We start from the raw sequence: 57,671 nt of genomic DNA, 5'->3' as shown, positions 1-57,671 counted from the left end.
CGACGTGTCGAGCGAGGTCGACATCTACAACCTGCTCAAGTACCAGCGCTCCAACCAGAACACCTGCCTCAACCAGAAGCCCATCATCAGCAAGGGCGACAAGGTGCGGAAGGGTGACGTCATCGCCGACGGTCCCGCGACCGAGACCGGCGAGCTGGCGCTGGGCCAGAACGTGGTCGTCGCGTTCATGCCGTGGCAGGGCTACAACTTCGAGGACTCCATCCTCATCAGCGAGCGCATCCTCAAGGACGACGTGTTCACGTCGATCCACATCGAGGAGTTCGAGTGCATCGCGCGCGACACCAAGCTGGGCAAGGAGGAGATCACCCGCGACATCCCGAACGTGGGTGAGGAGGCCCTCAAGGACCTCGACGAGAGCGGCATCATCCGCATCGGCGCCGAGGTGAAGCCCGGCGACGTGCTGGTGGGCAAGATCACCCCGAAGGGCGAGACGCAGCTGTCTCCGGAAGAGAAGCTGCTGCGCGCCATCTTCGGCGAGAAGGCCGGCGACGTGCGCGACAGCTCCCTGCGCGTCCCGCCGGGCGTGGTGGGCACCGTCATCAACGCCAAGGTCTTCAGCCGCAAGGGCGTGGAGAAGGACGAGCGCGCCAAGCAGATCGAGTCGATGGAGGAGGCGAAGCTCCTCAAGGACCAGAACGACGAGATCAAGGTCCTCCAGGACAGCGCCATCGGCCGCATCCGCGTGCTGGTGCGTGGCAAGGAGGTCCAGGGCAAGCTCGTGGACGACAAGGGGAAGATCCTCCTGAAGAAGGGGGACATCCTCGACGACGCGCTGCTGGCCACGGTGCCCTACAAGTACTGGGGCGAGATCTCCGTGGGCGACCCGCTCGACTCGCGCGTGCGCGACATCCTGCGCAACCTGGAGGAGACGAAGGAGGCCGTGAAGCTGGCCTTCGGCGAGAAGATCGCCCGCATCAAGAAGGGCGACGAGCTGCCTCCGGGCGTCATCAAGATGGTGAAGGTGTACGTCGCCATCAAGCGCAAGCTGGCCGTGGGCGACAAGATGGCCGGCCGCCACGGAAACAAGGGCGTCGTGTCCCGCATCCTCCCCGAGGAGGACATGCCGTACCTGGAGGACGGCCGTCCGGTGGACATCGTCCTCAACCCGCTCGGCGTTCCCAGCCGCATGAACATCGGGCAGATCCTCGAGACGCACCTGGGCTGGGCCGCCAAGGGCACCGGCGAGGCGCTGCAGCGCTACGTGGAGGACAACTGGGGCGCGGACGCCATCCGTGAGCGCCTCAAGGCCATCTACGGCGAGGACAAGGCGTTCCACGACTTCCTCGACAAGCTGGACGAGGAGGAGATCCGTCAGCTGTGCCGCCGCTCGAAGAAGGGCATCCACGTGGCGACGCCGGTGTTCGACGGCGCCCAGGAGACGGAGATCCACTCCCTGCTGGACGAGGGCAAGCTGCCCCGCACGGGCCAGATGGTGCTGTTCGACGGCCGCACGGGTGAGCCGTTCGACCAGAACGTCACCGTGGGCGTCATGTACATGCTGAAGCTGCACCACCTGGTGGACGAGAAGATCCACGCCCGCTCCATCGGGCCCTACTCGCTCGTCACGCAGCAGCCGCTGGGCGGCAAGGCCCAGTTCGGCGGTCAGCGTCTGGGAGAGATGGAAGTCTGGGCGATGGAGGCCTACGGCGCGGCGTACACGCTGCAGGAGTTCCTCACCGTCAAGTCGGACGACGTGGTGGGCCGCACGCGCATGTACGAGGCCATCGTCAAGGGCGACAACGTCCTGGAGAGCGGCCTGCCCGAGTCGTTCAACGTGCTCCTCAAGGAGCTCCAGTCGCTCGCCCTCGACGTCGAGCTGCTGGAGAGCGCGCCGCCCGAGCGTCAGCGCAGCTTCGGCGGGGACTTCCTCGGTGGTGGTGACGGCGAGGACCGGAAGACCGGGACCGAGGCCTGAGAAGAGAGCCGGTGCGCCCGCCTGACCGGCCGCCCGCCACCCTCTGAGAGGGTGGCCGCGGCCGGGTCCGGGGCGGGGGCCCGAATCATCTGGCGTTCCCCACGGGGGACGCCTCACGAGATTTCGGAGGCAACGTGAAGGACATTTTCAACTTCTTCGAGAAGCCGAAGGACCCGTTGTCGTTCAACGCCATCCGCATCGCGCTGGCGTCGCCCGACAAGATCCGTCAGTGGTCGCACGGCGAGGTGAAGAAGCCCGAGACGATCAACTACCGCACCTTCAAGCCGGAGCGTGACGGCCTGTTCTGCGCGCGCATCTTCGGTCCGGTGAAGGACTACGAGTGCAACTGCGGCAAGTACAAGCGCATGAAGCACCGCGGCGTGGTGTGCGAGAAGTGTGGCGTGGAGGTCATCCAGTCGAAGGTCCGCCGCGAGCGCCTGGGTCACATCACCCTGGCCACGCCGGTGGCCCACATCTGGTTCCTCAAGTCGCTGCCGAGCCGCATCGGCAACCTGCTGGACATCACGCTCAAGGAGCTGGAGAAGGTCCTCTACTGCGAGAGCTACATCGTCCTCGACCCCAAGTCGACGCCGCTGCAGGCCGGTGAGCTCATCAGCGAGGAGAAGATGCACCGGCTCTACCAGGAGCACGGTGAGGACTCCTTCACCACGGGCATGGGCGGCGAAGCCGTCCGCGAGATGCTCAAGTCCCTGGACGTGGAGAAGCTGTCCGAGGCCCTGCGCAAGGACATGCGCGAGACGACCAGCGAGGCGAAGCGGAAGAAGTACGCCAAGCGCCTGAAGGTCGCGGAGGCGTTCCGCGTCTCCGGCAACAAGCCCGAGTGGATGATGCTGGACGTGATTCCGGTCATCCCGCCGGACCTGCGCCCGCTCGTTCCCCTCGACGGTGGCCGCTTCGCGACCTCCGACCTGAACGACCTGTACCGCCGCGTCATCAACCGCAACAACCGTCTGAAGCGCCTGCAGGAGCTCAACGCTCCGGACATCATCATCCGCAACGAGAAGCGGATGCTGCAGGAGGCCGTGGACGCGCTGTTCGACAACGGCCGCCGCGGCAAGACGATCACGGGCCCCAACAAGCGCCCGCTCAAGTCGCTGTCCGACATGCTCAAGGGCAAGCAGGGCCGGTTCCGCCAGAACCTGCTCGGCAAGCGCGTGGACTACTCGGGCCGCTCCGTCATCGTCGTCGGCCCCGAGCTGCGTCTGCACCAGTGCGGCCTGCCGAAGATCATGGCGCTCGAGCTGTTCAAGCCGTTCATCTACAACAAGCTCGAAGAGAAGGGTTACGTCACCACCATCAAGTCGGCGAAGAAGATGGTGGAGAAGGAGCGTCCGGAGGTCTGGGACATCCTCGAGGACGTCATCCGCGAGCACCCGGTGCTCCTCAACCGCGCGCCCACGCTGCACCGCCTGGGCATGCAGGCCTTCGAGCCCGTGCTGATCGAGGGCAAGGCCATCCAGCTGCACCCGCTCGTCTGCGCCGCCTTCAACGCGGACTTCGACGGCGACCAGATGGCCGTGCACGTGCCGCTCTCCATCGAAGCCCAGATGGAGGCCCGCGTGCTGATGATGTCGACCAACAACATCCTCAGCCCCGCGAACGGCAAGCCCATCATTGTCCCGACGCAGGACATGGTGCTCGGCATCTACTACATGACGCGCGCCCGTGAACTCGCCAACGGCGAGGGCCGCGTGTTCAGCTCGCCCGACGAGGTCCGCGCCGCGTACGACCACGGCGAGGTCCACCTGCAGGCGAAGGTGGTCTGCCGCATCGACGGCAAGCGCAAGGAGACCACGGTCGGCCGCGTCCTGCTGTGGGAGGTGGTCCCGCGCCGCGTGGGCTTCGACGCCATCAACAAGGTGCTGGACAAGAAGTCGCTCGGCGGCCTCATCGACCTCTGCTACCGCCTCACCGGCGAGAAGGAGACGGTGCTGCTGGCGGACCGCATCCGCAGCCTGGGCTACTTCAACGCCACCCGCGCCGGTATCTCCATCGCGCTCAAGGACATGATCATCCCTGCGAAGAAGCAGGAGTTCCTGGACTACGCGCGCAAGGAGGTCTCGGAGATCGAGAACCAGTACCTCGAGGGTCTCATCACCGACGGCGAGCGCTACAACAAGGTCATCGACATCTGGGCGGAGGTCACCGAGAAGGTCGCCCAGGAGATGATGCAGCAGATCTCCCAGGAGGAGACGAGCGGGGACAAGGACGGCAAGCGCGAGTCGCGCAAGCAGCCGTCGTTCAACCCGATCTACATCATGGCCGACTCGGGCGCGCGTGGTAGCGCCCAGCAGATCCGTCAGCTGGCGGGTATGCGCGGCCTGATGGCCAAGCCCTCGGGTGAAATCATCGAGACGCCCATCACCGCGAACTTCCGCGAGGGTCTCTCGGTTCTGCAGTACTTCATCTCCACGCACGGCGCCCGCAAGGGTCTGGCGGACACGGCGCTCAAGACGGCCAACTCCGGTTACCTCACCCGCCGTCTCGTCGACGTGGCGCAGGACGCCATCATCAACGAGTACGACTGCGGCACCATGGACGGTCTGTTCATCGGCGCCCTGGTCGAGGGTGGTGAGATCATCGAGCCGCTCGGCGAGCGCATCCTGGGCCGCGTGGCCCTGGACGACATCCTCGACCCCGTCACGGGCGAGGTGCTGGTGCGCGCCAACGAGGAGATCGACGAGGACCGCGTCCGCCGCATCGAGAACAGCGGCCTGGACAAGGTGAAGATCCGCTCGGTGCTCACGTGCCAGGCCAAGCGCGGCATCTGCGTGGAGTGCTACGGCCGTGACCTGGCGCGTGGCCGCAAGGTGTCCGTGGGCGAGGCTGTCGGCGTCATCGCGGCGCAGTCCATCGGTGAGCCGGGTACGCAGCTGACGATGCGCACGTTCCACATCGGTGGCGCGGCGACGCGGCGCGCGGAGCAGTCCAGCCTGGAGAACCGCTACGCAGGTAGCGTGAAGTTCGCGGGCCTCATCACGGTGCAGAAGACGGACGGCACGCTCGTGGCGATGAACCGCAACGGCGAGCTGGTCGTGGTGGATGACTCGGGGCGCGAGCGTGAGCGCTACCAGATCATCTACGGCGCCCGCATCCTGGTGAAGGAAGGCGAGCGCATCGAGGCCGGCAAGCTGGTGGCCGAGTGGGATCCGTTCGCGATCCCGCTGCTCACCGAGGTCGGCGGCGTCGTGCGGTACGAGGACATCATCGAAGGCGTGACGATGTCCGAGACGCTCGACGAGGTCACCGGTCTGTCCCGCAAGACGGTCATCGAGTCCAAGGACCCGGAGGCCCGTCCGCGCGTGTCCATCCGCGACGCGCAGGGCAACACCAAGGACCTGCCCTCGTCCCGCAACCCGGCGAGCTACTTCCTGCCGCAGGGCTCCATCATCACCGTCAACGACGGCGATGAGATCCACCCGGGCGAGGTCATCGCCAAGGTGCCGCGCGAGACGACCAAGACGAAGGACATCACGGGCGGTCTGCCCCGCGTGGCCGAGCTGTTCGAGGCGCGCAAGCCGAAGGATGCCGCGGCCATCGCGGAGATCGACGGCGTGGTGTCGTTCGGCAAGGACACCAAGGGCAAGCGCAAGCTCATCATCACCCCCGAGGTGAATGGCGAGCAGCGCACGGACCTGGCCAAGGAGTACCTCATCTCCAAGGGCAAGAACATCAGCGTCCACTCCGGCGACCGCGTGAAGGCCGGCGAGGCGATGATGGACGGCGCGGCCAACCCGCACGACATCCTCAAGGTGCTCGGCGAGAAGGAGCTGGCGCGCTACCTGGTGGACGAGGTGCAGGAGGTCTACCGCCTCCAGGGCGTGAAGATTAACGACAAGCACATCGAGACCATCGTCCGGCAGATGCTGCGCCGGGTGCGCGTCACGGATGTGGGCGACACCAACTTCCTCGTCGACGAGCAGGTCGAGAAGTGGGTGTTCGAGGAGGAGAACGAGAAGGTCATGGCCGAGGGCAAGCGCCCGGCCGTGGGTGAGCCGCTGCTGCTCGGCATCACCAAGGCCTCGCTCTCCACCGAGTCCTTCATCTCCGCGTCCTCCTTCCAGGAGACCACGAAGGTGCTCACCGAGGCCGCCATCAACGGCAAGGTGGACTACCTGCGCGGCCTCAAGGAGAACGTCATCATGGGCCGGCTCATCCCCGCCGGTACGGGCCTGCCGAACTACAAGCACCTCGACATCGAGGTGGAGAGCCCCACCGACGAGGTCAACGAGATGGAGGCCGCCCTGGCCGCCACCCACGGCGACGCGCCGCTGTCCTCGCCGCCGCCCCGTCCCGAGGGCACCCAGACGACGGGCGCCGCCTAGTCGCCTCCTGGCCGCCTGACCGGCGTGCCACCTGGAAGTCCGCCGCCGTCCCGGCCTCTCGCCGGGGCGGCGGTCGTGTTTTCAGCCCCTGTCATCCCAGCAATCCTGGCTGGTCGCCTTGACGCTGATGGCGCGCTGCGTTAATTTTTGGGCGTCGAGGTTTTGACTCAGTGAGCAGTCAGCCGGCACTGCCGGGCGAAAAGGGGAGGAAGAAGACATGGCCACGACGAAGCACGAGACGACGACGAAGCAGGACGCCACCGCGGCGAGCGCCGAGGCGGTGAAGAGCGGTCTGGCGAACGTGGAAGGTTTCCTGAAGGCCCAGCTCGCCCAGGCGCAAAAGCGCATCGAGGAGCTGGAGGGCGAGGCCGGCAAGGTCGTGAAGGCCCTGGACGCCCGCCGTCTGGAGGCCGCGAAGGAGGCCCAGGCGCTGTGGACGAAGCTGCAGGCCGGCGAGCTCCTGGCGGACCCGCGCGTGAAGGAGCTGGGCACGAAGGTGAACGCCGCCAGCACCGAGCTGCGCAAGCGCCTGGACGGGCTGCAGACCAAGGTCGTCGAGGCCGTGGGCGTCGCCAGCCAGTCGCAGTTGCAGGAGCTGAACAAGGAGCTGACGAAGCTGTCGCGCAAGGTGGACGCGCTGCTCAAGCCCATCCGCCGCAACGGCGCCGCGAAGTCCGGCTCCGCCTCCGCGCCCCGCGCCTGAAGCGCCGCGTGGTTGACGGAAGGTGTCCCCTGTCTGGCTCCGGGCGTGAAGTGGGAGACGGGCAGGGGGCTCGTTGTCGTTTCCTTCACCCCAGGGGTGTGATTACGTGGCAGGTCCGTCGAAGGTTCCGGGCCTGCCTGCCTGGTCCCCCCCTCTTGGAGAGACGCAGTGGACAACAAGGCCGAGGCCCCCCGAGAGAAGAACCCCGTCGCTGAAACGTTCGAGCGTATCTGGAGCCAGGCGCTCCTGGCGGTGAACACGGCCGAGGAGGAAGCCTCCCGCGCCGTGCAGCGGGTGGCGGCGGTGGCGGGATGGAGCCAGGACGAGGTGAAGCGCCAGGCCCAGGCGTTCTCTGATCGGCTCGCAGGCCACCGCAAGGACCTGGAGCACAACGTGGAGGACCGTGTGCGCACCGCCCTGTCCCGTCTGAAGCTGCCCCGCCGCGAGGAGTTGCAGGCGTTCGGCTCGCGCCTGGACCGCCTGTCCGAGCGCATCCAGGCCCTGGAGCAACGCAAGTGACTCCTCCCGCCCCCACGGGCGGGAGGTCACTGGGTACACGCTTCTTCGACGCACTCCACGCCTTCAGCTCTGGTTGTTCCCGACTCCCGCTCCTGGCGGGGGTGGCGCTCGTCGTGTCCGCGCGGCTGGTGCCCATCCTCGCCGAGCGCCCCGTCCAGCCCGTCGTCCCGGGGCAGATGACGGCGGAGAGCCCGTCGCCGGAGGCGTCCCTCATCGACACCGTGCTGTCGCGCCGGGCGCCGGACCTGGGCCTGACGCTGCGCCGGCAGTTGGGCATGGCCATCGCGGAGGAGGCCCGCAGCGCGGGGTACGATCCGCTGCTGGTGCTGGCCCTCATCGACGTGGAGTCCGACTTCGCGGAGGAGGCCATCTCCGACAAGGGCGCCCGGGGCCTGATGCAGATCAAGCCCAGCACGCTCCACTTCCTGGCGGAGAAGGAGGGCCTGCGGCTGTCGCGCGAGGAGGTGACGGCGGACACGGCCCTGTGCGTGCGGCTGGGCATCCGCTACCTGCGCTCGCTGCAGGACCGCTTCGGTGGGGACCTGGAGCTGGCGCTGATGGCCTACAACGCCGGGCCCACCCGCATCCGCAACGCGATGAAGCAGGGCGAGCTGGAGCGCTTCCGGCGCTACCCGCGCGCCGTGCGCCGCGACTTCCGCCGCTTCCGCGAGGGCCATGGCCTGGGCGGCGACTGGGCCTGGGCCCAGCGCGAGGGCGCCGAGCCCGTCCCCGCGCCGTGACGCGCGGTTGAATCCCCGGCCTCCTCGGCCGCTCCAACCCGGTGCATGTGCGCCTTGTCCCGTTCCCCAGGGTGCGCTAAGCGTTGCAAGTGCCCGGGACTGTTGGAGATTCCAAGGAGTGACCCCATGAATCGCCGGTGTTCGCGCGCGGCCGTCGCCGCCGCCCTGATGGCCCTGTCCCCCCTGACCTCCCTGGCCGGGTCCGTCTACCTCAATGGTGTGCTGATCGACGGTGTGACGAACCAGAAGTTCGAGAAGGCCACCGTCCGCATCGACGAGTCGGGCAACGTCCACATCGAGGCCCCCGGCTACGCGGCCCGGGTGAGCACGACGACCGCGCCACCACCCCCGACGCCGACCGCCAACGTGGCCCCGCCCCCGACGACCGCGCCGGCGGCCAAGCCCGCGTCTCCGCCCGCTCCCGCCACGCAGGAGGGGGGAGGGGTGGCGACTGCTCCCGCCACGCCCCCGCCGCCCGCCGCGAAGCCGGCGGCCGGGCACGTCACCCAGCGCTACTTCCTGGTGACGGAGCAGTCGGTGCCGGGCATGACGGGCTACGACATCGACGTGTACGTCAACTCCAAGTGGCTGCGACGACTGCGCGGCAACGAGGATCAGGTCATCGCCGACATCACGAACCACCTGAAGCCGGGCGACAACGTGGTGACGATGATGGCGAAGAAGACCACGGCCGGTGGGGCGCGCAGCGATTCGCCCAAGCATGTGTTCCGGGTCATCATCGGCGAGGGCAACGAGGGCGGTGGGAACGTGATGATCGACAACCCCCTCGTGCGCTTCCAGACGTCCGCGGCGGAGACGCAGGACGTCACACAGGAGTTCACCCTCTCCACGCGCTGAGGCGGGCCGAGGGCAACGGGGAACGGAGAGACACGTCGTGTTCAACCTGGACGAGCGCTATCGAGGCCTTCCCGCGACGCGGGAGCAGATCCTCGCGCTGCACACCTCGCTCAACACGCCGCACGTGGCCATCCCCGGCAAGCAGGCCGGGCCCGCGCAGGCCTTCGTGGTGGGCCTGCGGGGCGCGCAGGGCGCGGCGGTGTTCGTGTACCTCTACCTGGCGGAGGCCGAGGACTGCGCGGTGTACCTGTCCGGCCGCCGGAACATGACGGGCGACGAGTACCGGGACGACGAGGGCGACGCGCTCGGCTTCGTGGAGTCGCTCGGCTTCATGATGGACGACGCCAACTGGCGCACCCAGCCGCCCGAGCAGCAGGACGAGCTGCTCAAGACGCTGCCGGTCTTCTTCAAGGACCCCAAGCAGGTGCCCGCGGTGAAGGCGCGCGCGGAAGAGAAGAAGAACGTCACCACCACCCTGGGCCGCTTCCTGGCGGCCTTCTGAGCCCGCATCCACCCCTGTCGTCGAGATTGGTTCCCATGGTCCGCCCCGTCCTCGCGTCCTGCGCCGCCACGCTCCTGCTGGCGCTCGCCAGCTGTGCCCACACCCCCTCCGAGAAGGAGCGGCGCAGCGCGGAAATCCATTACGACCTGGCGCTCGTCGCCCAGCAGCAGGGGCAGATCCAGGAGGCGCTGCGCGAGCTCCAGGTGTCGCTGGAGAACGACCCGGACTATCCGGAGGCCAACAACGCGATCGGCATCCTGCTGCACCTGGCCTTCTCTCGGCCGGCGGAGGCCATCAAGCACTACGAGCGCGCGCTGAAGGTGCGCCCGACGTTCTCCGAGGCCCGGACCAACCTGGCCAACGTCCACCTGGACCAGGGGCGCTACGACGAGGCCATCAAGCTCTACGAGCAGTCCCTCAACGACATGCTCTATCCGACCCCCTTCATCGCCCAGGGCAACATGGGGTGGGCGCTGTACAAGAAGGGCCAGACGGACCGGGCGGTGGAGAGCCTCAAGGCGTCGGTGACGACCAACCCCTCCTTCTGCCTGGGCTACCGCAGCCTGGGCATCATCTACGACGAGACGGGGCGCTCCGAGGACGCGTGCCGCCAGTTCACCCGGTTCCGGGAGAACTGCTCCGACGTGGCCGAGGCGTACCTGCGCGAGGGTGTGTGCCGGGCGAAGCTGGGCGAGGCGGAGGTGGCCAAGCAGGCGTTCGCGGCGTGTGAGGCGAAGGCGAAGCCCGCCGAGCAACAGCTCAAGGACGACTGCCGGAGGCTGCTCGAAAAGCTCTAGTCTGCTATCTGGGGCCCCGTGGACCACGTCGACTTCGGCAAGTACCTCAGTCAGCAGCGGGAGCTCCGAGGGCTCTCGCGCGACGACGTCGCGCGGGAGACGAAGATTCCCCCCACGCTCATCGCGGCGTTGGAGGCCGGGCAGGTGGAGCGGCTTCCCTCGCGCATCTTCGTGGTGAACTACATCAAGGCCTACGCGCAGGTCATCGGCTTGTCCCCCGAGGAGGCGGTGCTGCGCTACGAGGAGGTGGACCGCGCGGTGCCAGCGCCGTCGCCGGCGCAGCTCGAGCAGGAGCGCCGCAAGCGGGCGTACGTGGGCCTGACGCTGCTCCTGGCGGCCGTGGCGCTGGGCGTCTACGTCTTCCTGATGCTCAGCGGGAAGCTTCCCGCCAGCCCCTTGCGTTGAACCCCGCCCATGGAGCGTTACGACGACGACGCGCTCGTGCTGTCCACGGTGGACTATGGCGAGTCCGACCGGCTCGTCACGCTGCTGACGCGTGAGCACGGCAAGCTGACGGCCTTTGCCGCCGGCGCGCGCAAGAGCAAGCGCCGCTTCGCGGGCGCGCTGGAGCCCTTCATGCGGCTGCGCGCGCAGTTGGTGGAGACGCGCGGCTCGACCGTACGCCTGGACTCGGTGGACATCGTCGCCGGCTACTACGCGGCCCGTGAGGACCTGTCCCTCATCGCCCGCGCGCTGTACGCCGTGGAGCTGTCGCGCGAGCTGACGCGGGACCACGAGCCGCACCCGGAGCTCTTCGTCCTGTTGGAGCGCTACCTGGCCCGGCTGGACGCGAAGGAGGCGGGGCCCACGTCGCTGCTGGCCTTCGAGCTGTCCGCGCTGGCGCACGCGGGCCTCATGCCGCGCTTCGACTCCTGTTCTCTCTGCGGGCGGGAGCCCGGTCCCCATCCCCGGTTCGACCAGGCCCATGGTGGCACCGTGTGCGAGCCGTGCAGCGGCCGCGCTCGCGAGGCGGTGGCGGTGCCCGCGGCCCTGTTGTCCGGGCTGCGCGCGCTCCAGGAAGGGGAGCGCACGCCGCTGCCCGCCGACCTGCGCGCCCGGGCCCGGGGGCTGCTGAACGTCTTCATCGCGCATCACCTCGGGCGGCGCCTCAAGAGCGTGGACTTCATGGCCCAGGTGGGGCTGGACTGACGTTCCCGTCGCCCTTCGTACGAGTGGGCGCGGACAGCGGGGAGGAGAAGCCATGAGCGAGTCGGGTGTGCCGCCGCTGGACGTGGTGTGTTTCGGCGAGACGCTGGTGGACTTCCTTCCCTCCGCGCCGGGCAGGCGCGTGCGCGAGGTGGAGGCGTGGCGCCCGTGCCCAGGGGGTTCTCCGGCGAACGTGGCCGTGGGGCTCGCGCGCCTGGGGCTTCGCTCCGCGATGCTCGGCGTGGTGGGCGCGGACGAGTTCGGACACTTCCTGCGAGACCGGCTGGCCTCGGAGGGCGTGGACGTCAGCCATCTGCGGCAGACGGCGGAGGCCCGCACGGGGCTGGTGTTCATCTCCCTCGACGCGAAGGGGGAGCGCAGCTTCACCTTCTTCCGCACGCGCTCGGCGGAGTTCCTCCTGGGCGAGGCGGACGTGGACCCGGCCTTCCTGCGCGGCGCGCGGGCGGTGCACTGCGGTTCCAACTCCCTCCAGAAGGACGCGGCGCGGGAGGCCACGGTGAGGATGCTCGGCGTGGCGCGGGAGGCGGGGCTCCTCGTGAGCTGCGACCCGAACCTGCGGCTGCACGCGTGGGAGGACACGACCGAGCTGAAGGCCCTGCTCGCGCGCATGCTGCCCCTGTGCACCGTGGTGAAGCTCTCCGAGGACGAGATCGGCTTCGTCACCGGCACCGAGTCCCCCGAAGAGGCGCTCGAGCGGCTCGCCCGCTGGGGCGTGGCGCTGCCCGTCGTGACGCTGGGCGCGCAGGGCGCGTTGGTGCTGTGGAAGGGTGAGCGGCTGCACGTGCCCGCGCCGCGGGTCGAGGTGGTGGACACCACGGGCGCGGGGGATGGCTTCGTCGCGGGGCTGCTGCACGGATTGGTCGGTTGGTACGGCGGAGCCCGTGCGCTGCAGGCCGCGACGCGCGAGGAGCTTCAGACGCTCCTCACGTTCGCCTGTGAAGTGGGGTCGCGCGTCGTGGGCAAGCTGGGCGCGGTGGAGGGGTTGCCTCGTGCGGAGGAACTCATCCAGGTGATGCCCGTGCGCCCCGCCTCACGCTAGGGCCCGGCGCCTCACGGAGGGGTGATGCGCGTGAGGAACGTGTCCGACGGGGAGAAGCCGCTCACGGGGCCCGAGCCGAAGTCGAGCGTCCCCGACAGGCGCCCCCACAGCACCGCGTCCCAACGGCCCGCGGGGACGACGCGAAGGCCGGACTGGTTGCCGCTGTTGCCGAAGCCGCGGCTCCAGCGGGCCTGTCCCTCGCGATCGAGCTTCGCGACGTAGATGTCCTCGCCCCCCTGGCTCGTCAGTCTCCCGGAGCCGAAGTCGATGGCACTGCTGAACGAGCCCGTCACCAGGGCGTTGCCCTCGACGTCCACGGCGAGGTCATAGGCCCAGTCGAAGCCGGCACCGCCGAAGCTGCGGCTCCAGCGGTGTCGGCCGTCGGCGTCGAGCGACACGACGAAGGCGTCCCCGTCCGGGCTGAAGAGCGTCGTGCCGCCGAAGTTCACCGAGCCGATGAAGGCCCCGGCGCCCACGATGTTCCCGTCGTCGTCCGTGGCGATGCGCCAGAGCGTCTGCGCGTTCGCCGCGCCGAAGCCCCTGGCCCACAGCGGCTTGCCGTGCGCGTCCAGTCGCATCACGAAGGTGTTGAAGCCCGGCGTGGAGATCATCGGCACGCCCCGGTACGTCAGTTGGTTCAGGAACGCGGCGGCCACCACGACGTTGTCCTCGGCGTCCACGGAGATGGAGCCCAGGGTGCTCACGCCTCCCGCGTCGTAGAGGGTGCTCCAGACGGTGGCCCCGTCCGCGCCGGAGAGCCGGGCGACGAACTGGCTCGCCGTGCCGTTGGCGGGGATGGGACCGTCACCGAAGTCGATGGTGCCCGCGAAGTAGCCGCCGACGAGCACGTCGTCGTTCGGCCCGACGACGATGCTGCCCGTCTGCTGTTGCCCGCCGTCGCTGAAGCAGCGACTCCACAAGTGCCCGCCGGAGGTGTCGAGCTTCGCCACGAACGTGCGCGGGACGCCCGGCTCGCCGCGGCAGGGCAGGGGCCCTCCGCCGAAGTCCACCTCGCCCCAGTAATCGCCGGTGATGACGAGGTTCCCCCCCGAGTCGAGCGCGAGTCCCGTGCCCTGCTGGTAGTTGGCGTCACCGATGCGCCGCCGCCAGAGCAACTGTCCGTTCGGATCGAAGCGCGCCACGACCAGGTCGTAGCCCTGGGTCCCCAGGATGGCCGTGTGCCCGTCGGCCTGCACCGCCACGTCCCCCACGCCCTCCATGCCCTCGACCTTCGTCGTCCAGGTCCGGGGCGCGGCAGTGGGAACCAGGGACTCGTCAGCGCCTGCGTGCCCAGCGGCCGCCGAAGCCCCCCCTCCCGCGAGGAGCAACCCGAGCCCGAGGAGGTGCGAAATCGAGGATGTCGTGTGCATGCGGACAGGCTAGGAAACGCCTCTGTGCGCAAGCAAGGCACATGCGTCCTCTCCGTCGTCAGCGGGAGGGAGGTTCGGGGCGCAGGGGCTTGAGGATTTCGTAGTCGAAGGTCGTGTAGGGCGGAGTGACCCGCTGTTTGCGGACGTCATAGCGCTCGAGCGCGAGGGCCTCGCCATCCGGGGTCCTGCAGTGGTCGCGCAGCCAGTCAGCGAGCCCCAGGTACGCGGCCTCGATTGCCTCCGCGGTGCCCACCACGCGCAGCATCGCGTAGTCGCGCGGAGGGACGACGTGGGTGATGAAGTCCCGAGGCAGTGGGCCGAACTCGCTGACCTCCGCGCAGACGCTGTAGGTGTAGACGCCGTCCTCGCTCGCGCCCAGATGGTCGCTTTCCGGGAAGGCGCCGTAGAACACGTTGGTGTCGACGCGATGGGGGAGGGTGTCCGCGCGAGCGACGAGCTCCGTCCAGGCGAGCGGGACGCGGTGGCTCAGTTCGCTGCGACGACCCACGACCTTGAGACCGACCAGTTTCAACGCGTGCCGCGAGCTGACGGTGACGTGCATGGGGCTTCCTCGGGGAGACATCGTGCCCGTACCCTGCACCTTGAAGCAGGTTGAAGCTCAAGGAGAGAACCTCCGCATGCTGACGATTTCCCAGTTCGCGGACCGCAGCGGGCTGTCCGCGAGCGCGCTCCGGTTCTACGAGCGAAAGGGATTGCTGAAGCCCGCGCGCCGCTGGGACAACGGCTATCGCGCCTATGCCGCCTCGCAGGTCGCGGAGGCACGCTTCATCAGCAGCCTGCGTGCCGCGGGCATCTCCCTGGCCGCCATCCGCGAGTTCCTCCGGCGAGACGCGCGTGCGCGCGAAGCCCTGCTCACCACGTGGCGGCAGGAGATGGCCGCGAGGCTGCTCTCCCTCCAGGTGGCGGACCAATACCTGCGCGGACTCGACTCCGCCCGACCGCTCCTGCACCTGGAGCACTGGAGTGACCCCTCGGTCCTCGTCTGGTTCCCGGCGACGGCCCCCGAGCGACCGCTGCCCTTCCTCGACGCGGTCGTGATGCGAAAGCGGGAACTCGAGCGCCGGGGCACGACCGTCCTCACGAGCGGCTATGTCCGCACGCTCGACCGCGTCGGGGGACAGCTCGTGGGGGAGGTCGGCTTCCGCGTCAAGGCGGGGCGCAGGACGCCGCCCGGTGCACGTCGCCAGGAACTTCCGCCGACGCTCTTCGCGACCCTCGAATGTGGCTTGCGTGACGACGTCGCCGCGCACCGGGTGTTCCGCTTGTTGGACGATTTGGGCTTCTTTCCGGAAGGACCCCACCTGGAGCGCTACCTGCCGGGCACGGCGGACCGCTACCTGCTCATGATCTCCGTGAGACGTCACGCCGCGCGGTGAAGGTCCGCGCCGCGTCGACGAACGCGCGCCGTCGCGTGGCGCTCCGTTCGTGGAAGGCGTGTTCCCGCGATGTCACCTCGGCGCGTGGAAGGCCACGCTACGTTCTCTGGATGCGGTGCCGGGGTTCTCCGACTGCTGGCCGTCCCGTTGCATTTCGCGTCGGGTGAAAGGGACGAGGGGGACTCGTCCTGGATGGGGGACGGGTGAAAGGATGGGCATGCCCATGGCTCGGCCCTCACCGAATCCGCCGGAAGAGACTGCGACTGCGTCGGACCTGACGCCCGCCTCGCTGACGCTCGTGAGCATCCCCGGCGAGACGCCCGAGGACGCGGATACGTATTGGTACTCGAACGTGTACCAAGGGGACCGGCTCGCGCAGCTCACGCCGCGCTCGGTGGTGCTCGGCGCCGTCATCGGCGTGCTCACCTGCGCCACCAACCTCTACGTGGGCCTGAAGACGGGGATGGCCTTCGGTGTCGCCATCACCGCCGCGTTGCTCGCGCATGCGTCGCATGGCCTCGCTCGGCGGGTGGCGCCCGGCGTGGCCGGACGACCCCTGTCTCCCCTCGAGACGTGCAGCGCGCAGACGGTGGCGTCCGCGGCGGGCTATGCCACTGGCGGGGCGCTCGTCTCCGTGCAGGGGGCGTGGCTCATCGTCACCGGCCAGCATCCGTCGCCCATCATCCTGCTGGCTTGGACCTTCCTGCTGTCCGCGCTGGGCGTGCTCTTCGCCGTACCCTTCAAGCGCCGCCTCGTGGATCACGAACAACTGCCGTTCGCCTCGGGGACCGCCGCCGCGACCACCATCCGCGCGCTGCATGGCACCGACCCCGATGCGTCTGTGCGCCTGCGCATGCTCGGGCTCGGCGGCGCCGTGGCCGGAGTCGTCACCTTCGTTCGCGACGGGCTCGGACGGCTCCCCATGGCGCTTCCATTCCCCGGTGGACTGGGGGGCATCTCGCTCGAGCGACTGGGGTTCGGCCTGGAGACGAGCCTGCTGCCGCTGGGCGCGGGGGCCTTGCTCGGGCCTCGGGTCACCACGTCCCTGTGGCTCGGCGCCATCCTCCTCCATGGCGTCGTGGCGCCACGCCTGCTCGGCGCGGGGCTCGTCTCGGACAAGGAGGAGCCGTTCCTCGCCTGGAGCGTGTGGCCTGGCGCGGCGGCGCTCACCGTGGCGTCGCTCGTCCACTTCGCCTGGGACGCGCGTGTCCTGCGCCGCGGGTTCCAGGGACTCTTCTCGAGACGGGCCTCCGCGCCGCATCCGGTGGACGCGGTCCAGGTGCCTCGGCGTTGGTGGCTCGCGGGCGTCGCCCTGCTCGCGCCCGGTGCCGTCGTCGTCGCGCACGTGGGCTTCGGTGTGCCGGTGGGACACGCGGCGCTCGCCGTCGCGCTCTCCTTCCTGCTGTGCTTCATCTCCTGCCGCGTCGCCGGCGAGACGGATGCGGCGCCCGTGGGGGCGCTGAGCCAGGTGACCCAGGTCACCTACGGGATGCTCCTGCCGAACAACGTCCAGGCCAACCTGGCCACCGCGGGCATCACCGTCAACGCGGCCTCCGCGTCGGCCGACCTCCTCACCGACCTCAAGACGGGGCACCTGCTGGGCGCGAACCCCCGCCGGTTGTTCCTCGCGCAGCTGCTGGGGACGCTGGTGGGCGCGCTCGCGGCCGTGCCGCTGTTCTTCCTGCTCGTGCCGGAGCGGGCCGTCCTGGGGTCGGAGCAGTTCCCCGCGCCCGCGGCGTTCGTCACGGCGGGCATGGCCCGGGTCCTGGCGATGGGGCTCGACAGCCTGGGGCCCATCACGCGCTCCGCGGTGCTGTGGGCGGCGGTCGCGGCGGCGGTCCTCGCGGTCGCGGAGCGGCTGCTCCCTGTCCGAGCGAGCCGCTGGGTCCCCTCTCCATTGGGCATGGCGCTGGCGTGTCTGCTGACGCCGTCCTACGCCTTGTGCCTCTTCCTGGGAGGTGCCGCCACGGCGGTGGTGGGACGCGCGCGACCCGCCTTGTCGGAGCGGCGGCTGGTCCCCCTCTCCGCGGGGCTCATCGCGGGCGAGGGGCTGGTGGGGGTCGCCATCGTCCTGTGGCGAACGCTCTGGTAGCCTTGTCTTCCGACGATGCGCTGCCCGAACTGCCACCGACGCCTGTCCCCAGGCGCGGCGTGCCCCGTGCACGGTTCGCGCCCTCGGCTGGAAGCCCTGGCGGAGTCTCCGCCGCTTCCGGAGGTGCCCGGCCTGCGCAGTGCCGCCCTGTTGGGAGAGGGCGGCTTCTCACGCGTGTTCACCGCGTACCGGGACGTCGACGGCCGCGAGGTGGCGCTGAAGATGGGGCAGGGGCCCCACCACGAGCGCTTCGCCCGTGAGGCCGCGGCGCTGCGCCGCGTGGGGCCGCCGACGGTTCCGGAGCTGCTCCAGCACGGCATGCTGCGGGGGCGCCCCTACCTCGTCATGGAGCACCTGCACGGCCAGACGCTGGCCGCGTGGATGGCGTCACTCCCCGGCGCCGGCGCCGCGTCGCTTCCCCGGACGCGCGAGCTGCTGGCGGCGCTGTGTCCCGCCCTCGAGCGAGTGCATGCCGCGGGGCTCGCGCACCGCGACCTGAAACCGGAGAACATCTTCCTGCGAGAGGGTGGCACGCTCAGCCTCCTCGACCTCGGGCTGGCGCGGTTCTACGACGGCGAGGAGTCCCTCGAGCGTGGCGACGAGCTCCCCACCGGGGCGACCCCCGCCGGGCATCGCCTGGGTACGCCGCTGTACATGGCCCCCGAGCAGTGCCTCGACGCGCGGCTGGCCAGCCCCTCGGCGGACATCTACGCGCTGGGCATCCTGCTCTTCGAGCTGCTCTCCGGCGCGCCCCCGTTCGTCGGCAGTCCCGAGGAGATCCGCCACGGCCATGTCAGCCTGAGGCCCCCGCGCCTCTCGGAGCGCGCGGCCGTCCCCACCGCGCTCGACGACGTGCTGCGCGCCTGTCTGGCGAAGTCGCCCACGGAGCGCTTCGCCCGCGCGCCGGACGTGCTCGCCGCCTTCGATGCCGCGTGCCGCTCCACCGCGTCGCCGGACGCCGCCGCGCCCGTCGTGAGTCCGGCCTCCACCGCGACTCCATCCTCGGAGACAGGGCTCCGCTCCGTGGCCCTGCTCGGGCTGTCGACGCGGCTGCCGTTGGACGGCGTGCTGGCCGCGCTGGAGCCGCAAGGTGGCGTCATCGCGCGCGTGCGCCCTCACGGCTACCTCATCGCCTTCGCGGAGGCGCCCACGGGGGAAGCCAATCTGCGCGCGGGCGCGCTCGCGGCGCGGCGCCTGGTCGAGGAGGGCGAGTCGGCGGCCATCCTCCACCTGGCCGAGTTGAGCGTGTTCGCGGGAGTCTCCTCGATGCGTCTCGCGGGCGCCGCGCTGGAGTCCCCCGAGGACTGGTGGCCCGCGACCTGGGAGCTGGGGGCGACACGCGTCACGCCCGCGGCCGCCGCGCGGCTCGACGCCAGCGCCACCGAGGCGGTGACCGACGACGTGGGGGCGGCTCCCGAGGCCGCTCCCCATCACCGGCGCCTCCTCGACCACGGCGTCTCCAGCTCGGGTTCGGAGCCGCCGCCGCTCGTGGGGCGCGAGTCGTCGCTGGACGCGCTGGAGCTGGAGGTCCTGCGCAGCCTGGGCGGCGGGAGGCCCGGCTTCGCCGTGCTCACGGGAGACGTGGGGCAGGGGAAGTCCCGGGTCCTCGATGCGCTGGCCGTGAGGCTGGAGGCTCGCGGCGACGTGCGGGTGGTGCGGCTGCGCGCGCCGGGCCCGGATGCGACCGGTCCCGAGACGCTCCTGGAGCAGCTCCGGGCGGAGGTGGGCGAGGGCGGGAGCCCGCTGGAGTCGGGCGCTCGCATCGCCGGCGCGCCGCTCACGGACGCACGTCACGCCGCCGCGCGCCAGCTCGCGGACGCGCTCCAGCACCGCGCGCGCGAGCTGCCCCGGGTGCTGCTGGTGGACGACGCGCACCTCGCGGACCCCACCAGCCTCGACGCGCTGGAGATGGCGACGCTCGCCGGGGTCGAGGCGCGTCTGTGGGTGTGCACCTCCGCGCGACCCGCGCTGCTCGGACTGCGGCCCCACCTGGGCGAGCGCAGCGCCATGTCCTCCCGTCACGTGCTCCCGCCACTGACGCCGGAGGCGAGTCGAGTGCTGCTGTCGGCCCTGCTCCGACCCGCGGAGCACGTGCCGGAGCCAGTGCTCGCGCGCTTGGAGCAGCTCGCCCAGGGCGTGCCGTTGTCGCTCGTGGAGCTGGCCGTGGCGCTGCGGGCGGCGGGAGCGCTGCGGGTGGCGCAGGGGGGCGGCTGGTACATCGCCTCGGACGCGTTGCTCGACGTGTCCGTGACGCCGCTCTTCGAACGACTCGCGGCCCGCGCGCTCGGAGGACTCCCCGAGGCGCACCGGACGCTGGCGCGGCTGTGTGCCGTCCTGGGCACGGAGCTGGAGGTCGCCCAGGTGGACGCGGCGCTGCATCACCTCGACTCGCGCGAGGACCTGTCGCGCACGGCGTCGGCCCTGGACGCGGGCGCGGGGCTCCAACGTCTGGTCCGCGCGGGGTTGCTGCGTCCCCTGGGGCTGGGCCGCTTCGCCTTCCGCCACCCCCTGCTGCGCGAGGCGCTCGAGGTCCTGGCGCCCGTGGCGACGCGGCGGGCCCTCCATGCCGCCGCGCTCCGGACGGCGCTCGGCGACAGCGCGACCGCGCGCCGTCGTCGCGCCCACCACGCCGCGGGGAGCGGGGCTCACGACGAGGCGAGCACCGCCTTCCTGGCCCTCGCCGAGGAGGCGCGCCGCGCGCACCAGCCCGTCGAGGCCGAGCAGCACTACACGCGCGCCCTCGCGTTGCTGCCGGAGGGGGACGTGGAGCGGCGGATGCTCGCGCTCGCGGGGCGGGGACGCGTGCGCCACCGGCTCCAGCGCTTCCGCGAGGGGCTCGTGGACCTGGCGGAAGCGCGCGCGCTGGCGGAGACCCGGGGGCGCCATACGCTCGCGGTGGACCTGCTGCTGGAGGAGGCCACCACGCGCGATTGGATGGAGGACGTGGAGGGCTCCACCGCCTGCGCGCGCGAGGCGCTGGAGCGCATCGAGCAGTTGGACGATCCGCGCCTGTCCCTGCGCTGCGCGCTCGCCCGAGGCCGGCTGCACGTGCGCCAGGGCGAGTGGAGCGCCGCGGCGCGCGTGCTCGAATCGACCGTCGAGGGCGCCGAGCGGGCCCGGGAGCACGAGACCCACGTGGTGGCCCTGGCGCTCCTGGGCTCGGCGCTGACGTTCCTCGATCGCGCGGAGGAGGCCGCCTCCCGCTTCGAGGAGGCCGTGGACCGCTGCGAACAGGCCGGGGACGCGCTGCACCTGTCCGCGACGCTCATCAACCGCGTGCTGCTGTGGCTGCGTCAGGGCGACGTCACGCGCATGGAGGAGGACCTGCGCCGGGCGATGGCCCTGGGGCGCGAACTGGGGCACGCCCAGGTGGAGCGCTGGTCCACCTTCAACCTGGCGGAGGTGCTCTACATGCAGGCCCGCTTGGAGGAGGGCGTCCTCCTGGCCCGCCGTGCCCATGAGCTGGGCATGCGCTTCTTCCTCGAGCACCCGGTGCCCGTCGACGCGCTGCTGCTGGCGCGGATCGACGCGGCCCTGGGTGACTGGGAGTCCGCCTCGCGACAACTCCGGTGGATCGAGGAGCACTGTCCCCCGGACTCCCTGCCGCCCACCGCCATCATGCGCCGCCTGGTGGAGCTCCAGGTCCAGGGCGCCGAGGGGCACGGCGCCTCCCACGACCCCGGGGCCTGGGACGCACTCGCCAAGGAGGCCGAGGCGCTCGCCTCCGCCGACGAGATGGCCGAGCTGCTCCTGCAGGCCGCGCGCTCCTCGCTCGCCGCCGGACTCGGGGCCCAGACCCGCGCCTGGCTCGAACGCGCCGAGCGCGCCGTGGAGGCCGCCCCCTTGTGGCGTCCGCGCCTGGACTCCCTCCGCGCGGCCCTGCGCCGCCTGTAGCGCCCCATGTCACGAGTCCCCGTGTCTGTGGCTCTCCGCGCTACAACCTCCTGCGTCTCCCCCTGTTCATCCTCCCGGGGACACTCGGCGAAGGGCCACTGGCCCGGACCGTGCTTCTCCTCGGGGGCATTTCGCACTTTTCACGTTCCTTCACCGGAGGAGTGTCCATGGATTTCACTGTCCGTCGCCCCCCGCGGCTCTTCGTAGCCTTGGTTCCCTTGGTGCTGGCTGGCTGTGGAAGCGGAAGCGTTCCGAAGGGAGCGGCCCCAGGTGAGGTCGGGGAGAGCACGTCGGAGATTCGCATCGCCAACTCGCTGTCGACCGACGCGCTGGTCCTCAACGCCATCTCCACCAACGGCCCGGCGACGACGCTGCTGGCGAACTCCAGCCTGTCGTCGCTGTTCGATCCGAATCCGATGGCGGGGAACGCCCACATCCGCAAGCAGTTGAACGACCCCGACGCGCAGAAGTTCATGGAGTACCTGGTGAGCTGCGCGTTGGATTCGAGCCAGGTGCTCGGGTACTACAATCCGCTGGGGGTGCCGGGGCCGGCGTCGTGGAAGGGCAAGGCGGGCCTGTGCACCGATTGGCTGACGCAGGCGCCGACGATGGAGTGCCTCAACCGCGTCTCCGGCTGCCTGCTGGCGCGCAACAACGCGCTGGGACGCCGCGTGGAGCTGTCCATCCGGGGCGAGGTCCCGAATGATTCCTCCATCTTCTACCTGGAGGCGGTGACGCGGCCGGCGGAGCACGATCCGAACACGGCGCAGCACAAGAGCAGCTTCAGCGGCTGCGGCGCGGGCGAGGTGGGGGAGTCCCGCGATTGTGGCTGGATCGCGGACGGCATCGGGGTGTGCACGCCCGGGGATCAGATCTGGATCGGCGCGGGGGGCTCCGTGTCGTGTCCGTCCGGGCCGATGCTGGGCTCGACCTGGGGCGCGCAGATGGCGCTGCGGGTCTGCGAGGGGGTCGTCGGGTGCGACTCCGGGGACACCACGCGTCTGGCGGAGGCGGCCACGAGCTGTGACTCCCTGGGGCCCGTGGCGTCGTTCACCTGCCCGGCGGGCGGCTACTACAGCGTCATGACGGCGCCCTACGACAGCGCGACGTTCGGGGTGGCCACGATCGACGTCTACTCCAAGATGTGGAGCCGGTACGCCCTGTCGGAGCAGGAGGTCTTCGCCATCCGCGAGGGGGCCTTCTACGGCAACATCTTCGACGCGAAGTACCTGGCGACGCAGGTGGATGTGATCGACATCGCCCCTCCGGGTGAGAAGCCGAAGTACGTGGTGGAGGGCGACCATGTCGTCATCCCCGGCGCCATCTACAAGAACATGTACTCCTGCTTCGACCCGGCGTGGTCGAGCCCCGCGGCGTATGCGGCGCACCGTGTCTGCGCGTTGCCCAACTCCGGCGCGAACTGCGCGTCCACGGTGGTGGGGGCGTGCTGGGGCACGTCCGCTTCGAACAAGGGCAAGTGCCAGTTGGATGATGGACCGCTGGTCCCGGGGGATGGAGACTTCGAGCTGTGCAAGGACAACAAGGGGAAGGTGTGGAAGGAGCCGGTGACCACGTTCCTCCATGACGCCTGCGGGCCCGTGGAGGCGGGGAAGGAGCGGGCGTGTGTCCGCAGCTCGAAGCGCTAGCAGGGATGCTCGACGATGATTCAGGGTGGAGTGGAGTCGCTCTACGGTGAGGAGCTGAAGGCCGGGGCCCTGGTGGGCCATTGGGTGGTGGAGCGCGTCCACTACCGGGGCCCGGTCTCCACCCTGTATCGCGCGCGGGATGCGCAGGGGACGGGCGTCGCGGCGCTGAAGGTGCTCCAGGTGCTCCCGGAGTCGGGGGACATCGCGCTGCGACGCTTCCAGCGGGAGGCGGCCACGTTGCAGCGGCTGCGCCACCCGAACGTCGTCGACGTGCTCGACTACGGCACGCTCGCGGACGGACGCTCCTTCATCGCCATGGAGTGGTTGGAGGGGCGGGACCTGGCGGCGGAGCTGGCCGCGCGGGGCCCCCTGGCGCCAGGCGAGGCGCTGGAGCTGCTCGAGCAGGTGGGCGCGGCGCTGCGGGCCGCGCACGCCGCGGGGGTCGTCCATCGCGACCTCAAGGCGCAGAACGTGATGCGCCTGGAGCGCGACGACGAGGCGCTCGTCGTGAAGCTGGTGGACTTCGGCATCGCCAAGGGGCTCACGCAGGATGCGCCGGGGGCGTCCTCGCTCACGCACACGGGCGTGGCGCTCGGCACGCCCATCTCCATGGCGCCGGAGCAGATCCGCGGAGAGGCCCCGGACGCGCGCACGGACCTCTACGCGGTGGGCGTGCTCCTGTTCCAGCTCGTCACGGGGCAGCCGCCCTTCCCGGGCGCCACGCGCCACGAGGTGGAGGAGCAGCACCTGCATGCGCCGGCGCCCAGGCCCAGCGAGCGCGCGCCCGTGCCCGCCGCGCTCGACGACGTCGTGCTGCGCTGCCTGGCCAAGCGCCGCGAGGAGCGCTACCCGGATGTGGATGTGCTGCTGGACGACCTGCGGCGCGCGGTGGGGGGCGGTCGAGCACGGAGGGCGGACGCGCACGCGGTGGCGCTCTACGCCGAGGCGCGCGCGTCCCATCCCCCCGATGCCTCCACGCTCGCGCGGATGGACGCGCTGCTGGAGCACACCGGCTCGGTGGCGCGCGAGGCCGGGCTGGAGGTCCGGATGGAAGGCAGCGGCTGCCTCATGGCGCTCGCCCCGCTGCCGGACGACGCGCGCTCCGAGCGCACCGTGCGGGAGCGCGTGCTGGCGGCGGCGCTGGCGCTGGTCGAGCGCGCGGAGGCGGGGGCCGACGACGCCCGCGTGGAGCTGGCCATCACCGTCCACGTGGACCGGCTCCCCGCGAGCGGTGGGCGCGGTGGGAGCGGCGGCAGCCTGCTGCACGTGCCCGGCTGGGTGGCGGACGGCGGGGCCCCGGGGCTCGTCGCCACGGTGCCCGCGCTGCGCGACCTCGAGGCGGGGTTCCTGTCGGTGCCCCTGCCCGGAGGCGGCGCCATCTGGTCCCGCGTCACCGGCCGGAGGTGAGGCTCACGGCTTGAGGCCGTGACGCGCGGAACCCCCGTCGCTCGGGGGCTCGGCTGCGGGGGCCGGAGGTGAGGCTCACGGCTTGATGCCGTGACGTCGCAGGAGCCGGTACAGGTGCACGCGGTCCATGCCCGCGGTGACGGCCGCCTGCGCGACCTTGCCCTGGTGCTTCTCCAGCAGGGCGCGCAGATAGCGCCGCTCGAAGTCGTCCACCGCGCGCCGCCGCTGGTCTGCGTAGGGGCTGCTGGGGTCCACCTCCAGCGGGTTGCCGCTGCGCGACTCGTCCTCCGACAGGTCCACGGCCTCCTCGAAGACGAGGCAGCGCTCCAGGTAGTTGCGCAGCTCGCGGACGTTGCCCGGCCAGGCGGCGTGGCGCAGCCTCGCCTGGAAGTCCGGGGTGCGCAGCGTGCCGATGTGCGCCTCGTCCGCGCCCAGCGAGGCGAGGATGCCCTCCACGAGCAGCGGCAGGTCCTCCGGCCGCTGGCGCAGTGGGGGCAGGGCGATGCGCAGCACCGCGAGCCGGAAGAAGAGGTCCGAGCGGAAGCGCCCCGCGTTCACCTCCGCGCGCAGGTCCCGGTGCGTGGCCGCCATCAGGCGCACGTCCACGGGCTGGTACGTGTTGCTGCCCACGCGGCGGATCTCCCGGTTCTCCAGCACGCGCAGCAGCTTGGGCTGGAGCTCGGCCGGCAGCTCGCCGATCTCGTCGAGGAACACGGTGCCACCCACCGCCTCCTCGAAGACGCCCGCGCGCCGCTGGAGCGCGCCGGTGAAGGCGCCTTTCTCGTGGCCGAACAGCTCGCTCTCCAGCAGGTGGGCGGGGATGGCGCCGCAGTCCACCACGAGGAAGGGGCCATCCCGGCGGCGGCTGGCATCGTGGATGGCCTGGGCCGCCTGGCTCTTGCCGGTGCCCGTCTCGCCCTCCAGCAGCACGGTGACGTCGCGGGACGCGGCGCGCTCCATCATCGCGAAGCACACGCGCATGGCCACGGACGCACCCACCAGCGTGCCGAAGCGCGTGTGCTCCGACACCGGCAGCCGGTTGCTCTCCGCGCTGAAGTCGAAGCGCAGCACCACGCGGCCCAGTCGCAGAAGGCTGCCGCTGCGCAGCACGCCCTCCACCACCAGCACGCCGTCCACGATGACGCCGTTGAGGCTGTCCAGGTCGCGCACCTGCGGCCCTCGGGGGCCGATGCGGATCTCACAGTGGAAGCGCGACACGGTGGAGTCGTCCACCGCGAAGTCGTTGAGGGGATGCGAGCCCACGGAGCAGACGTCCGCGGTGGACTCCCACGTGGTGCCGTTGCCGGTGCCCTCCACCACCGTCAGGCGGAAGCGGCGCACGGTGGAGGTGTCGTACCGGCGCCCGTGCTCGTACGGCAGCGTGACGTGTGCGGGCTCCTCACCGGCTTCCCGGGCCTCGACCTTCCAGAGCGAGTCACTCTTCACGTCTGGAGGCGAAGGGGGCACGCGTGCCCGGTCGGAAGAAGACATGAGCTTCAAGATAACATGTCGATGCGACGACCGGCCCCTCTCGTCCATCTGCCTGCCTGCCTGGAATGGGGATGACCCCGCGGAAGTCCGGACCAGCACGAGCGCTGGCCGGACTCCGCGTCCCCCCTCTCCGCCCCCCTTGCCCCTGATGCGACACGGAGTGCACGGCCGTGGTGGGTTGATCGCGACCGTGTGGCGAGCCACGAGACTGCAGCACGCGTGCCGTTGGCGCGCTCCTGGGGACGCGCTCGCGCTGTAGCGTGGAACGTCACGGGAAACGGCCCTCCTGTGGCGCCGGGCGCTACAGGAGGGGGCGTCGTCTTCGTCGATGAGGCTCATCGACAGGTTCGATTGGGCCCTGTCGCGGGGGATTCGTAGGGATGGGGCTCCACGTGGTGAGGGAGTTCCATCGAATGCGAGTCATCCAGGCGGTCAGGGTCGTGGCAATGGTGCTGGGCGTTTCGAACGCGGAGGCCACGCCTCCTCCGTCCGCACCGGATGCGGGGTGGTCGACGGCGCGCGACCTCCAGGCGTGGAAGGAGAAGCACCGCAACTGGGGGCGCTGGGGCGAGAAGGACGTGCTGGGCGCGGCCAACCTCATCACCCCCGCACGGCGCCGCGAGGCCCTGAAGCGGGTGCGCGAGGGCGTGTCCGTCTCGCTGGCCCACACGGTGGAGACCGCCCCCGCGGCGGACGTGCCTTCGCCCTTCGTGCTGGAGATGCTGCACACCGGCGAGTCCCCCGCGTCCACGTTCAGCGCGGACCGCTGGTCCGTGGGGTTCCACGGGTGGTCGCACACGCACCTGGACGCGCTCTGCCACATCTTCGACGAGGGGCGGACGTACAACGGCCACCCGCAGGACACGGTGGGGGCGAAGGGGTGCTCGGTGTTGTCCATCCTCGCGCTGCGGGAGGGCCTGCTGACGCGTGGGGTGTTCATCGACATGGCGGCCTTCCAGGGCGTGCCCTACCTGGAGCCCGGGACGCCCATCCACGCCTCGGACCTGGAGGCCTGGGAGCGGAAGACGAAGGTGCGGGTGGCGAGCGGTGACGCGGTCATCGTGCGCACGGGGCGCTGGGCCCGGCGCGCGGCGGTGGGGCCCTGGGACGTCTCCTCGCGCTCCGCGGGCCTGCATGCGTCGAGCGTGGAGTGGTTCGCCGCGCGGGGCGTGTCCGTCGTCGCCACGGACGTGGGCCTGGACGTGTTGCCCTCGGGCGTGGAGGGCGTCGTGGTGCCGGTCCACGTGTTGTTGATCAACACCCTCGGCGTCCACGTCATCGACAACGCGGACCTGGAGGCGCTGGCCAAGGCGACGGCGGCGCGCCGCCGCTACGACTTCCTGTTCACCGTGGCGCCCCTGGCGGTGGAGGGCGGCACCGGCTCTCCGGTGAATCCCATCGCGACCTTCTGACGCGAGCGCCGGGCCGGAGGCGGCCTGGGGGCCAGGCCCTCCTCGCCGCTCAGGGCGGCGGCGCGGAACATGGCCTCACGCAGCCAGCGGTGCGCGGCGTCCGCGTCGCGCGAGGCGTGCCACCGCATCACGATGCTGTTGGCGACCAGGGGGATGGGCGGCGGGCTGACGGCGAGCCCGAAGCCCCGGGCGCTGGCGAGGGCGGCGCGGCGGGGCAACACGCCGAGCAGGCGCGTGCCCTTGATGAGGTGCGGGACGCTGAGCGAGTGCGCGGTCTGCACGGCCACGCGGCGGCGCAGCCGCATCTTCGCCAACGCGTCGTCCACCGCGTCGCTGGCGTCCGCCCGGCGCGACACGCGCACGTGGGGCAGGGCGAGGAAGTCCCGCAGCGGCAGGGACCCCTCGACCTGGACGTGCTCCGGGTCGAAGACGCAGAGGTATCCGCCCGCGCAGAACTGGCGCAGCTTGTGGTGGGGCGCGTGGTCCAGCGGCGGGCCCACCAGCAGGTCCAGCGCGCCGTCGTCCAGCAGGCCCGGCCCCTGGGCCTCGCTCAGCGGGGACAGGGCGACGGTGACGCCGGGGGCCTCGTGCTCGACGAGCGAGAGGAAGGGCGGGATGAGGGCGATCTCCAGGCCGTCGGAGATGCCCACCCGGAAGTGGCGCTCCTCGGTGGCCGGGTCGAACGGACGATGGGCCACGAGCACGGACTGGATGCGCGCCAGGGCCTCGCGCACGGACTCGGCGAGCGCGCGGGCCTGCGGCGTGGGGGTGATGCCCGTGGTGCTGCGGGTGAACAGCTCGTCGCCCAGCAGCGCGCGCAGGCGCCCCAGGTGGTGGCTCATCGCCGGCTGCCCGATGCCGATGCGCTGGGCCGCGCGGGTGACGTGCTGCTCGCGCATCAGGGCGTCGAAGGCCACCAGCAGGTTGAGGTCCAGCCTCGCCAGGTTCGCGTGGTCGATGGGGTTCATGCGCCGCGATGTCTCCTTGCCTCCCCGGACCGTCATCCGGGCGCCGGCGGGCTTGTAACCCCGAGCGCCCGCCGTCGCCGCCCGGAGTGGGGCGTCAGAAGGCCAGGTTGAGCTGGAGGGTGATGAGCTGCGAGGTGCCCACGTCCGTGGGGATGACGACGCCTGCCTCCTTGGCCCCGTTCGCCGGCTGCTGGTGGGCGAGCTGGTAGCGCAGCTTGAACGCCAGGTGGGGGGCCTTGACGAACCAGGCGACCTGACCCTCGACGATGTACAGGAGGTCGTCGGACAGCTCGAAGCTGGGGTCCAGGAAGCTGAGCCGGACGGCGAAGTCCAGCACCTTCCTGTAGAAGACGTAGTCGGCCTGGAACCACGCGCCGATGCTGGTGAAGTTCGGCGCGCCGTTCATGGGGTTGTTGCGGCTGAGGTAGGCCTCGCCGAAGAAGCTGAAGCGGCGCGCCTGGATGAACAGGTCCACGCCGCCGGTGACGAACTTGTGCTCACCCTCGCGGAGGATCTGGAAGACGCCCGACTCCGGGTTGAAGTTCTCGGCGACCTGGTCCACCTCGCCGCCCGCGCCCTGCAGGGTGAAGGAGACGTTGAGCGGAGGGGGCTCCTCGTCGCCGGACATGATGTACGGCAGCTCGCCGTAGCCCGGCTTGCCCATGGGGAAGAACGTGGCGCGCGCGTTGAGCTGGTACTTGCCGGCCTCGGAGCGGTTGGTGCGCAGCGGCGAGCCCCCATAGATGCCCGCGTAGTACTCCAGGTGCTCCATGGTGCCGAAGAGGGTCACGCCCTTGTCGCGGCCCGTCCAGTAGTAGTTCGCGATGGCGGCGAACTCGGGGAAGAGGATCTGCTGCGGTCCCCAGGACTCGTGCCGGCTCAGGGGCGTGTACTGCTGCCCCGCGCGCACGCCCACCGCGTCCACGGGTTGGAGCTCCACGTACGAGTCGAGCAGGTAGATGGGCGGGTCCGCCAGCTCCAGCGAGGTCCAGAAGCGGATCCACGGCCGGAAGATGTTGCCCCGCATGATGGGGCGCAGGAACGAGAAGGCGGTGCGCGACTCGGCCTTGCCGTCGAGGAAGACGGGCTCGATCTTGTAGCCCGCCTGCAGCCCGATGCCGAGCAGGTAGTTGCCGTCCTCGGACTGGATGTGGAAGCCGTTCTTCTCGTCATAGCCGCCGACGAGCGCGGGTTTGTCCTCCCCCTCCTTCTTCTCGTCGTCGTCCTCCGCGTGGCCCACGGTGGGCAGGAGAAGGCCGCTGCCCATCCCGGCGATGACGGCCGCCACTCGCATCCAACCCATGCGCACGTCCCCCGCTGGGCGGCCCCGGGCAGAGTGTCCCGCACGACCGCGAGCGCCAGACTGGGCACGCGGGAGAGGGTCGCCAAGCGTGGGGCTCCCGGCCTATCGCGGAGCGGACGGCGACGGGCTCCGCTCGGCGGCTGGACGACATGCGCATCGGGCCGAAGGGGGGCCTCGGCGAGTCCCGGTCCGCGATGTGCCGGCGCGGAGGGCGCGTCACCGGGGTCCGGGGTGGAGGACGGACGTCGTCGAGCCCACGGTCCCGGCGCCGACGTCAGGGCTCCTTCTCCAGCTCCTGCTTGCCCGCGCCGCCGGTGCCCCGGGGGCTCGGGGTCTCGGGCTTCGCCGCGTAGAGGTTGTCGCCGAGCGAGTTCACCACCTGGGTGATGGAGCGCTGGGCGCGCACGCTGTTGCCCGCTTCGTCGAGCGGCGGTGAGAACGCGGCGATGGCGTAGCGGCCGGGGACCACGGCGACGATGCCGCCGCCCACGCCGCTCTTGGCGGGGACGCCCGCCTGGTAGAGCCACTCGCCCGTGTTCTCGTAGAGGCCGTTGGTCGCCATCAGCGCGAGCGTGCGCCGGGCCGTGTCCGGGCTGACCACGCGCTTGCCCGTGAGGGGGTTCACGCCGCCGTTGGCGAGCGTGGCGCCCATGGTGGCCAGTTGCCGCGTCGACACGTTGACGGAGCTCTGGCGCGTGTACAGGTCCAGGGCCTGCTCGCGCGGAGAGCCCAGCACCTTGTAGGACTCCAGCAGGGCGGAGATGGACTGGTTTCGGGTGTTGGTCTCCGTCTCCGACTTGTAGACGTCCTGGTTGACCTGGAGGGACTCACCCGAGAAGTCGTTGAGGTTGTCGCTGATCTTCTTCCAGCGGGCCTCCGGCGTCTGGGCCGGAATCATGCTGACGGTGGTGATGGCGCCCGCGTTGACCAGTGGATTGCCGGCGCGGTGTTGCTCGTCCATCTCGATGGCGATGATGGAGTTGAAGGGCTGGCCCGTGGCGTCCACGCCGATCGTGTCCTCCACCTTCTTCGGCCCCACTTCCTCCATGAGGCGCGCGAGCGTGAAGGGCTTGGCGATGGATTCGATGGGGAAGGGCTTGGAGGCGTCACCCGCGACGAATACGCGCCCGTCGACGGTGACGACAGCCAGTCCGAAGAGCTTCGAGTCCACCTTGGCCAGGTAGGGGATGTAGTCGGCGTTCTTGCCTTCCTTCGTCCCGCTGAACTGCTGGTGGGCCTTCACCAGGGCCCGTTGGATCTCCTCCTCGGAGGGCATGGCCTGGTCGCCCGCGGCGGTGTTCGCGCGCGCCGGAGCCCATGGTGCCGGCGCGCCCTGGGCTCCCTGGGCCAGGACGACGCCAGGGCTGGCGAGGGCCAGCAGACAGGAGGTGAGCAACCCGCTTCCGCGACCGTGGACCTTGCGCTTCATGTCTTCTCCTCCAGCTCGACTGGCGATGGTGGGTTGAGGAGTGGGGCGCCCGCTTCGTCGCCGCAATCCGGGGGAGGCAGGCGGCGGAGCACTCGCGCGCACGAGCCGGTCCATCGGTCGTCCAGGTCGTATGTCCCCTCCCTGTCGTCCAGGCTTCGCGGTGCCGACGTGGCGTCTACCTTGGGTGCGCCATCCGCGCACGCCGCGTCACGCGGGGCTCATGACGAAAGGACGACGTCTCATGGCGGAGCCGATGACCACTCTGGAGTCGGGTGTCCAGGCGCACCTGCTTTCCGCGGTCCTCAATCCCGAGCAGGTCCGATTGGACGTGTGGAACCGGCTGCGCGAGGAGGTGTCGAGGCTGGTGGCGCGGAAGGCCGAGCGCCTCGTCTCGTCAGAGCACGTGGAGCAGGTGCTCGCCCTCTTCGCGGAGGTCCACCCCATCGAACGGCTGTTCGTCTTCCCCGGCGAGGCGCGGCTCCACCAGTTGGCGGAGATGGCGCGCAGGCACGACGTGGAGGAGCTGGCCGAGGAGGTCCGCCGGCTGGTGGCGTTGCTGAGCCTGCACCGCGACAGGGCCGTGCTGCTGGCGGAGGGGCTCGAACGCTGGCCGGGCGCGGGCGTGGACGCGCGCTTCGGTCCGGAGGGGACGCACTACTTCACCACGCTGGTGGTGGACGACATGGCGCCGGAGGACTTCACCCGCGTGCGCCTGGGCATCCTCGACGCCCAGCGAGGGGAGCGGCAGTTCGTCTACGAGCTGCTCCAGGTCCGCTCGGTGGAGGACGCGCTGGTGGCGGTGCTGGTCAACGACGACGTGCAGGCCTGCGTCGTGCGCCAGGACCTGCCGCTGCGCTCCCGGGCTCCGGTGAAGCAGTTCCGTTCCACGTTGGAGCCGTTGCTCCTGGAGGCGGAGCGGCGTGGAGACGAGGCGGCGCTGGTGGTGGCGCGGTGGGTGCGCAGGTTGCGTCCGCACATCAACCTGTACCTCGTCACGGACGAGTCGCTCGCGGGCCGCGAGCTGCACACCGAGCGCCTGTTCGACCGCGTCTTCTACCGCTACGAGTCGCCCCACGAGCTGAACGTCACCGTGGTGGACGGCGTGCGCGAGCGCTACCGGACGCCGTTCTTCGACGCGCTGAAGGAGTACGCGTCGAGGCCCATCGGCAACTTCCACGCGCTGCCCATCGCGCGCGGGCACTCCGTCTACAACTCGCGCTGGCTGCGGGACATGGGGGACTTCTACGGCCCCAACATCTTCATGGCGGAGTCGTCCTCCACGGCCGGGGGGCTGGACTCGCTGCTGGAGCCCACCGGCTCCATCAAGGAGGCGCAGGAGAAGGCCGCGCGGACGTTCGGCGCGCGGCACACGTTCTTCGTCACCAACGGCACGTCGACGTCGAACAAGATCGTCCACCAGACCCTGCTCCAGCCGGGCGACGTGGTGCTCATCGACCGCAACTGCCACAAGTCACACCACTACGGGCTCGTGCTGGCGGGCGCGCACACCGTGTACCTCGACGCGTATCCGGTGAGGGAGTACGCGATGTACGGCGGCGTGCCGCTGCGCGCGCTGAAGGCGAAGCTGCTCGAGCTGCGGGACGCGGGGCGACTGGAGCGGGTGAAGCTGGTGGTGTTGACCAACTGCACCTTCGACGGGCTCGTGTACCACCCGCAGCGGGTGATGGAGGAGCTGCTGGCCATCAAGCCGGACCTCGCCTTCCTCTGGGACGAGGCCTGGTTCGCCTATGCCACGTTCATGCCCTTGGCGCGTCAACGCACGGCGATGGCGGCGGCGAGGCGCATGTCGGAGCGGCTGCGGGGGCGCGAGTATCGCGACGAGTATCGGGCGTGGCGCGCGCGACGTGGGGACCTGGGCGGACCCGCGGCGTCCGGCCAGGCGCTGGACGAGCGGCTGTTGCCGGACCCGGACAAGGTCCGCATCCGCGTGTACGCCACGCAGTCCACGCACAAATCCCTGTCCGCGTTCCGCCAGGGCTCGATGATCCACGTCTGGGACGACGACTTCGAGCGTCGCGCGGCGGCGCCCCTCACGGAGGCATACTTCACGCACATCACCACGTCCCCCAACCACCAGCTCGTCGCGTCGTTGGACCTGGCGCGCCGGCAGGTGGACCTGGAGGGCTTCGCGATGGTGAAGGAGGCGTACCAGCTGGCCCTGCGGCTCCGGGAGCGGTTGAGGGAGGACCCCTTGCTCCACCGCTACCTGCGCCTGCTGGACGCGGACCAGATGGTGCCGGAGGGCTTCCGCCAGTCCGGACTCGACCGCTACGTCGGGCCCGGCGCGGCGAGCGTGGACGCGATGACGCGCGCGTGGGCGCAGGACGAGTTCGTGCTCGACCCCACGCGCCTGACGCTCTTCACCGCGCTCACCGGGCGCAATGGCTTCGCCTTCCGGAGCCAGGTGCTGATGAAGCGGCTGGGCATCCAGGTGAACCACACGTCCATCAACACGGTGCTGATGAACGCCACCATCGGCGTCACCTGGGGCTCGCTGTCCTTCCTGCTGGATGGACTGCGCCACGAGGTGGAGCAGCTCGACGCGCGCCTGGCCCAGGCCACGGCGGCCGAGCGCCGGCTGTTCGACGGCCAGGTCCGGGCCATCACGGAGGAGCTGCCGCCGCTGCCGGACTTCAGCGGCTTCCACGAGGCGTTCGAGCCCGACGGCGGCGTGGGCGAGGGGGACCTCCGCAGTGCGTTCTTCCTGGCCTACCGCGAGGAGAACGCGGAGTACCTGTCCCTGGCGCAGGCCTCCGAGGCGCTGGAGGCGGGGCGCGCGCTGGTCTCCACGCGTTTCGTGGTGCCGTACCCGCCCGGCTTCCCCATCCTCGTGCCGGGGCAGCGCGTGAGTCCCGGCATCGTCGAGTTCATGCGCAAGCTCGACGTGAAGGAGGTCCACGGCTACCGGCCCGAGCTGGGGCTGAGCGTCTTCACGGATGACGCGCTGGACCTCGCCGCCTCGCGGGGGCGGGAGGTCGAACCACCAGCGCGCCTGCACTGGGCGCCAGAGGGCCAGCCTCCGTCGCCACACTGACGGGCGGCGCCTCAGACGTGCCACTCGGGCCTGGACGTCGTCGCGTCCTGAAACACCGGGAGCGAGAAGAAGAACGTGCTGCCCACGCCGGGCCGGCTCTCCACCCAGACCCGGCCGCCATGGGCCTCGGTGATTCCCTTGACGATGGTGAGCCCCAGGCCCGCGCCCTCGCGGCCCTTGCGCGCCTGCCAGAAGGGCTCGAAGAGGTGGCGCAGGTCGTCTTCGGGGATGCCGGAGCCGGTGTCGCTCACCGAGCAGCGCACGACGTCCCCTCCTGGTTCGGCGCGCAGGGTGATGGCCCCTCCGGTGGGGGTGAACTTGAGGGCGTTGCCCACCAGGTTGGACAGCAGTTGGAGCACCCGGTCCCGGTCCACGAACACGGCGGGAAGGTCCAGCGGCACGTCCAGGTGCAGATGCACCTGGTTGGCCTCGGCGAGCGCGCGGTGCAGCTCGTACGCCTCGCGGAAGAGGGCGTAGGTCGACTCGGGTCGTCGCTCCACGGAGAGATGTCCGCCCTGCAGGCGCGCCACGTCCAGCAGGTCCTCGATGAGGTGGGTGGCCCGGGTGACGGCCTTCTGGATGGCTTCCAGGGGGCGCGGGTCATTGCCCCGCTCGGTGGCCGGTCGCTTGAGCAGGGTTCCGGCGCTGAGGGAGATGATGTTGAGGGGCGAGCGCAGGTCGTGGGCGACGATGCGCAGCACCTCGTCGCGCAGGTGGGTGGCCTGCTCGGACTTCGCATGGAGGTTGGCGTTGTCGATGGCGAGCCCCGCGCGGAGCGCCAGGTCCTCGGCCAGTCTCAGCTCCCGCTTCCCGTAACGTCTTCCCGACTCGGACGCGACCAGGATGAGGATGCCCACGGTGCGCCCCCGGGCGGACAGCGGCACGATGATGCAGGAGCGGGGCGCGAGCTGGTGGAGGAGGGACTCGTGGCGGGCGTCCTCCGCGTTCTGCCGGAGGAGCGCCTCGGGGATGTCGGGGAGCAACACCGGCTGGCCCGTCTCGAACACCTGGGCGGCCATGTGTCCCTGGCTGAAGGGCACCAGGGGATACTCCTGGAGCATCTGCGCCAGCATGTGGCGCTTCTCCGGCGCGCTGGCCCGGCTCGTCTGGGCGATGAGTCGCCCGTGGGGGTCGAGCATGGCGGTGATGCAGAAGTCGGCCATCGACGGCACCACCAGTTGAGACACGGTGAGGAGCGTGGTGTGCGGGTCCAGTGAGCTGGCGAGGCTCGGGCCCGCCTCGGCGAGGAGCCGACGGGACTCCTCGACGAACTTCTGCTCGGTGATGTCCTGGAGTTGGGAGATGAAGTAGAGCGGCTCGCCCCGGGCGCCGCGGACGAGCGACGCCGTCAACTGGACCGTGACCAACGGGCCTTGCTTGTGGAAGTAGCGCTTCTCCATCTGGTAGGTGCCGCGCTGGCCCCGCAGCAGCTCCCGGACGTGTTCGAGGTCCGTGGCGAGGTCCTCGGGGTAGGTGATGTCCTGGAAGGTGCGTTGGAGCAGCTCCGCGCGTGAATAGCCGAGCATGGCGCACAGCGCTTCGTTGACGGTGAGGAAGCGTCCGTCGAGGTCCACCAGGGACAGGCCGATGGGCGCGTGTTCGAAGGCCGCGCGGAACAGCTCCTCCCGGTCGCGCAGGACCTCCTCGGCCCGCACCCGCGCGCTGATGTCTCGCAGGATGACGGTGCGCTGGACCGCCTCGTCGGTCTGGAATTGGGCGATGGTGGCCTCCGCCGGGAACTCCTCGCCGTTCCTGCGTCGCCCGACCAGCGGCTGACGTCCCTCCGTGACGACCGGGGTGTCGCCGTCCGCCTCGAGCGACTTCAGGCCGTAGGGGAGCAGCTCGTCCAGGGGCCGGCCCAGGGCTTCGTCCCGCGTGTAGCCGAACACGCGCTCCGCGGTGGTGTTGTAGAGGGTGATGTGCTGCGCGGAGTCGATGGTGATGATGGCGTCCGCCGCGTGGTTGATGATGCTCGCGAAGCGCGCCTCGGACACCCGCAGGGAGCGCTCGCTCGAGCGCTGACGCACATCCAGACCGGACAGGGCGTTCGCGTTGCGCGCGAGGATGGCCAGGAACACGGCCACGGTGATGAGCGCGAACACGGAGGTGTTGAAGGGCAGTCCCCAGAGGCCATGTCGCTCGCTCAGGAGGTGCAGGCCCCAGACGATCAGCGGGAGGAGGACGGTCGCGGGCAGGAGTCTTCGCGCCGTGAGGCCCCCGGCGTCATCCCGCAGCAGCACGCCGATGATGCCATGGCGCGGATGGACGGCGAGGATGCCCAGCGCCAGGAGCAGGAAGAGCAGGGCCGTGTGGATCGCCACGGGGTAGTAGGGCAGGGCGTGCGAGCCGACCTGCGGCGGGCCCAGGCGGGGTTCCTCCAGGTAGACGTAGCTGATGAGCGCCTGCGCCGCGAGGATGGCCTGGAGCAGCGCGACCGGACGCGCCGGGTGCCAGCCTCGTCGGGTCTGCACGTGGAGCAGCAGCAGCGCCGTCCCGGTCAGCACGAAGCAGACCGAAGTGAGGGGCGACGGACGTCCGGGCGTCTTCGGCGCCAGCCTCCGCACGGTATCGGCGAACAGGAACCGGTCGATCCCCAGGTCGGCGGGAATCAGGTACTCGGCGAGCGTGAACACGCCGAGCAGGAGCACGGCGATGGCCAGCCCCCGTCCCACCCGGCGCCGCGCGGCGCGCGGGGCCTCTTCGTCCTGGAGCAGTCTCAGGCCGGTCGCCGCGCACAGCAGGCCCAGGGCCGTGTTGGGCATCATCATGCCCGCGCCTGGAAGGGACACCACCTGGACGAGCCGCCAGGCGCCGAGCCCCCAGCCCAGCAGCACGGCCGTCGCCACCAGGGCGACGATCAAGCACACGGCGGCGACGAGCCTGTCGAGGACCCACTCGAATCGCCGGAGGGACGCACTTCGTCGCGCTGCCGTCATGGTGGACGCGGTGGGCATCGCGGGGACCGAGGAGTGGATGAGACTGCTTCCTCCAACGTGGCCGCGTGTCACCGGTCGGGCCAGCGAGGCACGCCCGTCACGGCGTGCGCCCGGACTCCTCCTCGCCGCGGGGAGAGAGGGCGAGCGCGCTCAGCCAGGCGTGGAGGGGGACGGCGGCTCCGGGGCGGGGGGCTGCTCCCAGCGGATCCACCGCAGGTCCCGGACGACCAACGTGTAGAGCACCGGGACGAGCAGCAGCGTCAGCACGGTGGCCACCGTCAGGCCGCCAATCTGCGCGTAGCACAGCGGCTGCCAGAGCGGACCTCCGTGCAGCGCGAGCGGGAACAGGCCGAGCACCGTGGCGGCCACCGTCACCAGCACGGGGCGGAGCCGGTGCACTCCCGCGTCGAGCAGGGCCTCTCGCAGGGGCTCGCCGCGCTCGTGGGCCTCCTCGATGTAGTCGAAGAGCACGATGATGTGACTGACGATGACGCCCATGAGGCTGATGATGCCCAGGAAGGCCATGAAGCTCAGGGGCGCGCCCATGATGACCAGGGACACCACCGCGGCCATGGCCCCGAAGGGCAGGGCGGCGAAGACCACCAGGGGCTTGACCGCGTTGCGGAACTGGATGACCAGCATCATGTAGATGGCGACGATGAGCAGGCCGAGCACGACCATCATGCTGGTGAAGCTCTTCTTCTGCTCCTCCGCCTCGCCGCCGACCTCCAAGGTGTAGCCGACCGGCAGGCTCTCCCGGAGCGCGTCCAACCCCGGCTTCGCCTCCTTCATGATCTCCGATGGGAGGACGCCGGCCTGCGGGAAGGTGGAGATGGTGATGGTGCGGAACTGGTTGCGGCGGCGGATCTTCTCCGTCTGCAGCGAGTACGCCACCCGGGAGACCTGCCGCAGCGGCACCTTCTGGGGGCCGGTGCGTGAGCTGACGTAGAGGTTCTCGATGTCGCCCAGTCGGGCGCGCTCCTCGGCGCGCAGGCGGGCCACGATGTCGATCTGGTGGATGCCCTCGTTGAGCTGCCCCACCGTCATGCCGTTCATCGCGACGGCGGAGGAGGTGGCCACGTCCAGGTTGGTGACGCCCGCGAGGTTGGCGCGGTCCGGGTCCACCTCGAGCTTCACGGAGAAGGTGTCGCTGCCCCAGTCGTCGCGCGTGCGCGCGGTGCCTGGCAGCGAGCGGAACAGGGCCTTGGCTCGCTCGGCGATGAGCCTCAGTTGGGTGATGTCGTCGCCGGAGACGCGGATGGACACGGGGATGCCCACGGGCTTGCCCGTCTCCAGCTCCCGTACGTCCACCCGTGCGCCGGCGATGTTCCGCGTCAGCCGCTCCTGGAGCAGCGGCACCAGCACGCGTGTGTCCTCCTTGTTCCGCACCTGGACCACGAGCTGTGCGTAGTTGAGCTGTTGCAGCTCCGGCGCCACGGAGAACCAGAAGCGTGGGCCGCCTCCGCCGATGAACTCCGTCACCGACTCGAGGATGGTGCGGGGCGCTCCGTCGGACTCCGGATGTGCCTCACCGTACTCACGGCAGACCTGTTCGATGATGCGGGTGGCCTCGCGCGCCTTCTCCCGCGTCGCGGACAGGGTGGCGTCCTCCGGCAGCCAGACGTCGACGTACGACAGGTAGGACAGGTCCTTGGGGAAGAAGGCGGACTTGACCCGGGTGCCGACGAGCGCGCCCGACGCGAGGAAGACCAGCGCGATGACGAAGACGAGCACGCGGTGGTCGATGGCCTGGCCCACGAGGCGCCGGTAGCGGCTCGCGAAGCTCCTCCTGTCCCGGACGGGGTCCGGGGGCGGCGCCGGCGGGGGCGCGCGCAGCAGGGTGCTGCCCAGGAGGGGGATGAAGGTCATGGACACGATGCGCGAGGCGACCAGCGACAGGGTGAGCACGACGGGCAGCGTGCGGATGAAGCGCCCCGTGTCTCCGGGCAGGGACAGGAAGGGCAGGTAGGCGGCGATGTTGGTGAGGGTGGCGAAGAGGATGGCGGTGGCCAGCTTGGTGGGGCCCAGCCACGCGGCGATGCGCGGCGCCCAACCCATGGACAGAGAGCGCTTGATGGCGTCGCTGGCCACCACCGGGTCGTCCACGAGCAACCCCAGCGCGATGATGAGCGAGGCGATGGAGATCTGCTGCAGGTCCACGCCGAACAGGTGCATGAGCCCGAATGTCATCGCCAGGGTGATGGGAATGGACAGGGCCAGCAACAGGGCGGTGCGCCACTCCCAGAACCCGACGAGCGCCACGAGCACGACGAGGACGATGGCCTCGTAGAGCGAGGACATGAACAGGTCGACGTTCTCCTCCACCTGGAGCGGCTGGTCGGAGGTGCGGCGGACGATGAGGTCTTCGGGCAGCAGCCGCTCGACCTGCGCGAGCTGTGCGCTGACGACCTTGCCGAAGTGGTCGACCTGTTCGCCGGGCCGCATGTTGACGGCGAGGGTGATGGCCCGGTCGCGGTGGAACCGGCCCTGGGCATCGCGGCTGTCGAGGTAGTTCAGGAAGCGCGGCGGACTCTGGTAGTCGCGCCGGATGTCCACCAGGTCCCGCAGGTACACCGGCGCGGCGCCGCCGCTGGGGGTCGCCAGGATGTCGCCGATCTGCGTCTCGCTGGTGAGCTCTCCCGACGGGTCGATGGTGATGCTCTTGCCGCCGATCTCCACGATGCCGCCGGGCGCGGTGATGTTGCGCGCGGAGAGGATGTTGGCGAGCCCGGACTGGTTGATGCCGTAGGAGGCCAGCCGCTCCTGCGAGTACTCGAGGTAGATGCGCTCGGGCAGGACGCCGGTCCGGGTGACCTTCGAGACGACGGGCAGGCTCTGGAGGTGGCGTTGGATCGTGTCGGTGAAGTCGTCGAGCTGGCGGTGGCTGTAGCGGTCTCCCGCGTTCTGCTCCAGGCGGGCGAGGGCGTCCTTCGGGTCCCGGATGACGATGGGGGGCCACACGTCGGGATGCAGCTCGGACAGGCTCAGGTGGTCCTGGGCGAAGGCGCGCAAGTGGGCGAGCAGCGCGGCGTCGTCCAGCGTGGTGGCCATGTCCACGCCGATGAAGCCAGGGCTCTGGATGAAGCGCGCGTCGTCCGTCTCCTCGAGCGTGTCGAAGAACCGGCGCGCCTGGTCCCCCAGCCGCTGCATGGACGATGCGTTGATGGAGGGCGGGAAGCTGACCACCACCGTGGCGCGGGGCGCGGACCCCGAGGCGGAAGCCCGCACGCTTTCGATGGCGTGGGCGACGGCGCGTGCGCGCAGCTCCAGCTCCACGTCGTTCGCCTTGGGGCTGGCCACCGTCAGCATCAGCGTGGCCGTGTCGCCGAAGTCCTTCAGGAAGTTGACGGGTCCCGCGCCGGAGGGCAGGTCGCGAAGGGTGGCCAGTCGCCCCTGGATGTCGTCGAACTCCCGGTTCCGGTCCGTCACGTCCTCCTTCAGCGTGACGTAGACGACGGAGAGGCTGGTGCGGCTGATGGATTCGATCTTCTCGACGCTGGAGTTCTCGGCGATCTTCTGTTCGATGCGTCGGGTGACGAGCTGTTCGATCTTCTCCGCCTCGGCGCCGGGCCACGTGCAGGTGGCCACCGCCACGCGCACCGCGATGACCGGGTCCTTGGCCTTGGGCATGCGGACGTAGCCGAACACGCCCCAGGCCAGGGTGAAGACGAGGAACACCCAGGCCACCTGCCGCTTCTCCGTGAAGAAGCGCGCGGTGTTGTGCTTGTGCTCCACCAGCCGCCGGTCGCGCTCCAGCTCCGCCGCCTCGGGCGTGGGCGCGCTCAAGGGATGACCTCCACCGGTTCGCCGTCCGACAGCAGGCTGGTGCCCGTGACGACGATGCGCTCACCGGCCTTCAGGCCCTGCTTCACGGGGATGACGTTGCCCAGGTACTCGCCCAACGTCACGTCGCGGATGCGCGCCACGGGCCTGCCGTCCTTCTCCTCCAGGACGAAGACGGCGAACGCGCTCGGGTTCTTCGTGGAGCGGACGATGGCGGACAGGGGGACCAGCAGCTCCGGCTCGAGCCGCTCCGTACCGCCACCCCGCAGGGACAGCGCGGCGACCATGCCGGGCTTGAGGCGCTGGTCGGCGTTGGGGATGGACACCTCCACCGCGAACACGCGGCTCTTCGGGTCCGCGGAGGGCGCGATGCGGGAGATGCGCCCCTCGAACTCCTGGCCGGGGAACGCCTGGGTGATGACGGCCTGGGGCGCGCCCAGCCGGACGCTCGGCAGCAGGGTGTCCGGCACGCCGAACACCACGCGCACGCTGCGGGTCTCCGCCACGGAGAAGGCCACGGTGCCGGGCGCGGCGAGCACGCCCACCTCGATGGCGCGCTTGAGGACCACGCCCGAAAGAGGGGAGCGCAGCACGGTGTCGTCGAGCGCGGTGCGGGCTTCCTGGACCCGGGCGCGCGCGGCGGCCGAGGCCCCCGCGGCGCTGTCCCGCTGGGTGCGGGCGGTGTCGAGCTGCGCGGGGGTGGCCACCTCGGAGGCGACGAGCTTGGAGGTGCGGTCGAAGTTGATCCGCGCCTGCTCCTCCGCGGCGCGGGCCTGGGCGAGCGCGGCCTGGGCCTCCGCGAGCTTCTGCTGGTAGTCCGTCTTTCGCAGGGAGGCCAGCTCCAGGCCCTCGCGCACCTCGTCGCCTTCCTGGAGCAGGTGTTGCTGTCCATCCACGCCGCGCACCCGGGTGATGGACTCCACGTAGCCGCCGACCTTGAAGGCCAGGTCCACGCGGGTCGCGGGTTGGATCTCCGCGGAGAAGCGGGCGTCGGCGGTCGTTCCCGCGCGGCCCACGGTGGCGACGCGCACCGCGGTGGGTGGCGCGGGCGGCGGCGTGGAGTTGCCACAGGCGAGCCCACAGAGGGCCCACCCGACGAGTGCCAGGGCCTGCAGCGACGTCCTCATGGCGCGACGATTCCTGCGCGTCACCTGCGTGACGGGAGTGTGGGGCCGGGCGGTGGGCGGGGCCTTCCGTCCGGCGGGGGAAGCTCACCACGGGGAAGAGGGAGCGAGGGTGTGGGAGCGGGGTGGCGGCTTCCACCTGTCACGCGAGCAACAGGCCTTCGCCGGAGGGTGCTCAGAGGACGACGAGCAGACCCAGCGACGCCGTCGGGTAGACCTGGCGCAGCTTCAGGTCGCCCGTGGAGATGCGCAGCTCGCGCACGTCCGTGAAGGTGAAGCCCGGCCCGCCGCGCGCCACCAACCCCAGCCGCCCGGCGCCCGGCCGCCACGACACGCCCACCGCCGGCTCCAGGAACGCGGCCGTGCTGGCGTTCTGCAGCGAGCCCTTGCCCGCGCGCGCCACGAACTCCTCCATGCCCGCCGTCACGCCGACGAAGGGACGCAGCGTGCCGTTGAACAGCGTCACCAGCGTGTAGCGCGCGTCCGCGCCCACCGCGTAGTTGAGCTTCACCTCGCCCAGCTCCGCGCCCTCGAACCGCGTCCGCACGCCCACGGAGTTGCCCCACTGGCCCCCGCGCGCCACCAGGCCGAAGCTCACCGGGCTCTCGTACGTGGGCGAGATGTCCATCCGCACGCCGTACATGGACGCGTCCAGCGCCGGCGGCTGCAGCTCCACCAGCACCGCGCCTCGCCGCTCCCGCTCGTGCGGCGGCACCTGCTCCCCCGCGGCGTCATCCGCCAGCGCGGGCGCGCCGAGCAACGGGAGGACCGCCAGCACCACCTTCGCCACGCGCTTCGACTGGATGTTCATCGTCGTCTCCTTCGGTTTAGTCGTTCGACTAACTTAGTTACACGACTAACTAAGGCGGGGCTCGGGGGATGTCAAGGCGACCTGCCAATCGAGTCGGCGGGTGCTTGCGGGTAGGTGTCTGGCGTCCTATGGGGGATGGATGGCCCGTGCACGCACCAGGAAGACCGCTCCCCAGGCTCCCGCGCCGGAGGTCGCCGGGAGTTCGGACGCCCGCGAGCGGCTCATCGCCGCCAGCTCCCGGGTGCTGGCGGAGCGGGGGTACGACGCGACGACGGTGAAGGAGGTGGCGCGGGTCGCGGGGGTGAACCAGGGCCTGGTCCACTACTACTTCGGCAGCAAGGACGCGCTGCTGCTGGCCGTCACACGCGAGCTCAGCCAGCGTCACGCCGCGGAGCTGCGCCAGTTGCGGGAGGAGACGCCGCTCGAGCAGCTCGCCGAGGCCAGCTTCGATTGGGGGGCGAAGCTGCTGCGCTCCGCGCCGGAGCAGTTCCGGCTGCGCTACGAGCTGTTCGCGCTGGGGCTGCGCAACAAGGAGCTGACGTCCGCCGTGTCGGAGCTCCAGTGCATGGGGGACCTGGAGATCGCCCGCACCGTGGCCGTCTATCGCGGGGGGGATCCGGAGCACCCCACGCCCATGGACCGGCACTACGCCTCCATCATGAAGGCGTGCTTCGACGGGCTCGCGCTCCAGCACCTGCTCGACGAGGACTTCGACCCGGCGCCGGTCTACGCGCTCTTGCGGCAGGTGATCTTGTCGAGCGTGGACGGCAATCCGGGCGCCCGGCCGGCGCGCCGGGGCACCAAGGCCCAGGGGCGCCGCGCGCCGCCGCGGCCCCGTCGCCGGAGCCGACCTTCCCGGGGCGGCTGACCCTCTTCCGTCAGAGGGAGGTGGGCTGTCCGGGCGTGAGGATGCGCACGCGGGCGTCCGCGGAGAACGCGGCGCGCACCTCGGGCTCCTCCGCGAGCGGCTCGAACGTGCCGTAATGCATGGGGACGATGACGGACGGCTTGAAGTACTTGCGGATGGCGAGCGCCGCCGTGCGCGGGTCCAGGGCCCAGCGTCCCCCGCCGACGGCGAGCAGGACGATGTCGGGGTGGAACAGCTCCTGGATGAGCGACATGTCGCCGAACAGCCACGTGTCGCCCGTGTGGTAGAGCGAACGCCCGTCCGCGAACGTGAGGACGTAGCCCAGGGGCCTGCCACCCGGCTCCGTCGAGTGCATGGCGGGGACGGCGTCCACGCGTACGTCGCCGAGCTGGAAGCCTCCGCCCACGTTGACGCTGTGCTGCTGGGCCTCCGGAATCTTCATCGCCCGCAGGTGCTCGCCGGTGGTGACGACGAGCGCGCCGGTGATGCGCGCCAGCTCCGGCACGTCGGTGGCGTGGTCGCCGTGGGCGTGGGTGACCAGGATGGCGGTGGGCTTCTCCCGGGCGAAGCGTGAGAGGTCCTTCCAGGCGGTGGGCGTCCGGGGGTTCTCCTTCAGCCACGGGTCGATGAGCAGGCGCGTGCCGCCCGGAGAGACGACCTCGAACGCCGCGTGCCCCAGCCACGTCACGCGCAGCGCGCCGGCCGGCGTGGGGGCGGTCGGCGGTCCGGCGAGGGCGGGAGTCGCCAGCAGGAGGTGGAGGGTGAGCAGCAACGGGGGGGCAGGGCGAAGGACGCGCATCGTCGATTCCTCGTGGGGCCGGACCGCGCCAGGTGGGCGGACGGAGCGCGAGGAATAGGGGAGCGCCGGGGCCCGGGCTTGGGCGTTATTGACGCGCTCCCACGGCGCGGGCGAACTGGCCCGGCGTCATCCCGACGATGCGCCGGAAGTGGCGGTTGAGCTGGCTCTGGTCGTACACACCGACCTCGGTGGCCACGTCCGCGACGGCCATCCCCTGGGACAACAGCGCCCGCGCGCGGGCGACGCGCAGGTGGGTGACGTACTCGTGCGGCGGCAGCCCGAGCTGCGCGCGGAAGACGCGCAGGAGGTGGAACTTGTTGAGGCCCACCTCGCGCGAGAGCGCGTCCAGGCTCACGTTCCGCGCGGGGTTCGCGTGCAGGTAGTCCCGCGCCCGCAGGACCGCGGGCGCGTGGCGCGGCGTCGCGTGGGGCGCGGGGGACTCGCCGTACTCGGTCAGGAGCGCGTCCAGGACCTCGCAGATCCGCGTCTCCAGCTCCAGCGGCTCCGGCTCGCCCGTGGCCAGCGCGGCGTGGAGGGCGAGCGCGGCCGTCTCCGTCTGGCCCTGGCCGTGGCTGAGCGCCTCGCGCAGGTGGGGCCGGGGAGAAAGGCCCAGGTCCACCGCCGCGGCGGCCACGCGGGTGGGCGCGAAGGCGAGCGACTGCGCGGTGACGGGGGCGTGGACCCGTTCGTCCCGGTGGACCTCTCCGGGCTCCTTGAGCTTGAGCCGTGGGCCCGCCACCTGGGTCCTGACGCGACCGCGATACCAGAAGTCGAAGCCGCCGGCGTACGTCACGGTGACGACATACGCGGTGGAATGCCCGGCCCACAGTCGTGTATCGCCCTCGACCCGTGAGACCATGACGTCCGGGGTCGCATGAGGGTGCCAGGCGGCGATGGCGGCGGGAGTGGCGCGGGGCATGGGTGCTATCGTCCTGGATGATTTCTATCTCACGTTTGAGCGGGGCCACGCGGCATGGGGCGTCGTGACAGGCGGCGGCGGCGCGAGTAAAGCGCGGGTAACGGCGTTTTCTGGCGGCGACAACGGGCCGGAGGAAGACAGATGCCAGGAGCCACAGGCGGACAAGGCTCGGGGGGCGCGCGAGTGGGAACGGAAGGGGACAGTGCGGGGGCGTTGCGTGCGGTGCGGTCCCTGGTGGAGTTGGAGGAGACCGAGCAGGCCGCGCAGCTCTACGAGGAGATGGGGGCGGCCCAGCGCGAGCGGCTCCAGCAGCAGGCCGCGCGCCGTCCCGCCAAGGAGCGACGCGGGTTCGTGGAGGTGCTGCGGCGCGCCCGGGACTTCCTGGGCGCAGCCCGGCTGATGGACGGCAGCGGCGACGACGCCACGGCGGCCGACCTGTACCTCCAGAGTGGCCAGTACCTGGAGGCGGCGGAGGCGTGGCTGCGCGCGGGGGAGGCGGAGCGCGCCGCGGCGGCGTTCGAGCGGGCCGGCGCGCTGGAGCGGGCGCTGGAGGTGTACCGCAAGCTGGGCGCGCGTGAGTCCATGGCCCAGTGCCTGGCCCGGCTCAAGCGTCCCTTCGACGCGGCGGATGTCTACCGGGACCTGGGGCAACCCCACGCGGAGGTGGAGGTGCTCGGGGGCGTGACGCCCGAGGACCCGCGCTACGTGGAGGCCGTGCTGCGCATGTGCCGGCTGCTGGACGTCGAGGGGTTCACCCACCGGGCGCTCGCGGTGCTGGTGGACGCGATGACCAGCTCGGACGTGGCGCGCGCGGAGTCGTCCATGGTGACGGAGAAGGCCCGGCTGCTGCGGCGCATGGGCATGGACGCGGAGGCGGAGGCGGTGCTCGGGCGCCGCTCCACGCCCAGCACCATGCCGGTGGCCAACGGCTATCGCTTCCTCAAGGCCATCCCCATCTTCAGCGAGCTGTCGCTGGAGGACATGAAGGACCTCTACCGTCAGGCGCGCCAGGTGGTCATCGCCCAGGGGGCGGTGGTCCTCGAGAAGGGCGACCCCGGCGTGGGGTTGCTCGTGCTGCTCGAGGGCACCGTCGACGTCTTCAGCGGTCCGGAGGCGGACGCCCGGCACCTCAATACGCTGGGGCCGGGCGCCTACCTGGGGGAGATCTCCCTGGTGCAGGACGCGACGGTGTCCGCGCACGTCCGTGCGCGCACGTCCGTGCGCGCCCTCCGCATCAGCCGCGCGGCCTTCGAGCACTACCTCGACACGCACGAGGCCGCGGCGCTGCGCATCTACCGGCTCTTCACCCAGAACCTGGCGGCGCGGGTCCGGGCGCTGAGCGCCTGACGCGCGCGCCAGTCCTGTCTCTCAGAGCGAGATGATCTGCAGCGAGACGGCGCCGCCCACCTGGGTGAGTCCGCCCAGGCCCAGGCACGAGCTCAATCCCATGGACTGCACGGTGACGGTCTCGATGGCGGTGGCGCCCGCGAACTCACCGGTGATGATGGTGCCCGACATCACGATGATGTTGTTGAGGCCGATGAGGGTGCTCGTGGCGCTGTACTGGAAGGTGCTCGTGCTGCCCGTGTTCCAGCGGATGGTCTGCAGCCCCGTCGCCGTCCCGCCCAGGCACGACAGCTTGCCCAGGCCCTGCAGCGTCGCGGTGCCGGAGTCGATGGTGCTGCCCACGGTGGACGTGCACAGGCCGAACGTCGCGTTGCTCGCCACCGCCGTGTCCAGCGCCGCGGTGAAGGTCAGGCCCGGTGTGTAGGTGAAGGTCTCGTGGCCGAGCAGACACGACAGGTGGATCAGCGGAATCTGGGCCATCGCGGAAGGCGCGGCGAAGAGTCCCAGCAAGAGGCCCAGCTTCGACAGCCAGGCCCACTTCCTGCGCGGGATGTGGAGAACGGTGTTTCGGTGAGAGGGGATGGAGCCCACGGGACCTCCGGGTTCAAGGGAGGCTGAGGGATACGGACTCCTCGGCCCGCTGGCATCGGGCCCCCGAGGCTCGGGTGGCGTGTGCGTGACGACACTGCCCGCGCGTTCACCCGCAGGGGGCGGGGCTCACTTCCACTTGCAGCCCTTGATCTTCGCGCAGAACGCCGAGTTGGTGGCCGACTCGCACTTCATCGCCACGCCCATGCACATCCGCGACGCGTACGAGTAGAAGCACCCCGGCTGGCTGTTGCAGAACATGCCCGAGTACACGGCGCAGAACGTCGCCTTGCCCGTGCATTGCCCGTCGCTCGAGCCTTCCGGGGCGGTGGCCTCCGGCTTCGCGTCGCCCTCCGGCTTCGCGTCGCCCTTCGGCTTCGGCGCGGACTCGGGCTGCTTCGCGGTGCCCCCGGGGGGCGGCGTGGAGGCCCGCGCGCCAGGGGGCGGGGAGGGCTGGGCCGCCGTGGAGCCCGGGCCTTCCGCGCTGGCGGGACCGCACGCCAGCAGCCCCACCGCCACGAGCCCCACCCACTCTCCCAACCATCGCGTGCGGCGAACCATGTGTCGTCCTTTCCTCCGGGAGTCCGGCTCCTCCACGGGTGTCGAGGAGCGGCAGTCTATGGCGTCTGGCTCGAAGCGAGGGGCTTCGTCGCGTCCTCGCGACCGGGGTGACCCAGGGGGGTGGGTCCTTTTCGCGCAACGGTCATCGACGGGCGCCTGCTCGGCGGTTAACATGTCGTGATTCATGGCCAGGCAGGATGGCGCCGGAGATGATCCCGACCGGGGGAGGCGCATCGGAAAGTACGAGATCCTCACGCGCCTCTCGATGGGAGGGATGGCGGAGCTGTTCCTTGCGTTCACCTCCGGCCCCGGGGGCTTCCGCAAGTTCGTCGCCGTCAAGCAGATCCTCCCGGACATCAAGAAGGACGAGCAGTTCGTCCAGATGTTCCTGGACGAGGCGCGCATCACCGCGGCCTTCTCGCACGCGAACATCGGGCAGGTGTTCGACCTGGGCGAGGACGGCGGCGAGCTGTACCTGGCCATGGAGTTCCTGCCCGGGCAGAACCTGGAGCAGGTGGTCAAGGCCGCGTCGCGGCGCCAGTACCCGTTGCCGCTGGGTTTCATCGGCCGGGTGATTCGCGATACCTGCCTGGGCCTGCACTACGCGCACCACTTCACCGACCCGTCGGGCCGGCCCGTGGCCGTGGTGCACCGCGACGTGTCGCCGAAGAACGTCATGCTCACCTACGACGGCGTCGTGAAGGTGATCGACTTCGGCATCGCCAAGGCGCGCGGTCGGCTGGGGCGCACGCAGGTCGGGACGGTGAAGGGGACCAGCGGCTACATGTCCCCGGAGCAGGTGCGTGGCCACGCGATGGACGGCCGCAGCGACCTGTTCTCCGTGGGCGTGATGCTGCACGAGATGCTCACCGGGCAGCGGCTGTTCAACGGCCCCCACGAGGCCGCGGTGATGCTGCAGATCGTGGAGGCGAACATCACCTCGCCTCGCGCCGGCAATCCCGACATCCCGGAGGCGCTCGACGCGGTGGTGATGCGCGCGCTGGCGCGGGACGCCACGCAGCGCTTCACCAGCGGCCGGGAGATGGCGCGCGCCCTCGAGGCGGCGCTCGGCGCGGAGCTGTACGACGAGGACGGCATCACCCAGGTGATGGGCGAGCTGTTCGAGGAGAAGCGCCAGAAGACGCGCACGCTGCTCGAACTGGCCAGCCGCGCGGAGGACGCGCGCGTCAGCGAGGCGGCCGGCGCGCTCCAGCAGGACGACGGCAGCGAGCCGCAGGCCACCGAACAGCACAAGACCCCCCAGCGGGCCAGTGCGTCGGGCAGCGCGCCCAAGCCCACGCCCCAGCGCCGGCCCGCCGTGGGGACGGACCCGGCGGTCCAGACGCGGGTGGCGTCGAGTACGCCCACCCCCCGGCCCGCGCCCCAGCGCCGGCCCTCCGTGGGGACGGACCCGGAGCTCCAGACGCGCGCGGGCGCCGGAAGCGGGCCCAAGGCCGTGCCCCAGCGGCGCTCGCCGGGCGAGGCCGCGTCGGTGACGCCGCGCAAGCCCCGTCTCGCGCTGGAGGCGACGAACCCCCGTCCCGCGCGCCGCGGCGCGCCGGCGGACGAGGAGGACGTCGCCGAGGACGTCGAGTCCCAGGACGACGAGTCGAGCGACCTGTCCACGCAGCAGTTCCGCACCCGCCCCCCCCGTCCCGGCGCGCGCGCCACTGGGCGCGCCAGCGCGCGGGGGGCCGCGGAGCGCTCGGACACGCCCCAGCAGACGCCCGCGGCGAAGCCCCCGTCCCGCTGGATGGGACGGTTGGTGATGCTCGTCGTGCTCGCGGGGCTGGGCTATGCGGCGACGCTGCCCCTCGTCCGCGCGCAGTTCATGCCGGCCTTCGAGTCCGCCCGGGCCTGGGTGAAGGCGGAGCTGGACCCGCAGCCCGCGAAGGATCCCGCCCAGGACGCGGCCTGGCCGCCCCAGCAGAAGCCCGGGCCACCGCCTGGCTTCCCCGGCGCCCCGCCGACGCCGGACCCACGGCCCGCCGCCCAGGTCGCGGCCCAGGAGCCCACGCCCACCGAGCCGCCCGCCCCCGAGGCCGCGCCCGCGGAGGTCGTGGAGAAGCCCGCGCCGAAGGACAAGCCCCAGGTGACCGGCGCCTCCGGAGTGAAGACCGCGGCCGTCACCACGCCCGCCGTGCGGACGGGGAAGGAGGCCGAGCCGGCCTCCGCCACCAAGGCTCCGGGGCGGAAGGGCAAGAACGCGGGACCGAAGGAAAAGCCGGAGGACGAGCCGGTCACCACCGTGACGCAGGACCCGGACGCGCTGGCCGAGGTCATGGACACGAGCACGCCCAAGGGCGCCGCCAAGGCGGGGCTCGGGTGGATCTCACTGTCCACCGTGCCTCGCGCGGCGGTCTTCGACGGCTCCACCCAGCTGGGGACGACGCCGCTGCAGAAGTTCCCGCTCCCGGTGGGCACCTACCGTCTGCGGGTGGTGGACCCCACGTCTCCCGACGCGCCGAGCAGGCTCCTGGCCGCGCCCGTCAAGCCGGGCGAGGTGACGAAGCTCCAGGTCCGCCTCTCCGACCTCCCTCTCTACAAGGAGTGAGCGCCGTCCTTGACGCTGCCGGACCCCCTCACTAGGGTCCGCGCGTTCTTCCTTCGACGCACTGCGAGAAGGACCTCCAAGCCTATGTATTTCCAGGATCTGATCTTCACGCTCCAGAAGCATTGGGCCGACCAGGGCTGCATCGCGACGCAGCCCTACGACCTCGAGGTCGGCGCGGGCACCATGGCCCCCTACACGTTCCTCCGCGCGCTGGGCCCGGAGCCCTGGAACGTGGCCTACGTGCAGCCCTCCCGTCGCCCCGCGGACGGCCGCTTCGGCGAGAACCCGAACCGCCTGTTCCAGCACCACCAGTTCCAGGTCATCCTCAAGCCCGCGCCGAAGAACGTGCAGGAGCTCTACCTGGAGTCCCTGCGGAAGATCCGCATCGACCCGCTGGAGCACGACATCCGCTTCGTCGAGGACGACTGGGAGTCTCCCACGCTGGGCGCCTGGGGACTGGGCTGGGAGGTCTGGTGTGACGGCATGGAGGTCACCCAGTTCACGTACTTCCAGCAGTGCGGCGGTTTCGACTGCAAGCCCGTCTCCGCGGAGCTGACGTACGGGCTCGAGCGCATCTGCATGTACCTGCAGAACGTGGAGAACGTCTTCGACATCGAGTGGGTCAAGGGCGTGAAGTACCGCGAGGTGTTCCACCCGAACGAGGTGGAGATGAGCCGCTACGCGCTCCAGGAGTCGGACGCGGCCATGCTCTTCTCGCTGTTCGACGCGTACGAGAAGGAGTGCAAGCGGCTCATCGAGCGTCAACTGCCGCTGCCCGCGTACGACTTCGCGCTGAAGTGCTCGCACACGTTCAACCTGCTGGACGCGCGCGGCGCCATCTCCGTCACGGAGCGCGCGGCGTTCATCAAGCGCGTGCGCGACAACGCCCGCCTGTGCGCGGAGGGCTACCTGCAGATGCGCGAGCGGCTGGGCTACCCGCTGCTCAAGACGCCGTGGACGGTGGGGGAGCAGCCGCCGGTGCTGGAGGGCAAGTCCGCCAGCGAGTACTGGAAGACGGTCCAGCTCAACAAGCCGGTGGAGAAGAAGGAGAAGGCGGAGGTGGCCCGTGGCGCGTGATCTGCTGCTCGAAATCGGGGCCGAGGAGATTCCGGCGTCGTTCATCGTCCCCGCCCTGGAGGACCTCCAGCGCGTGGTGACGCAGCGGCTGGCGGACGCGCGGCTGAAGCACGGCGAGGTGCGCGTGTTCGGCACGCCGCGGCGGCTGGCCCTGTGGGTGAAGGGCGTGGCGGACGCGGGCGAGGACGTGGTGAAGGAGGTCCTGGGGCCGAGCGCGAAGGCGGCGTTCGACGCGCAGGGCAAGCCCACCAAGGCGGCGGAGAAGTTCGCCGAGGGCCTGAAGCTCTCCGTGGACCAGCTCGGGCGCGCCCAGACGGCCAAGGGCGAGTACCTGTCCGCGCGCGTGGAGGAGAAGGGCCGCCCGGCGGCGGACATCCTCCAGGAGGCGCTGCACGTCGCGGTGCACTCCATCAACTTCCGCAAGTCCATGCGCTGGGGTGACGTGGAGGCGTCCTTCGCCCGTCCGGTGCAGTGGCTCGTCGCGCTGCTCGGCGGCGACGTGGTGCCGGTGGTGTTCGGCGACGTGAAGAGCGGGCGGGTGACGTACGGCCACCGCTTCCTCGCGCCCGGTGCCATCGAGCTGAAGGCGCCCGCGGACTACGAGGCGGCGCTGGAGGAGGCGCACGTGGTGGCGGACGTGGCGAAGCGCCGCGCCCAGCTCGTGGAGAAGGTGACGGCGGCGGCGAAGGCCGTGGGCGCGTCCGTCATGGACGACCCGGCGTTGGTGGACCAGGTGACGAACCTGGTGGAGCTGCCCAGCCCGGTGGTGGGCTCCTTCGAGGAGCGCCACCTGGACCTGCCCGCGGAGGTGCTGGTGCAGGAGATGAAGAGCCACCAGCGCTACTTCTCGCTGGTGGACGGGGCGGGGAAGCTCCTGCCGCGCTTCATCGCCGTGTCGAACACGCCCGTGCGGGACGAGGCGCTGAGCCTTCGCGGCTACCAGCGCGTGCTGCGCGCGCGCCTGGCGGACGGCCGCTTCTTCTTCGACGAGGACCGCAAGACGCCGCTGGCGGACCGCGTGGAGAAGCTGGGGCGCGTGGTATGGCAGGGCCAACTGGGCACCTATCTGGAGAAGGTGGAGCGCTTCCGCTCACTCGCGGTGTGGCTGGCGGTCGCCGCGAAGCGGGCAGGGGAGAGCGCCACCATCGAGCGCGCGGCCACCCTGGCCAAGGCGGACCTCGTCACCGGAATGGTGGGGGAGTTCCCGGAGCTCCAGGGCGTCATGGGCCGTGAGTACGCGCGCGCCGGCGGGGAGCCGGACGCGGTGGCCCTGGCCATCTTCGAGCACTACCTGCCCCGGGGCGCCGAGGACGCGCTGCCCACGCAGGACGCGGGCGCGCTCATCGGCATCGCGGACCGGTTGGACTCGCTGTGCGGCATCTTCGCCATCGGCAAGGCGCCCAGCGGCGCGGCGGACCCGTTCGGCCTGCGCCGCGCGTGCATCGGCATCATCCGGCTGGTGCTGGGCCGTGGCTATCGCTTCAGCCTGTCCGCCGCGGTGGACGAGGCGCTGCGGCTGCTCGCCCCCAAGCTGGCCAACGTCAAGCGCAAGGCGGGCGAGCCCGCGCCGCGCGAGCAGGTGCTGGACTTCTTCCGCGGCCGCCTCAAGGCGCTGTGGGGCGAGCAGCACCGCACGGACGTGGTGGAGGCGGTGCTGTCCGCGGGCTTCGACGACCTGGTCACCGCGCACAAGCGGCTGGAGGCGCTCAGCCTCATCGTGGGCCGCTCGGACTTCCAGCCCCTGGCCGTGGCCTTCAAGCGCGTGGTCAACATCGTGGAGAAGCAGGGCCGCGACGTGGCCGGCGGACAGACCCAGGCGCAGAAGCTGGTGGACGACGCGGAGAAGCAACTGCACGCGGCCTTCACCCAGGCCCAGGGCCGGGTCGCCGGGCTCGTCCAGGCGGACGACTTCTCCTCCGCGCTCCGGGAGATCACCGGCCTGAAGCCCGCCGTGGACACCTTCTTCGACAAGGTGATGGTCATGGCGGAGGACAAGGACCTCCGGGAAAACCGCATCCGTCTGCTCACGGAGATTGGCGCCCTGTTCAATCAGGTGGCCGACTTCTCCAAGATCCAGGCGGAGGTCGCCGCGACGGCGGCCTGAGGGCCTCCCGGCGGTTGGCCGCCCCCCGAGGGATGGAGCACGTCCCAGGGGGGGCCATCCGTCGGGTGGCGTGCGCCCGGGAATGGATGGGCCCCTTTCCGGTTGCCCGGGGGGAGGCCCCTTCCTACACTCCGCCCCCCTCTGATGCGCGCCTATCTCGTCACCTCCGCGCTGCTGCTCGTGTCGTGTTCTGTCGGCACCGAGCCGCGGCCTCCTCCGTCCTCCCGCCTCGTCTACCCGAGCGGCGTCGCCTTCTGGCGCGCCGAGGGGAGTTCGACCACCAATGGCTTCCTGTACGTAGCGGGCGCGAACTTCGACAAGTGCTTCGACTCCGGCGCGGTGTCGGCGCTGGACCTGGACGCGCTGGGGCTGCGGCCGTTCGGCAAGGACTTCGCGGACACGGCGGAGGTCTCGGGCTTCCCGGCCCTGCTCACGGACCTGCACGTCGGGGCGACGTCGTTCGTCCTCATCGACAGCTTCGCGGGCGAGATGACGCTCTGGTCCCCGCCGGGCCGCTCGCCGCGCCTCTTCGTCCCCACGCGCGCCGAGGGCAGCTACCTGCAGGCCATCGACGTGGGGGATGACGGCTCGACGCTGGTCTGTGCCCAGAACGACGGGCGGGACTGCCGCGTGGACGCGCTGTCGCTCAACAACCCGCCGGGCGCGAAGAACGGCGAGCCGGGCGCGCCCGGTCCGCTGGGCGTGGCCGTGCGGCCCGAGGACCCGGAGGCCCGCGTCTGGGTGACGGCCACCGAGCTGGTGGGGCCGCCCGAGGCGACGACGGAGGACGAGCTCCAGTCGTACCTGGCGGACCTTCCCGCCGCGACGCCCTTCCGCGACGCGCTCACCACGGGCAACTTCGTGGCCCTGGGGGTCAACGGGCTCGAGCCGGGCGCCGCCCACGCGGTGGCGATCGGCACCCGCTACCTCTACGTGTCCGGGCGCAACTCCGCGACGAAGCAGTTCGGCGCGCTGCCGGCGCGCTTCACGCTGCGGCTGGTGGACCAGACGGACACCAGCCGCGTGCTGGACAGCGCGCTGACGGCCAGCTACGCCATCCGCGAGGCGCGCGGCGTGGCGGTGGTGCCCGTGTTCAAGGTGGACGACCCCTCGCAGGTGGACCCCAACCGGGAGCGCGTCTACCTGCTGGCGCGCGGACCGGACACGCTCCTGACCATCGACATCGAGAACGCGCTGGCGGACTTCCCCACGCTGCGGGTCGTCTCCTCCCAGTCGCTCCCGGAGGGCGCCAGCGAGCTGGAGGTCATCTCCCGCGGCGTCGGGCGCGGCAACCTCATCGCCGTCACCGGCAGCGGTGACGAGGCCGTCTCCATCTACGACGAGGAGCTGGGGCAGCTCGTCGCGCAGGTGCTGGTGGGAGACCAGGACCCGGCTCAGCCCAGCCAGCCCGTCGGTCTGGCGGCGGACATCCGCGGCAACGCGGCGCGCCTTTTCGCGACCACCTTCGGCGACGGTCGCGTCGCCGTCATCGATATCCCCAACCTCGACCGGCCGCAGGATGCGCGGCGGGTGGCGCTGCTCGGGACCCGGCAGTTGCGCGATTCGCGCCAGGGAACCAGCGTGTGCCAGGAGTCCTCACCGTGAAGCGCGGTACCCTCGCTCTGCTGCTCGCCTGCGCCGGCCTGTCCGGTGCGTGCTCCGACACCCAGGCCACCACGGGCTTCGCGGGCCTGTCCGGGACGTATGACCTGACGCTGGTCGGCAACCTCGTCTTCGTCACGTCCTCGGACCGCGACGAGCTCCAGGTGTTGAACCTGGCGTCGAACCCCCGTGAGTTCATCCCGGCGCCCAACCCGCTGGAGACGCTGGCCATCCCGGTGCTCGACCGGCCGGACGCGCTGACCCACGACATCGGCTACGACGCGGAGGGCAACGACCGGACGGGGCCCTTCGTCTATGCCCGCAGCGCGGGCGCGACGGAGATCTCCGTCGTGGCGGCGGCCCCGGAGCGGCTGGTGCAGATGGCGCGGCTCCAGGCGGGGAGCCTGGTCACGTCGTTCGCGGCGCGCGCGCCGGCGCTCCCGCCGGCGGAGACCCCGGACGCGCCCCCGGGGCCCAGCACCCTCTATTTCGCCATCCAGGACCCGGACTCGCCGTTCGGGCCGGACACGGGCGGTGCCCGCGTGCTGCGCCAGGCGCTGCCGGGGCCCGAGGCGCTGGACGCGGGGGAGGCGATTGCCCCCGCGGTGACGCTGTTCTGCCTGGCACCGGGCGAATCCGTCCAGGCGATGACCATCCTGCCCAACGACGAGTTCGTGGTGGCCACGCGCTCGGCGTCGGGCCGCGCGGGCCGCACGCTCGTCGTCACGGACACACATCCCACCTCGAACGTGGACTGCACCACGCCGTCCACCGCGACCCGGGATCTGTCCGCGGGCTTCGACAACGTGCCCGTCCGGCTGGTGGCGTCCCACCCGCGGGTGGTCGTCGTCGCCGACGACACGTCCACCACCGAGAACGAGACGGTGACGGCGCCCCCGGGCCAGTTCGTGTTCGGCGTGCGCGACGAGGTCGCCTGCTCCGGGGCGGCGGAGTGCACCGGCGTGCTCGCGGTGGAAACCGCGACCGGCACGCGCGCCACGGACCTGAGCGGCGCGCCCATGTTCGCCCTGCGGCCCACGGCGGGCCTGCCCACGGGCCTGTCGCTGGTCCCCAGCGCGCGCCTGTCCGTGGCCCAGGTCGACGCGTCGGGCGTCCTGAGTACGGCGCGCCTGGTGCGGGTGCCGCTGCTGGGCATCATGCCGTCGTCCAACGGCAGCATCTCCCTGTTCTCCGCGTGGGACCGCAGCGAGTTCGACCTGGACGACCGGGGCGCCCAGGTGAGCTTCGTCGCCCGCGACTCGACGGAGACGGACCTGACGGACCAGACCGTCACCGGCATCGTGGAGGTCGCGCAGAAGGTCGAGTACCCGTGCGTTCCCAACGACCCGTCCAGCCCCACCGTGACGCGCCGGACGCTCTTCGAGGGGTCGGTGGCCAACTCCCTCTATCGCGTCATCTTCGAGGGCATCTTCCCGTGGCTGGCCGACCAGCCCCGCGACATGACCACCCCGAGCAGCTTCGAGGTCCTCCAGCCGGACGAGTCCCAGAAGCAGGTGAGGGTGGGGGACGTCATCGTCCTGACCAGCTCCACTGTCGTCTGCACGACGGACCTCGTCGTCACGTCCATCCGGCCGGGCACCGGGGCCAACAAGGTCTTCCTGGAGACGACGACGCCCATCCCGGATGACTGCTCGCCGCTGCCCAACTTCACGGTGCGTGCCTCCGGCAGCCAGTCCTTCCTGCTGGTCGACGCGGACGGGAACCTGCTGACCCGCGACATCGAGACGGTCACAGGGGGCTACCAGATTCCCACCGCGTACTACTACCACCCGCCCAACTTCCTGAAGGACATCCCCCTGGTGGGGTCGAACAGCCAGTGCGGCGTCGTGCAGGACCTGACCGTCCCCGCCTTCCCCTCCACGCCTCCGCCCGTCGTGGTCAACGTGGCCGGCCGGGGCCGCCTGAGCCGGGGGGACCGCGTGGTCATCACCCTGACCTCTGGTGTCCGCACATACGTCTTCGGAGTGAACTCGACCTCGTCTTCGTCAGGGCTGTCCTTCTACACCCTGCCGGGACCGGTGGTCGCTCCGCAGGGGGGGAACGTGGGCCTGGCCTACATCGCGTACCCCTCGGCGGACGGCATCCTCCAGGTCAACCTGGAGCAGGTCGTCGACAACGTCCTCAACACGGTCGCCCTGGAGACGTTCGAGTAATTGGGCGGAGCGGTGTGCGTCTGTTAGAGTCCGGGTCATCCTGTACCGTCCGAGTCGAGACCGATGATCGATCAGAACTCCCGCCCCGCCCGCAAGGTTGGTATCGCCGACCATTTGTGGGAGACGTACGAAGACATGGCCCAGCAGATGGGCTCGGACCGCGATGCGCTGATCAACCAGGCGCTCTTCATGTTCGCGCGCCTCAACGGCTTCATCGAGGCGAGGTCCCGTCATGGCGAGGAGCACGTCGCCCCGGCGCCGGCTCCCGCCCCGGTGGCCGCGGCGCGCCCCGCGCCCGTGGCCGCCGCGCCCGCTGCCCGTCCTTCCGCTCCGCCCGTGCTGGCGCCCGCGCC

General features: G+C 70.9%; 39 protein-coding genes and 1 pseudogene (1 of these 40 running past the window's edge). 26 read left to right on the top strand and 14 right to left on the bottom strand.

Annotation, left to right across the window (positions count from 1 at the left end):
* From rpoB to LZ198_RS36185, 11 genes are all read left to right on the top strand, one after another.
* Window positions 1-1,936: the end of a DNA-directed RNA polymerase subunit beta gene (gene rpoB / locus LZ198_RS36235; RefSeq protein ID WP_253976712.1), read on the top strand. It extends 2,294 nt beyond the left edge of the window; the window shows 1,936 of its 4,230 coding nt (coding positions 2,295-4,230); its start codon lies beyond the left edge, outside the window; its stop codon occupies window positions 1,934-1,936.
* Window positions 1,937-2,070: 134 nt separating this feature from the next.
* Window positions 2,071-6,282: a DNA-directed RNA polymerase subunit beta' gene (rpoC, locus tag LZ198_RS36230; RefSeq protein WP_253976711.1), complete on the top strand. Its 4,212-nt coding sequence runs from the start codon at window positions 2,071-2,073 to the stop codon at window positions 6,280-6,282.
* Window positions 6,283-6,499: 217 nt separating this feature from the next.
* Window positions 6,500-6,985, top strand: coding sequence for a hypothetical protein (locus tag LZ198_RS36225; protein WP_253976710.1), 486 nt, complete (start codon window positions 6,500-6,502; stop codon window positions 6,983-6,985).
* Between the two features lie 168 nt (window positions 6,986-7,153).
* Complete coding sequence (locus LZ198_RS36220; RefSeq protein WP_253976709.1) at window positions 7,154-7,504, top strand: phasin family protein; 351 nt, start codon at window positions 7,154-7,156, stop codon at window positions 7,502-7,504.
* Window positions 7,501-8,244 (top strand): lytic transglycosylase domain-containing protein, encoded by a 744-nt coding sequence (locus LZ198_RS36215; protein WP_253976708.1) that lies wholly within the window; start codon window positions 7,501-7,503, stop codon window positions 8,242-8,244. Before LZ198_RS36220 ends, LZ198_RS36215 begins: the two co-directional genes overlap by 4 nt.
* A gap of 126 nt (window positions 8,245-8,370) precedes the next feature.
* The gene (locus LZ198_RS36210) at window positions 8,371-9,102 is read left to right on the top strand and encodes a hypothetical protein (RefSeq protein WP_253976707.1); all 732 of its coding nucleotides are present in this window, start codon (window positions 8,371-8,373) and stop codon (window positions 9,100-9,102) included.
* Between the two features lie 37 nt (window positions 9,103-9,139).
* Window positions 9,140-9,604, top strand: a complete 465-nt coding sequence (locus tag LZ198_RS36205; protein WP_253976706.1) for a social motility and stimulation tgl protein — start codon at window positions 9,140-9,142, stop codon at window positions 9,602-9,604.
* A 35-nt stretch (window positions 9,605-9,639) separates the two neighbouring features.
* Window positions 9,640-10,401 carry a social motility TPR repeat lipoprotein Tgl gene (gene tgl / locus LZ198_RS36200; protein ID WP_253976705.1) on the top strand — a complete coding sequence of 254 codons (762 nt, stop codon included), beginning with the start codon at window positions 9,640-9,642 and terminating at the stop codon, window positions 10,399-10,401.
* Between the two features lie 18 nt (window positions 10,402-10,419).
* On the top strand, window positions 10,420-10,806 hold the full coding sequence (locus LZ198_RS36195; protein ID WP_253976704.1) for a helix-turn-helix domain-containing protein: 387 nt from the start codon (window positions 10,420-10,422) through the stop codon (window positions 10,804-10,806).
* 9 nt (window positions 10,807-10,815) lie between these two features.
* Window positions 10,816-11,550, top strand: a complete 735-nt coding sequence (gene recO / locus LZ198_RS36190; RefSeq protein ID WP_253976703.1) for a DNA repair protein RecO — start codon at window positions 10,816-10,818, stop codon at window positions 11,548-11,550.
* A 52-nt stretch (window positions 11,551-11,602) separates the two neighbouring features.
* Window positions 11,603-12,607, top strand: a complete 1,005-nt coding sequence (locus tag LZ198_RS36185) for a carbohydrate kinase family protein (RefSeq protein WP_253976702.1) — start codon at window positions 11,603-11,605, stop codon at window positions 12,605-12,607.
* Window positions 12,608-12,618: 11 nt separating this feature from the next.
* Here the strand turns inward: LZ198_RS36185 and LZ198_RS36180 are convergent, their stop codons facing one another.
* Both LZ198_RS36180 and LZ198_RS36175 read right to left on the bottom strand, forming a co-directional pair.
* Window positions 12,619-13,827, bottom strand: coding sequence for a hypothetical protein (locus LZ198_RS36180; protein ID WP_253976701.1), 1,209 nt, complete (start codon window positions 13,825-13,827; stop codon window positions 12,619-12,621).
* A 208-nt stretch (window positions 13,828-14,035) separates the two neighbouring features.
* The gene (locus LZ198_RS36175) at window positions 14,036-14,539 is read right to left on the bottom strand and encodes a GyrI-like domain-containing protein (protein WP_253976700.1); all 504 of its coding nucleotides are present in this window, start codon (window positions 14,537-14,539) and stop codon (window positions 14,036-14,038) included.
* A 76-nt stretch (window positions 14,540-14,615) separates the two neighbouring features.
* Between LZ198_RS36175 and LZ198_RS36170 the strand changes: the two genes are divergently transcribed.
* From LZ198_RS36170 to LZ198_RS36150, 5 genes are all read left to right on the top strand, one after another.
* Window positions 14,616-15,374 carry a MerR family transcriptional regulator gene (locus tag LZ198_RS36170; RefSeq protein ID WP_253976699.1) on the top strand — a complete coding sequence of 253 codons (759 nt, stop codon included), beginning with the start codon at window positions 14,616-14,618 and terminating at the stop codon, window positions 15,372-15,374.
* Between the two features lie 223 nt (window positions 15,375-15,597).
* A complete protein-coding gene (locus LZ198_RS36165) occupies window positions 15,598-17,466 on the top strand; it encodes an OPT family oligopeptide transporter (protein ID WP_253976698.1) in 1,869 nt (622 codons plus the stop codon).
* 15 nt (window positions 17,467-17,481) lie between these two features.
* On the top strand, window positions 17,482-21,360 hold the full coding sequence (locus tag LZ198_RS36160) for a serine/threonine-protein kinase (protein ID WP_253976697.1): 3,879 nt from the start codon (window positions 17,482-17,484) through the stop codon (window positions 21,358-21,360).
* A 167-nt stretch (window positions 21,361-21,527) separates the two neighbouring features.
* The gene (locus LZ198_RS36155) at window positions 21,528-23,006 is read left to right on the top strand and encodes a hypothetical protein (RefSeq protein ID WP_253976696.1); all 1,479 of its coding nucleotides are present in this window, start codon (window positions 21,528-21,530) and stop codon (window positions 23,004-23,006) included.
* A gap of 15 nt (window positions 23,007-23,021) precedes the next feature.
* Entirely contained in the window at window positions 23,022-24,413 is a 1,392-nt protein-coding gene (locus tag LZ198_RS36150; protein ID WP_253976695.1) for a serine/threonine-protein kinase, read from the top strand.
* Between the two features lie 75 nt (window positions 24,414-24,488).
* Here the strand turns inward: LZ198_RS36150 and LZ198_RS36145 are convergent, their stop codons facing one another.
* Window positions 24,489-25,904: a sigma 54-interacting transcriptional regulator gene (locus tag LZ198_RS36145; protein WP_253976694.1), complete on the bottom strand. Its 1,416-nt coding sequence runs from the start codon at window positions 25,902-25,904 to the stop codon at window positions 24,489-24,491.
* Window positions 25,905-26,317: 413 nt separating this feature from the next.
* Between LZ198_RS36145 and LZ198_RS36140 the strand changes: the two genes are divergently transcribed.
* Window positions 26,318-27,316 (top strand): cyclase family protein, encoded by a 999-nt coding sequence (locus LZ198_RS36140; RefSeq protein WP_253976693.1) that lies wholly within the window; start codon window positions 26,318-26,320, stop codon window positions 27,314-27,316.
* Here the strand turns inward: LZ198_RS36140 and LZ198_RS36135 are convergent.
* The 3 genes from LZ198_RS36135 to glsA form a co-directional block, all read right to left on the bottom strand.
* Window positions 27,235-28,284, bottom strand: a complete 1,050-nt coding sequence (locus LZ198_RS36135) for a LysR family transcriptional regulator (RefSeq protein WP_253976692.1) — start codon at window positions 28,282-28,284, stop codon at window positions 27,235-27,237. The two genes, LZ198_RS36140 and LZ198_RS36135, sit on opposite strands and share 82 nt — an antisense overlap.
* Window positions 28,285-28,378: 94 nt before the next feature.
* Window positions 28,379-29,587, bottom strand: a complete 1,209-nt coding sequence (locus tag LZ198_RS36130; RefSeq protein WP_253976691.1) for a porin — start codon at window positions 29,585-29,587, stop codon at window positions 28,379-28,381.
* A 274-nt stretch (window positions 29,588-29,861) separates the two neighbouring features.
* Window positions 29,862-31,016, bottom strand: a complete 1,155-nt coding sequence (gene glsA, locus LZ198_RS36125; RefSeq protein WP_253976690.1) for a glutaminase A — start codon at window positions 31,014-31,016, stop codon at window positions 29,862-29,864.
* A 241-nt stretch (window positions 31,017-31,257) separates the two neighbouring features.
* Between glsA and LZ198_RS36120 the strand changes: the two genes are divergently transcribed.
* The gene (locus tag LZ198_RS36120; protein WP_267145503.1) at window positions 31,258-34,071 is read left to right on the top strand and encodes an aminotransferase class I/II-fold pyridoxal phosphate-dependent enzyme; all 2,814 of its coding nucleotides are present in this window, start codon (window positions 31,258-31,260) and stop codon (window positions 34,069-34,071) included.
* 11 nt (window positions 34,072-34,082) lie between these two features.
* On the opposite strand, the gene LZ198_RS36115 is transcribed toward LZ198_RS36120, so the two are convergent.
* From LZ198_RS36115 to LZ198_RS36100, 4 genes are all read right to left on the bottom strand, one after another.
* Window positions 34,083-36,938 (bottom strand): sensor histidine kinase, encoded by a 2,856-nt coding sequence (locus LZ198_RS36115; protein ID WP_253976689.1) that lies wholly within the window; start codon window positions 36,936-36,938, stop codon window positions 34,083-34,085.
* 219 nt (window positions 36,939-37,157) lie between these two features.
* On the bottom strand, window positions 37,158-40,793 hold the full coding sequence (locus LZ198_RS36110; protein ID WP_253976688.1) for an efflux RND transporter permease subunit: 3,636 nt from the start codon (window positions 40,791-40,793) through the stop codon (window positions 37,158-37,160).
* Entirely contained in the window at window positions 40,790-41,917 is a 1,128-nt protein-coding gene (locus LZ198_RS36105; protein WP_253976687.1) for an efflux RND transporter periplasmic adaptor subunit, read from the bottom strand. The genes LZ198_RS36110 and LZ198_RS36105 overlap by 4 nt, the downstream gene beginning before the upstream one ends.
* A 172-nt stretch (window positions 41,918-42,089) precedes the next feature.
* The gene (locus LZ198_RS36100; RefSeq protein ID WP_253976686.1) at window positions 42,090-42,725 is read right to left on the bottom strand and encodes a hypothetical protein; all 636 of its coding nucleotides are present in this window, start codon (window positions 42,723-42,725) and stop codon (window positions 42,090-42,092) included.
* Window positions 42,726-42,864: 139 nt separating this feature from the next.
* Here LZ198_RS36100 and LZ198_RS36095 point away from each other — a divergent pair, with 139 nt between their 5' ends.
* Complete coding sequence (locus LZ198_RS36095; protein WP_253976685.1) at window positions 42,865-43,593, top strand: TetR/AcrR family transcriptional regulator; 729 nt, start codon at window positions 42,865-42,867, stop codon at window positions 43,591-43,593.
* A 10-nt stretch (window positions 43,594-43,603) separates the two neighbouring features.
* Here LZ198_RS36095 and LZ198_RS36090 read toward each other — a convergent pair whose 3' ends face one another.
* Together LZ198_RS36090 and LZ198_RS36085 are read right to left on the bottom strand one after the other, a co-directional pair.
* Window positions 43,604-44,392: a metal-dependent hydrolase gene (locus LZ198_RS36090; protein ID WP_253976684.1), complete on the bottom strand. Its 789-nt coding sequence runs from the start codon at window positions 44,390-44,392 to the stop codon at window positions 43,604-43,606.
* A gap of 85 nt (window positions 44,393-44,477) precedes the next feature.
* Window positions 44,478-45,311 carry a helix-turn-helix domain-containing protein gene (locus LZ198_RS36085; RefSeq protein ID WP_253976683.1) on the bottom strand — a complete coding sequence of 278 codons (834 nt, stop codon included), beginning with the start codon at window positions 45,309-45,311 and terminating at the stop codon, window positions 44,478-44,480.
* Between the two features lie 141 nt (window positions 45,312-45,452).
* Here LZ198_RS36085 and LZ198_RS36080 point away from each other — a divergent pair, with 141 nt between their 5' ends.
* Window positions 45,453-46,658: a cyclic nucleotide-binding domain-containing protein gene (locus LZ198_RS36080; RefSeq protein ID WP_253976682.1), complete on the top strand. Its 1,206-nt coding sequence runs from the start codon at window positions 45,453-45,455 to the stop codon at window positions 46,656-46,658.
* A 21-nt stretch (window positions 46,659-46,679) separates the two neighbouring features.
* Here LZ198_RS36080 and LZ198_RS36075 read toward each other — a convergent pair whose 3' ends face one another.
* Both LZ198_RS36075 and LZ198_RS36070 read right to left on the bottom strand, forming a co-directional pair.
* Window positions 46,680-47,249: a hypothetical protein gene (locus LZ198_RS36075; RefSeq protein WP_253976681.1), complete on the bottom strand. Its 570-nt coding sequence runs from the start codon at window positions 47,247-47,249 to the stop codon at window positions 46,680-46,682.
* 126 nt (window positions 47,250-47,375) lie between these two features.
* Window positions 47,376-47,807, bottom strand: coding sequence for a hypothetical protein (locus LZ198_RS36070; protein WP_253976680.1), 432 nt, complete (start codon window positions 47,805-47,807; stop codon window positions 47,376-47,378).
* 184 nt (window positions 47,808-47,991) lie between these two features.
* Here LZ198_RS36070 and LZ198_RS36065 point away from each other — a divergent pair, with 184 nt between their 5' ends.
* The 6 genes and pseudogenes from LZ198_RS36065 to LZ198_RS36040 all read left to right on the top strand — a co-directional run.
* On the top strand, window positions 47,992-50,361 hold the full coding sequence (locus tag LZ198_RS36065) for a serine/threonine protein kinase (protein ID WP_253976679.1): 2,370 nt from the start codon (window positions 47,992-47,994) through the stop codon (window positions 50,359-50,361).
* 84 nt (window positions 50,362-50,445) lie between these two features.
* Window positions 50,446-51,438, top strand: coding sequence for a glycine--tRNA ligase subunit alpha (gene glyQ / locus LZ198_RS36060; protein WP_253976678.1), 993 nt, complete (start codon window positions 50,446-50,448; stop codon window positions 51,436-51,438).
* Window positions 51,428-53,542, top strand: coding sequence for a glycine--tRNA ligase subunit beta (glyS, locus tag LZ198_RS36055; protein WP_253976677.1), 2,115 nt, complete (start codon window positions 51,428-51,430; stop codon window positions 53,540-53,542). The genes glyQ and glyS overlap by 11 nt, the downstream gene beginning before the upstream one ends.
* Window positions 53,543-53,686: 144 nt before the next feature.
* Window positions 53,687-55,147, top strand: coding sequence for a YncE family protein (locus LZ198_RS36050; protein WP_253976676.1), 1,461 nt, complete (start codon window positions 53,687-53,689; stop codon window positions 55,145-55,147).
* The gene (locus tag LZ198_RS36045; RefSeq protein ID WP_253976675.1) at window positions 55,144-57,318 is read left to right on the top strand and encodes a hypothetical protein; all 2,175 of its coding nucleotides are present in this window, start codon (window positions 55,144-55,146) and stop codon (window positions 57,316-57,318) included. The genes LZ198_RS36050 and LZ198_RS36045 overlap by 4 nt, the downstream gene beginning before the upstream one ends.
* Before the next feature lie 63 nt (window positions 57,319-57,381).
* A pseudogene (locus tag LZ198_RS36040) lies at window positions 57,382-57,671 on the top strand (FHA domain-containing protein); the annotation flags it as partial.

The sequence above is a fragment of the Myxococcus dinghuensis genome, from assembly GCF_024198235.1.
GTDB lineage: Bacteria > Myxococcota > Myxococcia > Myxococcales > Myxococcaceae > Myxococcus > Myxococcus dinghuensis.
The sequence above is the reverse complement of the archived record's forward strand: the minus strand, read 5'-3'. Positions and strand labels throughout refer to the sequence as shown.

Bases quoted from the DNA above. Each gene is read 5' to 3' on its own strand.
- LZ198_RS36065 (WP_253976679.1), top strand. From the start codon at position 47,992: ATGGCCAGGCAGGATGGCGCCGGAGATGATCCCGACCGGGGGAGGCGC.
- LZ198_RS36210 (WP_253976707.1), top strand. From the start codon at position 8,371: ATGAATCGCCGGTGTTCGCGCGCGGCCGTCGCCGCCGCCCTGATGGCC.
- recO (WP_253976703.1), top strand. From the start codon at position 10,816: ATGGAGCGTTACGACGACGACGCGCTCGTGCTGTCCACGGTGGACTAT.
- tgl (WP_253976705.1), top strand. From the start codon at position 9,640: ATGGTCCGCCCCGTCCTCGCGTCCTGCGCCGCCACGCTCCTGCTGGCG.
- LZ198_RS36145 (WP_253976694.1), bottom strand. From the start codon at position 25,904: ATGTCTTCTTCCGACCGGGCACGCGTGCCCCCTTCGCCTCCAGACGTG.
- LZ198_RS36090 (WP_253976684.1), bottom strand. From the start codon at position 44,392: ATGCGCGTCCTTCGCCCTGCCCCCCCGTTGCTGCTCACCCTCCACCTC.
- LZ198_RS36070 (WP_253976680.1), bottom strand. From the start codon at position 47,807: ATGGTTCGCCGCACGCGATGGTTGGGAGAGTGGGTGGGGCTCGTGGCG.
- LZ198_RS36175 (WP_253976700.1), bottom strand. From the start codon at position 14,539: ATGCACGTCACCGTCAGCTCGCGGCACGCGTTGAAACTGGTCGGTCTC.
- glyQ (WP_253976678.1), top strand. From the start codon at position 50,446: ATGTATTTCCAGGATCTGATCTTCACGCTCCAGAAGCATTGGGCCGAC.
- LZ198_RS36170 (WP_253976699.1), top strand. From the start codon at position 14,616: ATGCTGACGATTTCCCAGTTCGCGGACCGCAGCGGGCTGTCCGCGAGC.
- LZ198_RS36080 (WP_253976682.1), top strand. From the start codon at position 45,453: ATGCCAGGAGCCACAGGCGGACAAGGCTCGGGGGGCGCGCGAGTGGGA.
- glsA (WP_253976690.1), bottom strand. From the start codon at position 31,016: ATGAAGCGCAAGGTCCACGGTCGCGGAAGCGGGTTGCTCACCTCCTGT.
- LZ198_RS36130 (WP_253976691.1), bottom strand. From the start codon at position 29,587: ATGGGTTGGATGCGAGTGGCGGCCGTCATCGCCGGGATGGGCAGCGGC.
- LZ198_RS36100 (WP_253976686.1), bottom strand. From the start codon at position 42,725: ATGAACATCCAGTCGAAGCGCGTGGCGAAGGTGGTGCTGGCGGTCCTC.
- LZ198_RS36050 (WP_253976676.1), top strand. From the start codon at position 53,687: ATGCGCGCCTATCTCGTCACCTCCGCGCTGCTGCTCGTGTCGTGTTCT.
- LZ198_RS36225 (WP_253976710.1), top strand. From the start codon at position 6,500: ATGGCCACGACGAAGCACGAGACGACGACGAAGCAGGACGCCACCGCG.
- LZ198_RS36095 (WP_253976685.1), top strand. From the start codon at position 42,865: ATGGCCCGTGCACGCACCAGGAAGACCGCTCCCCAGGCTCCCGCGCCG.
- LZ198_RS36155 (WP_253976696.1), top strand. From the start codon at position 21,528: ATGGATTTCACTGTCCGTCGCCCCCCGCGGCTCTTCGTAGCCTTGGTT.
- LZ198_RS36120 (WP_267145503.1), top strand. From the start codon at position 31,258: ATGGCGGAGCCGATGACCACTCTGGAGTCGGGTGTCCAGGCGCACCTG.
- LZ198_RS36105 (WP_253976687.1), bottom strand. From the start codon at position 41,917: ATGAGGACGTCGCTGCAGGCCCTGGCACTCGTCGGGTGGGCCCTCTGT.
- LZ198_RS36160 (WP_253976697.1), top strand. From the start codon at position 17,482: ATGCGCTGCCCGAACTGCCACCGACGCCTGTCCCCAGGCGCGGCGTGC.
- LZ198_RS36085 (WP_253976683.1), bottom strand. From the start codon at position 45,311: ATGCCCCGCGCCACTCCCGCCGCCATCGCCGCCTGGCACCCTCATGCG.
- LZ198_RS36180 (WP_253976701.1), bottom strand. From the start codon at position 13,827: ATGGAGGGCGTGGGGGACGTGGCGGTGCAGGCCGACGGGCACACGGCC.
- LZ198_RS36185 (WP_253976702.1), top strand. From the start codon at position 11,603: ATGAGCGAGTCGGGTGTGCCGCCGCTGGACGTGGTGTGTTTCGGCGAG.
- LZ198_RS36140 (WP_253976693.1), top strand. From the start codon at position 26,318: ATGCGAGTCATCCAGGCGGTCAGGGTCGTGGCAATGGTGCTGGGCGTT.
- LZ198_RS36150 (WP_253976695.1), top strand. From the start codon at position 23,022: ATGATTCAGGGTGGAGTGGAGTCGCTCTACGGTGAGGAGCTGAAGGCC.
- LZ198_RS36165 (WP_253976698.1), top strand. From the start codon at position 15,598: ATGGCTCGGCCCTCACCGAATCCGCCGGAAGAGACTGCGACTGCGTCG.
- LZ198_RS36135 (WP_253976692.1), bottom strand. From the start codon at position 28,284: ATGAACCCCATCGACCACGCGAACCTGGCGAGGCTGGACCTCAACCTG.